Raw genomic sequence first — 46,098 nt, 5'->3', positions numbered from 1 at the left:
TATACGGAGTTACAAAGGAACGAGGTAGACGAAGCGACCTGGAAAGGTCCGTCACAGAGGGTAACAACCCCGTAGTCGAAACTTCGTTCTCTCTTGAATGTATCCTGAGTACGGCGGAACACGTGAAATTCCGTCGGAATCTGGGAGGACCATCTCCCAAGGCTAAATACTCCCTAGTGATCGATAGTGAACCAGTACCGTGAGGGAAAGGTGAAAAGCACCCCGGAAGGGGAGTGAAAGAGATCCTGAAACCGTGTGCCTACAAATAGTCAGAGCCCGTTAATGGGTGATGGCGTGCCTTTTGTAGAATGAACCGGCGAGTTACGATCCTGTGCGAGGTTAAGCTGAAGAGGCGGAGCCGCAGCGAAAGCGAGTCTGAATAGGGCGTTTAGTACGTGGTCGTAGACCCGAAACCAGGTGATCTACCCATGTCCAGGGTGAAGTTCAGGTAACACTGAATGGAGGCCCGAACCCACGCACGTTGAAAAGTGCGGGGATGAGGTGTGGGTAGCGGAGAAATTCCAATCGAACCTGGAGATAGCTGGTTCTCCCCGAAATAGCTTTAGGGCTAGCCTTAAGTGTAAGAGTCTTGGAGGTAGAGCACTGATTGAACTAGGGGTCCTCATCGGATTACCGAATTCAGTCAAACTCCGAATGCCAATGACTTATCCTTAGGAGTCAGACTGCGAGTGATAAGATCCGTAGTCAAGAGGGAAACAGCCCAGATTGCCAGCTAAGGTCCCAAAGTGTGTATTAAGTGGAAAAGGATGTGGAGTTGCTTAGACAACTAGGATGTTGGCTCAGAAGCAGCCACCATTTAAAGAGTGCGTAATAGCTCACTAGTCGAGTGACTCTGCGCCGAAAATGTACCGGGGCTAAATACACCACCGAAGCTGCGAATTGATACCAATGGTATCAGTGGTAGGGGAGCGTTCTAAGTGCAGTGAAGTCAGACCGGAAGGACTGGTGGAGCGCTTAGAAGTGAGAATGCCGGTATGAGTAGCGAAAGACGGGTGAGAATCCCGTCCACCGAATGCCTAAGGTTTCCTGAGGAAGGCTCGTCCGCTCAGGGTTAGTCAGGACCTAAGCCGAGGCCGACAGGCGTAGGCGATGGACAACAGGTTGATATTCCTGTACCACCTCTTTATCGTTTGAGCAATGGAGGGACGCAGAAGGATAGAAGAAGCGTGCGATTGGTTGTGCACGTCCAAGCAGTTAGGCTGATAAGTAGGCAAATCCGCTTATCGTGAAGGCTGAGCTGTGATGGGGAAGCTCCTTATGGAGCGAAGTCTTTGATTCCCCGCTGCCAAGAAAAGCTTCTAGCGAGATAAAAGGTGCCTGTACCGCAAACCGACACAGGTAGGCGAGGAGAGAATCCTAAGGTGTGCGAGAGAACTCTGGTTAAGGAACTCGGCAAAATGACCCCGTAACTTCGGGAGAAGGGGTGCTTTCTTAACGGAAAGCCGCAGTGAATAGGCCCAAGCGACTGTTTAGCAAAAACACAGGTCTCTGCGAAGCCGTAAGGCGAAGTATAGGGGCTGACACCTGCCCGGTGCTGGAAGGTTAAGGAGAGGGGTTAGCGTAAGCGAAGCTCTGAACTGAAGCCCCAGTAAACGGCGGCCGTAACTATAACGGTCCTAAGGTAGCGAAATTCCTTGTCGGGTAAGTTCCGACCCGCACGAAAGGTGTAACGATTTGGGCACTGTCTCAACCAGAGACTCGGTGAAATTATAGTACCTGTGAAGATGCAGGTTACCCGCGACAGGACGGAAAGACCCCGTGGAGCTTTACTGTAGCCTGATATTGAATTTTGGTACAGTTTGTACAGGATAGGCGGGAGCCATTGAAACCGGAGCGCTAGCTTCGGTGGAGGCGCTGGTGGGATACCGCCCTGACTGTATTGAAATTCTAACCTACGGGTCTTATCGACCCGGGAGACAGTGTCAGGTGGGCAGTTTGACTGGGGCGGTCGCCTCCTAAAGTGTAACGGAGGCGCCCAAAGGTTCCCTCAGAATGGTTGGAAATCATTCGTAGAGTGCAAAGGCATAAGGGAGCTTGACTGCGAGACCTACAAGTCGAGCAGGGACGAAAGTCGGGCTTAGTCGATCCGGTGGTTCCGCATGGAAGGGCCATCGCTCAACGGATAAAAGCTACCCCGGGGATAACAGGCTTATCTCCCCCAAGAGTCCACATCGACGGGGAGGTTTGGCACCTCGATGTCGGCTCATCGCATCCTGGGGCTGTAGTCGGTCCCAAGGGTTGGGCTGTTCGCCCATTAAAGCGGTACGCGAGCTGGGTTCAGAACGTCGTGAGACAGTTCGGTCCCTATCCGTCGTGGGCGCAGGAAATTTGAGAGGAGCTGTCCTTAGTACGAGAGGACCGGGATGGACGCACCGCTGGTGTACCAGTTGTTCTGCCAAGGGCATAGCTGGGTAGCTATGTGCGGAAGGGATAAGTGCTGAAAGCATCTAAGCATGAAGCCCCCCTCAAGATGAGATTTCCCATAGCGTAAGCTAGTAAGATCCCTGAAAGATGATCAGGTTGATAGGTTCGAGGTGGAAGCATGGTGACATGTGGAGCTGACGAATACTAATAGATCGAGGACTTAACCATATAATATGAAGCGCTGTTATCTAGTTTTGAAAGAATATAAATAAATTATTGACTTTTGAAAGTAAATAAGTTATAATAATTCTTGTCTTAAATGAATATAGTCTGGTAATGATGGCAGAGAGGCCACACCCGTTCCCATACCGAACACGGAAGTTAAGCTCTCTAGCGCCGATGGTAGTTGGGACCTTGTCCCTGTGAGAGTAGGACGTTGCCAGGCAATTCGGAGGATTAGCTCAGCTGGGAGAGCACCTGCCTTACAAGCAGGGGGTCGGCGGTTCGATCCCGTCATCCTCCACCATTTAGCCGACTTAGCTCAATTGGTAGAGCAACTGACTTGTAATCAGTAGGTTGGGGGTTCAAGTCCTCTAGTCGGCACCAGTTTTTATTGCAAGAGCCATTAGCTCAGTTGGTAGAGCATCTGACTTTTAATCAGAGGGTCGAAGGTTCGAATCCTTCATGGCTCACCATTTTAATGAAATATGCGGGTGTGGCGGAATTGGCAGACGCACTAGACTTAGGATCTAGCGCCTTTGGCGTGGGGGTTCGACTCCCTTCACCCGCACTTTTAATAAAATAACTCAAACATGTCTTGCGGAAGTAGTTCAGTGGTAGAATACAACCTTGCCAAGGTTGGGGTCGCGGGTTCGAATCCCGTCTTCCGCTCCAATTTTCAGTATGACATGCCGGGGTGGCGGAACAGGCAGACGCACAGGACTTAAAATCCTGCGGTGGGTGACCACCGTGCGGGTTCGACCCCCGCCCTCGGCACCATATGCGCCCGTAGCTCAATTGGATAGAGCGTTTGACTACGGATCAAGAGGTTAGGGGTTCGACTCCTCTCGGGCGCGTTTTTTTCGGGAAGTGGCTCAGCTTGGTAGAGCACCTGGTTTGGGACCAGGGGGTCGCAGGTTCAAATCCTGTCTTCCCGATACTTGTTTGGGGCCTTAGCTCAGCTGGGAGAGCGCCTGCCTTGCACGCAGGAGGTCAGCGGTTCGATCCCGCTAGGCTCCACCAAAAAAGTTCTTTGAAAACTGAACGAAACAAACAACGTAAACGTCAATTTTTATTTTTAGATGCTAGACAAACTAACTTTATTGGAGAGTTTGATCCTGGCTCAGGATGAACGCTGGCGGCGTGCCTAATACATGCAAGTCGAGCGAATGGATTAAGAGCTTGCTCTTATGAAGTTAGCGGCGGACGGGTGAGTAACACGTGGGTAACCTACCCATAAGACTGGGATAACTCCGGGAAACCGGGGCTAATACCGGATAATATTTTGAACTGCATAGTTCGAAATTGAAAGGCGGCTTCGGCTGTCACTTATGGATGGACCCGCGTCGCATTAGCTAGTTGGTGAGGTAACGGCTCACCAAGGCAACGATGCGTAGCCGACCTGAGAGGGTGATCGGCCACACTGGGACTGAGACACGGCCCAGACTCCTACGGGAGGCAGCAGTAGGGAATCTTCCGCAATGGACGAAAGTCTGACGGAGCAACGCCGCGTGAGTGATGAAGGCTTTCGGGTCGTAAAACTCTGTTGTTAGGGAAGAACAAGTGCTAGTTGAATAAGCTGGCACCTTGACGGTACCTAACCAGAAAGCCACGGCTAACTACGTGCCAGCAGCCGCGGTAATACGTAGGTGGCAAGCGTTATCCGGAATTATTGGGCGTAAAGCGCGCGCAGGTGGTTTCTTAAGTCTGATGTGAAAGCCCACGGCTCAACCGTGGAGGGTCATTGGAAACTGGGAGACTTGAGTGCAGAAGAGGAAAGTGGAATTCCATGTGTAGCGGTGAAATGCGTAGAGATATGGAGGAACACCAGTGGCGAAGGCGACTTTCTGGTCTGTAACTGACACTGAGGCGCGAAAGCGTGGGGAGCAAACAGGATTAGATACCCTGGTAGTCCACGCCGTAAACGATGAGTGCTAAGTGTTAGAGGGTTTCCGCCCTTTAGTGCTGAAGTTAACGCATTAAGCACTCCGCCTGGGGAGTACGGCCGCAAGGCTGAAACTCAAAGGAATTGACGGGGGCCCGCACAAGCGGTGGAGCATGTGGTTTAATTCGAAGCAACGCGAAGAACCTTACCAGGTCTTGACATCCTCTGAAAACTCTAGAGATAGAGCTTCTCCTTCGGGAGCAGAGTGACAGGTGGTGCATGGTTGTCGTCAGCTCGTGTCGTGAGATGTTGGGTTAAGTCCCGCAACGAGCGCAACCCTTCGATCTTCAGTTGCCATCATTAAGTTGGGCACTCTAAGGTGACTGCCGGTGACAAACCGGAGGAAGGTGGGGATGACGTCAAATCATCATGCCCCTTATGACCTGGGCTACACACGTGCTACAATGGACGGTACAAAGAGCTGCAAGACCGCGAGGTGGAGCTAATCTCATAAAACCGTTCTCAGTTCGGATTGTAGGCTGCAACTCGCCTACATGAAGCTGGAATCGCTAGTAATCGCGGATCAGCATGCCGCGGTGAATACGTTCCCGGGCCTTGTACACACCGCCCGTCACACCACGAGAGTTTGTAACACCCGAAGTCGGTGGGGTAACCTTTATGGAGCCAGCCGCCTAAGGTGGGACAGATGATTGGGGTGAAGTCGTAACAAGGTAGCCGTATCGGAAGGTGCGGCTGGATCACCTCCTTTCTATGGAGAATTGATGAACGCAGTTCATCAATAAACGTTGACTTGTTTTGTTTCGTTCAGTTTTGAGAGAACTATCTCTCAAGTTTAAATGTATGTTCTTTGAAAACTAGATAACAGTGTAGCTCATATTTTTTTAATTTTAGTTTGGTTAAGTTAGAAAGGGCGCACGGTGGATGCCTTGACACTAGGAGTCGATGAAGGACGGGACTAACGCCGATATGCTTCGGGGAGCTGTAAGTAAGCTTTTATCCGAAGATTTCCGAATGGGGAAACCCACTATACGTAATGGTATGGTATCCTTACCTGAATACATAGGGTAAGGAAGACAGACCCAGGGAACTGAAACATCTAAGTACCTGGAGGAAGAGAAAGCAAATGCGATTTCCTGAGTAGCGGCGAGCGAAACGGAATCTAGCCCAAACCAAGAGGCTTGCCTCTTGGGGTTGTAGGACATTCTATACGGAGTTACAAAGGAACGAGGTAGACGAAGCGACCTGGAAAGGTCCGTCACAGAGGGTAACAACCCCGTAGTCGAAACTTCGTTCTCTCTTGAATGTATCCTGAGTACGGCGGAACACGTGAAATTCCGTCGGAATCTGGGAGGACCATCTCCCAAGGCTAAATACTCCCTAGTGATCGATAGTGAACCAGTACCGTGAGGGAAAGGTGAAAAGCACCCCGGAAGGGGAGTGAAAGAGATCCTGAAACCGTGTGCCTACAAATAGTCAGAGCCCGTTAATGGGTGATGGCGTGCCTTTTGTAGAATGAACCGGCGAGTTACGATCCCGTGCGAGGTTAAGCTGAAGAGGCGGAGCCGCAGCGAAAGCGAGTCTGAATAGGGCGTTTAGTACGTGGTCGTAGACCCGAAACCAGGTGATCTACCCATGTCCAGGGTGAAGTTCAGGTAACACTGAATGGAGGCCCGAACCCACGCACGTTGAAAAGTGCGGGGATGAGGTGTGGGTAGCGGAGAAATTCCAATCGAACCTGGAGATAGCTGGTTCTCCCCGAAATAGCTTTAGGGCTAGCCTTAAGTGTAAGAGTCTTGGAGGTAGAGCACTGATTGAACTAGGGGTCCTCATCGGATTACCGAATTCAGTCAAACTCCGAATGCCAATGACTTATCCTTAGGAGTCAGACTGCGAGTGATAAGATCCGTAGTCAAGAGGGAAACAGCCCAGATTGCCAGCTAAGGTCCCAAAGTGTGTATTAAGTGGAAAAGGATGTGGAGTTGCTTAGACAACTAGGATGTTGGCTCAGAAGCAGCCACCATTTAAAGAGTGCGTAATAGCTCACTAGTCGAGTGACTCTGCGCCGAAAATGTACCGGGGCTAAATACACCACCGAAGCTGCGAATTGATACCAATGGTATCAGTGGTAGGGGAGCGTTCTAAGTGCAGTGAAGTCAGACCGGAAGGACTGGTGGAGCGCTTAGAAGTGAGAATGCCGGTATGAGTAGCGAAAGACGGGTGAGAATCCCGTCCACCGAATGCCTAAGGTTTCCTGAGGAAGGCTCGTCCGCTCAGGGTTAGTCAGGACCTAAGCCGAGGCCGACAGGCGTAGGCGATGGACAACAGGTTGATATTCCTGTACCACCTCTTTATCGTTTGAGCAATGGAGGGACGCAGAAGGATAGAAGAAGCGTGCGATTGGTTGTGCACGTCCAAGCAGTTAGGCTGATAAGTAGGCAAATCCGCTTATCGTGAAGGCTGAGCTGTGATGGGGAAGCTCCTTATGGAGCGAAGTCTTTGATTCCCCGCTGCCAAGAAAAGCTTCTAGCGAGATAAAAGGTGCCTGTACCGCAAACCGACACAGGTAGGCGAGGAGAGAATCCTAAGGTGTGCGAGAGAACTCTGGTTAAGGAACTCGGCAAAATGACCCCGTAACTTCGGGAGAAGGGGTGCTTTCTTAACGGAAAGCCGCAGTGAATAGGCCCAAGCGACTGTTTAGCAAAAACACAGGTCTCTGCGAAGCCGTAAGGCGAAGTATAGGGGCTGACACCTGCCCGGTGCTGGAAGGTTAAGGAGAGGGGTTAGCGTAAGCGAAGCTCTGAACTGAAGCCCCAGTAAACGGCGGCCGTAACTATAACGGTCCTAAGGTAGCGAAATTCCTTGTCGGGTAAGTTCCGACCCGCACGAAAGGTGTAACGATTTGGGCACTGTCTCAACCAGAGACTCGGTGAAATTATAGTACCTGTGAAGATGCAGGTTACCCGCGACAGGACGGAAAGACCCCGTGGAGCTTTACTGTAGCCTGATATTGAATTTTGGTACAGTTTGTACAGGATAGGCGGGAGCCATTGAAACCGGAGCGCTAGCTTCGGTGGAGGCGCTGGTGGGATACCGCCCTGACTGTATTGAAATTCTAACCTACGGGTCTTATCGACCCGGGAGACAGTGTCAGGTGGGCAGTTTGACTGGGGCGGTCGCCTCCTAAAGTGTAACGGAGGCGCCCAAAGGTTCCCTCAGAATGGTTGGAAATCATTCGTAGAGTGCAAAGGCATAAGGGAGCTTGACTGCGAGACCTACAAGTCGAGCAGGGACGAAAGTCGGGCTTAGTGATTCGGTGGTTCCGCATGGAAGGGCCATCGCTCAACGGATAAAAGCTACCCCGGGGATAACAGGCTTATCTCCCCCAAGAGTCCACATCGACGGGGAGGTTTGGCACCTCGATGTCGGCTCATCGCATCCTGGGGCTGTAGTCGGTCCCAAGGGTTGGGCTGTTCGCCCATTAAAGCGGTACGCGAGCTGGGTTCAGAACGTCGTGAGACAGTTCGGTCCCTATCCGTCGTGGGCGCAGGAAATTTGAGAGGAGCTGTCCTTAGTACGAGAGGACCGGGATGGACGCACCGCTGGTGTACCAGTTGTTCTGCCAAGGGCATAGCTGGGTAGCTATGTGCGGAAGGGATAAGTGCTGAAAGCATCTAAGCATGAAGCCCCCCTCAAGATGAGATTTCCCATAGCGTAAGCTAGTAAGATCCCTGAAAGATGATCAGGTTGATAGGTTCGAGGTGGAAGCATGGTGACATGTGGAGCTGACGAATACTAATAGATCGAGGACTTAACCATATAATATGAAGCAAATGTTATCTAGTTTTGAAGGAATATACCTTCAATAGTTTGGTGATGATGGCAGAGAGGTCACACCCGTTCCCATACCGAACACGGAAGTTAAGCTCTCTAGCGCCGATGGTAGTTGGGACCTTGTCCCTGTGAGAGTAGGACGTCGCCAAGCAACTAAAACACGAGTCATTTGACTCGTGTTTTTTCGTGTTTCTTTTATAATTCATAGTAATTTAAAAAATCATTTACTTAAAGAATCGTCCTTTTGATTAAAGACAGGGAAATGTGGCTAGGATAGTGAATAAGCAAAAGAGTTGCAAATTTTTTTAATACGTATATAATTAAAGTCAAAGATAGTCAAAGTCAATAAAGGTGGCGGATAAATGAGAAATATATCTGATATCATTGAGAAATATCTAAAGCAAGTTATTGACTTAAGCAATAATAATGCGATTGAAATCAAGAGGAATGAGGTCGCTGATCGATTCGATTGTGTGCCGTCTCAAATCAACTATGTAATCAATACCCGTTTTACGTTAGAAAGAGGATTCGTAGTAGAAAGTAAACGAGGTGGAGGAGGTTACATTCGCATTATAAAAGTCAAACTGCATGATGATATAGACATTATTGATCAAATGCTTCATATGATTGATCATAGCGTTGCACAAGGAAATGCAGAAAGCATGATTATACGTTTAATAGAAGAGGGTATTATAACAAATCGTGAAGCTAAACTTATGTTAAGCGTACTAGATCGTTCTGTATTATTAATGGATGTTCCTTCTCGAGATGAACTTAGGGCTCGAATATTATGCGCAATGTTAAGAACACTGAAATATAAATAAATATAACTTTTGTTAAGAATGATAACTAAGATAATGCAGTTTAATATTGTAGGAATTTTGAAAGATGACATGTGCTTTTACTAAATGGATTAAGGAAAGAGAACAATCTAGTAATGTATGAAAAGTATCATGAGATAGATCGTTCCTGTTGTAAAGGTGGGGGATAGCGATGACTTGTCAAAACTGTAATATAAGACCAGCAACTTTACATTATACAAAAGTAATCAACGAAAAAAAGGCGGAAGTTCATCTTTGCGAGCAATGTGCAGAACAAAGTGGCTATACGTCTTTCTTTCAATCACCGCAGTCTAATTTTTCATTCCATGACCTATTAGCCGGATTATTGCATGGTGAACCAGCAATGTTTGAAGAAGGGCAAGATGCATTTTCAAATACAAATATATCAAGATGTCCAAATTGTAAGATGACATATGAACAATTTACAAAAGTGGGACGCTTTGGATGTGCTTCTTGTTACGATACATTTAAGGGGCATTTAAAACCATTGTTAAAACGTCTTCACGGTGGGCATACAGATCATTGTGGAAAAATTCCTGAACGTATAGAAGGAAATATCTACTTAAAGAAAGAATTAGATGAACTAAAACTCAATCTGAAACAATATGTACAGAAAGAGGAATTTGAGAAAGCGGCTGAAGTACGAGATAAAATTCGATGTCTTGTAAATCAGCTTAGTGAGCATAGAGAGGGGGAATAGTTCTATGTCACTGGACAGAATCATGAATGAAGCGATTAGTCCATGGATGAAGGGGGATGGCCCTGATTCTGATATTGTTTTAAGTAGTCGAATTCGTTTGGCTCGTAATTTTAAAAAATATCAATTCTCTACTATGCAAAACGAGGAAGAAGCTAAACAGATTCATGAGTTATTTAAGAAGAAGTTTATAAATAAACCTGTAGAACCTTTTGGGGAGTTTGAACTATTAAAAATGAATGAATTAAATCCTCTCCAAAGGAGAGTTTTAGTTGAGAAGCATTTAATTAGTCCGAATCTTGCAGGAACAGAATACGGAGCATGCCTACTATCAGAAAGTGAACATATAAGTATCATGCTTAATGAAGAGGATCATGTTAGGATTCAGTGCCTATTTTCAGGTTTACAGTTATCAGAGGCGCTTCAAAGTGCCAATCAAATAGATAACTGGATCGAGGAACAGGTTGAATATGCTTTTGATGAATCGCTTGGATATATTACGAGTTGCCCCACTAACGTCGGTACAGGATTAAGGGCTTCGGTAATGATTCATTTGCCGGGACTGGTTTTAACGAAAAGAATTAACCGTATTATACAAGTAATTCAAAAATTAGGGTTAGTAGTAAGAGGAATATACGGTGAAGGTAGCGAAGCGTTAGGTAATATATTTCAAGTGTCAAATCAAATGACACTAGGGAAATCAGAAGAAGATATTATTGCAGATTTAAAGAGTGTCATTCAACAAATCATCCATCAAGAAAAAATGGCTAGAGAATTAATTGTACAAAATTCAAGTATTGAGCTTGAAGATAAAGTATATCGTTCTTACGGAATACTAGCTAACAGTCGTTTAATTCAATCTGCAGAAGCAGCCACTTGCTTATCAGATGTACGACTTGGTATTGACTTAGGATATATACAAGGTATATCGAGAAATATTTTAACTGAGTTAATGGTTCTTACTCAGCCAGGCATTTTGCAACAATATGCAGGAGGACCTCTAGGACCAGAAGAAAGAGATTATCGAAGAGCAACCTTAATCCGTGAGCGATTACGAATTGAACAAAATTAAGCGCAAGTAGGAGGCGATTTCTATGATGTTTGGAAGATTTACAGAACGAGCACAGAAAGTATTAGCTTTATCTCAAGAGGAAGCAATTCGCATTGGGCATAATAATATTGGAACAGAACATATTTTACTTGGGCTTGTACGCGAAGGTGAAGGAATTGCAGCAAAAGCGTTAATTGCTCTTGGATTAAGTCCAGAGAAAGTTCAAAAAGAGGTAGAAGCATTAATTGGACGTGGAACGGAAGCTTCTCAAACAGTACATTACACACCTCGTGCTAAAAAAGTTATTGAGTTGTCTATGGACGAAGCTCGTAAATTGGGCCATTCCTACGTTGGAACAGAACATATTTTACTTGGTTTAATCCGTGAAGGTGAAGGTGTAGCAGCACGTGTTTTAAATAATTTAGGTGTAAGCCTAAACAAAGCAAGACAACAAGTGTTACAACTCCTTGGAAGTAATGAAGCTAGTTCAGGTCACCAAGGTGGTTCATCAACAAATGCGAATACACCTACACTTGACAGTCTAGCACGTGATTTAACAGTTGTTGCACGTGAAAATCGTTTAGATCCTGTTATTGGACGTGGTAAAGAAATTCAACGTGTAATTGAAGTGTTAAGCCGTAGAACAAAAAACAATCCAGTATTAATTGGAGAACCTGGTGTAGGTAAGACAGCAATTGCGGAAGGATTAGCACAGCAAATTGTAAATAATGAAGTTCCTGAAACTTTAAGAGATAAGCGTGTTATGACATTAGATATGGGTACAGTTGTTGCTGGAACAAAATATCGTGGTGAATTTGAGGATCGTTTAAAGAAAGTGATGGATGAGATTCGCCAAGCTGGTAACATCATTCTATTTATTGATGAGCTTCATACATTAATTGGTGCAGGAGGGGCAGAAGGTGCAATTGATGCATCGAATATTTTAAAACCATCTTTAGCACGCGGTGAATTACAATGTATTGGTGCAACAACTTTAGACGAATATCGTAAATATATTGAAAAGGATGCGGCATTAGAAAGACGTTTCCAACCAATTCATGTTGATGAACCAAACTTAGAAGAATCAGTTCAAATTTTAAAAGGTTTACGTGACCGTTATGAGGCGCATCACCGCGTATCTATTACAGATGATGCAATCGATGCGGCTGTAAAACTTTCAGATCGTTACATTACAGACCGTTTTTTACCTGATAAAGCAATCGATTTAATTGATGAGGCTGCATCAAAAGTACGCTTACGTTCTTATACAACACCACCAAACTTAAAAGAGCTTGAAGTGAAGCTTGAGGAAATTAGAAAAGAAAAAGATGCGGCTGTACAAAGCCAAGAATTTGAAAAAGCTGCTTCCTTACGTGATATGGAACAACGTTTACGTGAAAAGTTAGAAGATACAAAGCGTCAGTGGAAAGAGAAACAAGGACAAGAAAACTCAGAAGTAACAGTAGAAGATATTGCAAATGTCGTTTCCACATGGACACGTATTCCAGTTTCTAAACTTGCACAAACAGAGACAGATAAATTATTAAACTTGGAATCAATTTTACATGATCGTTTAATTGGGCAGGATGAAGCAGTTGTAGCTGTGGCAAAAGCTGTTCGTCGTGCGAGAGCGGGATTAAAAGATCCGAAACGTCCAATTGGCTCATTTATTTTCCTAGGACCGACTGGTGTAGGTAAAACAGAACTAGCGAGGGCGTTAGCGGAATCTATGTTCGGTGATGAGGATGCAATGATCCGCATTGATATGTCTGAGTACATGGAAAAGCATTCTACCTCTCGTTTAGTTGGATCTCCTCCAGGATATGTTGGATATGAAGAAGGTGGACAATTAACAGAGAAAGTTCGTCGTAAGCCATATTCAGTTGTCTTATTAGATGAAGTAGAGAAAGCTCATCCTGACGTGTTTAATATTTTACTACAAGTATTAGAAGATGGCCGTTTAACAGATTCTAAAGGACGTACAGTTGATTTCCGTAATACAATTGTTATTATGACGTCTAATGTTGGTGCAGACGCATTAAAACGTAATAAACATCTTGGATTTAACGTACAAGATGAGAGCCGCGATTATTCAGATATGAAAGGTAAAGTAATGGATGAATTGAAAAAAGCATTTCGTCCAGAATTCTTAAACCGTATTGATGAAATTATCGTGTTCCATATGCTTGAGAAAAAACATATTCAAGAAATTGTAACTCTTATGGTGAATCAGTTAGTGAATCGCTTAAAAGAACAAGAGATTGAATTGCACTTAACAGAAGGAGCAATTTCAGCAATTGCTGATAAAGGATTTGATCGAGAGTACGGTGCTCGTCCGCTTCGTAGAGCAATTCAAAAACATGTAGAAGATAGACTATCAGAAGAACTGTTAAAAGGTGCTATTGAGAAAGGGCAAAAAGTTATCTTTGATATAGAAGGAGAATCATTTGTCATTCATAGTGCGGAAAAGGTAAAATAAGTATAGACAAACAAAGAGGGCTACGCGATAGCCCTCTTTCTTGTACGAGAAGGATAAACGTTTGTAGATGAAAGTGAAGTGAACTATAAAAGATATGGCTAAAAAGAAAACAAAATTCACATGTCAAGAGTGTGGTTATCAGTCGCCAAAATATATGGGGAAATGTCCTGGGTGTGGTAAATGGAATACGCTTGTTGAAGAGATGGAACCAGTTGTATCATCAAGGCGCCTTAATTATGTCAATGCAATTCAATCAGAAGTAACAAAACCAAGACGCTTAACAGAGGTAGAAACAAATTCTGAGGCGCGTATTGAAACGAAATTTCAAGAATTTAACCGTGTACTTGGTGGCGGGATTGTAGATGGATCTTTAGTACTTATTGGTGGAGACCCTGGGATTGGAAAATCAACATTGTTATTACAAATTTCATCGCAATTAGCAGATTCTTCATATGATGTACTATACATATCAGGTGAGGAGTCAGCAAAGCAGATTAAACTTCGTGCAGATCGTTTGCATGTAAAGGGTAGTAATCTATTTGTTGTAGCAGAAACTGATTTACAACGAATAGCAGCACACATTGAAGAGATGAATCCAGCTTTTGTTGTTATTGACTCCATTCAGACGATACATTTACCTGAAGTGACGTCAGCCCCAGGAAGTGTAGCGCAAGTACGTGAATGTACAGCGGAATTAATGAAGCTTGCAAAGACGAAAGGGATTCCTATTTTTATCGTCGGACATGTGACGAAAGAAGGGGCAATTGCAGGACCACGTATGCTAGAACATATGGTTGATGCAGTTCTTTACTTTGAAGGAGATCGTCACCATACATATCGTATTTTGCGAGCTGTGAAGAACCGTTTTGGTTCCACAAATGAAATGGGTATCTTTGAAATGAAGGAACTAGGTCTTGCAGAAGTACTAAATCCTTCTGAAATTTTCCTTGAGGAACGTCCAGTTGGAGTTGCAGGATCCACAGTGGTTGCTTCAATGGAAGGAACAAGACCGGTTTTAGTAGAAATACAAGCATTAATCTCCCCTACTAGTTTTGGAAATCCTCGAAGAATGGCGACGGGAATTGATCATAATCGCGTTTCACTTATTATGGCAGTGCTAGAAAAAAGAACAGGTTTATTGTTGCAAAATCAAGACGCATATTTAAAAGTCGCGGGTGGCTTGAAATTAGATGAACCAGCAATCGATTTAGCTGTTGCCTTAAGTATTGCTTCAAGTTTCAGAGATAAAGCTACTGCACCAACCGATGCGGTAATAGGAGAAGTAGGCCTAACTGGAGAAATAAGAAGAGTATCAAGAATTGAACAACGTGTACAAGAAGCAGCAAAATTAGGGTTTCAACGTGCTATTATTCCTAGAAAAAATTTGGGAGGATGGACAATTCCAGATGGGATTGAGGTAGTAGGTGTTTCTAATTTAGGAGAGGCGCTTCGTTTGACATTAGGAGGCTAGGCTATGGAGGAAAACAAGCAACGTGTCAAAAGTATGATTAACATTCTACAGCTCGTTGCCCCAGGAACACCACTACGCGAAGGGATAGATAACGTACTTCGTGCGCAAACTGGAGGGCTAATTGTTCTTGGGTATAATGAGCAGATTAAAAGTATTGTTGATGGAGGATTTCACATTAATTGTGCATTCTCCCCGGCTAGTTTATATGAATTAGCAAAAATGGATGGGGCACTTATTTTAAATGAAACTGGGAGCAAAATTTTAATTGCAAATGCACAATTAGTTCCAGATCCATCCATTGATTCTATTGAAACAGGTATGCGTCACCGAACGGCAGAGCGTGTAGCAAAGCAGACGGCTAGCCTTGTTGTGGCTATTTCACAAAGACGTAACGTAATTACACTATATCAAGGGAACTTACGTTATACACTAAAAGATATAGGTGTAATTTTAACAAAGGCAAACCAAGCTATTCAAACGTTAGAAAAATATAAAGCTGTATGGAATGATGGGATTACGAATTTGGGCATTCTAGAATTTGAAGAGGTTGTTACAATGTCCGAGGTAGTTCACGTTTTACATAGTGTTGAAATGGTACTGCGTATTAAAAATGAAATAGTGAGCTACATTCATGAGTTAGGAACGGAAGGAAGGTTAATTCGTTTACAACTTACAGAATTACTAGCCGACTTAGAAGCAGAGGCAGCGTTATTAATTAAGGATTATTATCAAGAAAAAACGCAGGATCACCATCAAATTTTGAAAAAGTTACAAGATCTTGCAAATACACAGCTTTTAGAGGATAGCGATTTAGTTAAATTGCTTGGCTATCCAGGGCAAATGAGCTTAGAAGAAAGCGTGACACCGAGGGGATACCGAATCGCAAGCAAAATTTCTCGTGTTCCACCACTTATCATTGAAAATTTAATTAATCGATTTAAAACATTACAAGGTGTTTGTCGTGCAACTATTAATGAATTGGATGATGTGGAAGGAATTGGGGAAGTTAGGGCGAAGAAAATACGAGAGGGCCTAAAAAGAATTCAAGAGCATCTCTATATGAGTAGACACAATTAAGAATATTACATTGATTCCATAATATAACGACACTAGAACATTTTTGTTATATGATATGGTATATTGGTAAATAAAACTATTTATATAAAAAAAACACGTCCGCTTTTGCATTCGGCGTTTTGATTAGCAAAACAATGGTTAATAATGAGTAGGAGGTGGTTGGATGTTAAAAAGGATCGTACAGCTCTTCTTTTTAGTGATCGGGGGAGCGTTAGGGATTTTTCTAATCCCAAAAGTTATTAATGTATTGGACGTCGGTGCTGTTCCTTGGCTTGAGGGATCGTACGTTCGTGCAATTATTGGTGCAATTATTTTATTTTTAACAACATTTTGGCTTGTGGATTATATTGTTCAACTTATTAAACATATCGAAGAAGCCCTTGTAAAGGCACCGGTAGCGGATGTTTTATTTGGTACATTAGGGTTGATCTCTGGTCTTATTGTTGCATATTTAATTTTGATACCAATTCGTGAATTCACGATTCCAGTCATTAGTACAGTATTACAAGTGTTCTTTACTCTTTTACTTGGTTATTTAGGATTCCAAGTAGGATTTAAAAAGAGAAATGAATTGCTAGGATTATTTACATTACCCCAGCGCGGAGGTAAGAAGAAAAACAATAGCGAGAACGAAGAGGTAGAGGTAGAAAAATCTACAACTCATTGGAAAATTCTCGATACAAGTGTAATTATTGATGGACGTATTGCGGATATTTGCCAAACGAAGTTTTTAGAAGGAACAATTGTGATTCCACAATTCGTATTAGAAGAGCTTCAGCATATTGCCGATTCTTCTGATGCTTTAAAGCGTAATCGTGGTCGCAGAGGATTAGACATTTTAAATCGTATTCAAAAAGAGCTACCAATTCCGGTGGAAATTTATGAAGGCGATTTTGAGGATATCCAAGAGGTGGATAGCAAGCTTGTAAAGTTAGCTAAAATCACTGGTGGAACTGTTGTAACAAATGATTTCAACTTAAACAAAGTTTCTGAACTACAAGGAGTAACAGTGTTAAACATTAACGATTTAGCAAATGCAATTAAACCAGTCGTACTCCCTGGTGAAGAATTAAGTGTTTATGTTGTGAAAGATGGTAAAGAACAAAATCAAGGTGTTGCATACTTAGATGATGGCACGATGATTGTAGTAGAAGACGGTAGAGAATATGTCGGTTCGCAACTTAATGTACTAGTTACAAGTGTGTTGCAAACATCGGCTGGTCGTATGATTTTCGCAAAACGTAAATTATTAGAAAAAGCATTATAAGTAGGGGATTATTAATATGTATACATTAATTATTCCGGCAGCGGGTCAAGGGAAACGGATGGGTGCTGGTAAAAACAAGTTGTTCTTACTTATAGATGGAGTACCTATCATTGTGCATACATTACGTGCTTTTGAAAAAGATAAAGCATGTAAATGTATTATCATGGCAATTAACGAAGAGGAACGTCCTTATTTTGAGGAGTTAATGCAGAAGTACCCGGTTGAAAAGCAGGTGCAATTTATTCAAGGCGGGGCTGAAAGACAAGATAGTGTGTATAATGCGCTTCAGTATGTGAGCGGAGTTGAGTATGTTCTCGTACACGATGGTGCGCGCCCGTTCGTAACGAATAAGATGATGCAAGATGTATTAATTGTAGCAGAGAAATATGGTGCTTCCATTTGTGCAGTGCCAGTGAAGGATACAATTAAGAAAGTAGAACAGGGTGTTGTTGTTGAAACGGTAGAACGTTCTCAGCTTAAAGCGGTTCAAACACCGCAAGGATTTTCTGTTCCTCTTTTATTAGAAGCTCATAGAAGTGCAAAGCAAAGTTGTTTTCTTGGTACAGATGATGCAAGTCTCGTAGAACGTGTCGGGAAGCAAGTAGGCGTAGTAGAGGGGAGTTACTATAATATTAAAGTGACGACTCCAGAGGATTTACTAATTGCTGAAAGTTTCCTTCATGTTCAGGAGAAATAGAAGTGATGGTATTATAGTAAAGAAAAGCTCGGCAGTTGCCGAGCTTTTCTTTATAGAGATAGCAATATAATATAGAATTCATAAAGTAGTTTAGACTGAGGAGGATGTAAAGAATGTTTCGAATTGGACAAGGTTTTGATGTACATGAATTTGCGGAAGGTAGACCGTTAATTATCGGCGGAATTACAATTCCTCATGAAAAAGGATTAATCGGTCACTCGGATGCAGATGTATTGTTACATACGATTGCTGACGCATGTCTAGGAGCAATTGCAGCAGGAGATATTGGAAAGCATTTTCCTGATACAGATCCTGCCTTTAAAGATGCGGATTCAGCTGTATTGTTACAAAAGGTTTGGGAATTTGTGCGTGAACAAGGTTATGAGCTAGGGAACCTAGATTGTACAATTATTGCCCAAAAGCCAAAAATGGCACCGCATATTGAAAGCATGCGTAAACGCATTAGTGAACTACTAGAAACGTCTATTGATAATATTAATGTAAAGGCAACAACAACAGAAAAATTAGGATTTACAGGTAGAGAAGAAGGGATTGCTTCTCAAGCGGTTGTTTTATTACAGAAAAAATAGTGGTTTTTAATTCGTAAGATGGATAATCACGTTTTTTTGGTGTACAATTATAGAATGTGTTGACATTAAGATTGGAAGGTGTACCAACTATGGAAAAGCAAGTGAGAGTGCGCTATGCGCCAAGTCCAACAGGACACTTACATATCGGAAATGCGCGTACGGCATTATTTAATTATTTATTTGCTCGTCATCAAGATGGTAAGTTTATTATTCGTATTGAAGATACTGATGTGAAACGTAATGTTGCTGGTGGAGAAGAAAGCCAATTAAAATACTTGAAATGGCTCGGTATGGACTGGGATGAAGGTGTTGATGTTGGTGGTGAATTTGGACCATATCGTCAAACAGAGCGTTTAGATATTTATAAAAAATTATATGAAGATTTATTAGAGCGTGATTTAGCTTACAAATGTTATATGACAGAAGAAGAGCTAGAGGCAGAGCGTGAAGGACAAATCGCTCGTAGTGAAACACCGCGTTATGCAGGAAACCACCGTGATTTAACTGAGGAGCAAATTAAAGGATTTGAGGCTGAAGGCCGTATTCCAAGTATTCGCTTCCGTGTGCCGGCTGATAGCGACTTCACGTTTAAAGATATCGTAAAAGATGAAGTTGCATTCCATTCAAATGATTTTGGTGATTTCGTTATCGTGAAAAAAGATGGAATTCCAACTTATAACTTTGCGGTAGCGGTAGATGATCACTTAATGGAGATTACACACGTACTTCGTGGTGATGATCATATTTCAAACACGCCAAAACAAATGATGATTTATGAAGCTTTCGGTTGGGATATCCCGAAGTTCGGTCATATGACTTTAATTGTAAACGAAAGCCGTAAAAAGCTAAGTAAGCGTGACGAATCTATTATTCAATTTATTGAGCAATATAAAGAGCTTGGATATCTTCCAGAAGCAATCTTTAACTTTATTGCATTACTAGGTTGGTCACCAGTAGGTGAAGAAGAAATCTTCTCTCAAGATGAGTTTATCAAAATGTTTGATGCAGCTCGTTTATCAAAATCACCTGCATTATTTGATTCTCAAAAACTAAAATGGATGAACAACCAATATATGAAAAAACAAGATTTAGATACGGTTGTTGAACTAAGCTTACCGCATTTAGTGAAAGCGGGTCGCGTAGGTGAAAACTTAAGTGAACAAGAACAAGCATGGGTTCGTGATGTAATTGCTTTATATCATGACCAAATGAGCTTTGGAGCTGAAATTGTAGAGCTTTCTGAAATGTTCTTTAAAGATCATGTTGATCATGAAGAAGAGGGACAAGAAGTATTGAAGGGTGAACAAGTACCTGAAGTACTTCGTACATTTGCCGATCAATTAGAAGCTTTAGAAGCAATGGAGCCAGCGGCAGTTAAGGCGGCTATTAAAGCAGTTCAAAAGGAAACAGGACATAAAGGTAAAAACCTATTTATGCCAATCCGTGTTGCTACTACTGGACAAACACATGGTCCAGAGCTTCCTAACGCTATTGCTCTTCTTGGAAAAGAAAAAGTTTTAAATCGTATTCAAAAAGTAATTGGTTAACATTTTCTAGGTTTAGCAATATAATAAGTATACCTAAAATCTAATAAGGAAAAGCGACGAGAAGGAGAAGTAGAAAATCAGGCTTTTTACAGAGAGAACCACCCTTAGGCTGGAAGTGGTTTATAAGCGGATTTTTGAAATGCCCCTTCGAGTCTTCTGTTGAACAGCGAAGTATTTCGTGGAACGTCTTAGGGCGCAAAGTAAACAGAAGCGGTGTAAACCGTTATCATGGATGAGTTTGAGGCTTCTTTAGCCTAAACAGAGTGGAACCGCGCTTAAAAGGCGTCTCTGTCTATATGACAGAGGCGTCTTTTTTTTATACCATGTAAATGGGTGTGAGTATAAGTTTTATCCCCTTGTATAAAGATTTAGGGGGAGTTAGGGGAGTTAGTTCACTCGAAAAAAGCAGCCCATAAAGGGGAGGGAACATCGATGTTTAAGAGGCTTCGGGAAGATATTGAAGTCGTTTTTGAACAGGATCCAGCGGCACGAAGTTATTTTGAAGTCATTTTAACTTACTCTGGATTACATGCAGTTTGGACCCATCGAATTGCACATGCTTTTTATAAAAGGAATTTTTTCTTTATGGCACGTTGGATTTCGCAAGTTAGTCGTTTTTTTACTGGCATTGAGATTCATCCAGGAGCAACTATTGGTCGTCGTTTTTTCATTGATCATGGAATGGGGGTTGTAATTGGCGAAACGTGTGAAATTGGCGAAAACGTAACAATTTATCAAGGTGTCACATTAGGTGGTACAGGTAAAGAAAAAGGAAAGAGGCACCCTACAATTCAGGATAATGTATTAATTGCAACAGGTGCTAAAGTACTAGGTTCTATTACTGTTGGAGAGAATTCTAAAATTGGAGCAGGATCTGTCGTGTTGAAGGAAGTTCCAGCGCATTCTACAGTTGTAGGTATACCTGGCCGAGTCGTCATTCAAAATGGAGTAAAGATTGGTCAAGAATTAAATCATTCTGATCTTCCGGATCCGATTTTTGATAAATTAAAGGTTATGGAAGCAGAACTTGATAAATTGAGAAAGCAACTCGAAGTAAAGGTAGAAAGGAAGGATAAAAATGACTATTCACATTTATAATACGTTAACGCGTCAAAAAGAAGAGTTTATGCCATTAGAAGAAAATAAGGTAAAGATGTATGTGTGCGGACCTACAGTGTATAACTACATTCACATTGGGAATGCAAGACCACCTATGGTATTTGATACAGTACGCCGTTACTTAGAATATAAAGGATATGATGTGCAGTATGTATCTAACTTTACTGACGTAGATGATAAATTAATTAAGGCGGCAAATGAATTAGGTGAGGATGTGCCAACAATTGCAGATCGTTTTGTTGAAGCTTACTTTGAAGATGTAACGGCACTAGGTTGCAAGCATGCAACGGTTCATCCACGTGTAACAGAAAATATGGATATCATTATTGAATTTATTCAAGAACTTGTGAATAAAGGGTATGCATATGAATCAGAAGGTGATGTGTACTTTAAAACGAAAGAATTCGAAGGTTACGGTAAATTATCACATCAACCAATTGCAGACTTACGTCACGGTGCACGTATTGAAGTAGGAGAAAAGAAACAAGACCCTCTTGACTTTGTTTTATGGAAAGCTGCGAAAGAAGGAGAAATCTTCTGGGAAAGCCCTTGGGGGAAAGGACGCCCAGGGTGGCATATTGAATGCTCAGCAATGGCACGTAAATATTTAGGGGATACAATTGATATTCATGCTGGTGGTCAAGATTTAGCATTTCCTCATCATGAAAATGAAATTGCGCAGTCTGAGGCGTTGACAGGAAAAACATTTGCACGTTATTGGATGCATAATGGATATATTAATATTAATAACGAGAAGATGTCTAAGTCGCTTGGAAACTTCATTTTAGTTCATGATATTATTAAACAATATGATCCACAGTTAATTAGGTTCTTTATGTTATCGGTACATTACCGTCACCCAATTAACTTTAGCGAAGATTTATTGCAAAGTACGAATAATGGACTAGAAAGAATTAAAACAGCTTACGGTAACTTAAAGCATCGTATGGAAAGTAGTACGGATTTAACGGACCATAATGAAAAATGGTTAGCTGAAATGGAAAAGTTCCAGGTTGCATTCGAAGAAGCGATGGATGATGATTTCAATACGGCTAATGCGATTACTGAATTATATAACGTAGCAAATCACGCAAATCAATATTTGTTAGAAGAACATACTTCTAAAATTGTAATTGAAGCGTATGTAAAACAACTTGAAACATTATTTAGTATTTTAGGATTAGAATTAGCACAAGAAGAGTTGCTTGATGAAGAAATTGAAGCACTAATCCAAAAGCGTATTGAAGCTCGTCAAAATCGTGACTTCGCATTATCTGATCAAATTCGCGATGATTTAAAAGGACGTAATATTATTTTAGAAGATACCGCTCAAGGTACAAGATGGAAAAGAGGATAAGAATGATTGATGCAAAGCAATTGAACAGCTTAGCGTTAGCATATATGGGTGATGCGGTATATGAACAATATATCCGCTATCACCTCCTTCAAAAGGGGAAAGTTCGCCCTAATCAATTACATCGCTTAGGGACGAGCTTTGTTTCGGCAAAAGCACAGGCGAAAGTTGTTTATCATTTATTAGATACGGCATTTTTGACAGAAGAGGAAGAGGCGGTATTAAGAAGAGGGCGTAATGCAAATTCGGGTACTGTTCCGAAAAATACAGATGTACAAACATATCGATACAGTACAGCCTTTGAAGCGCTAATCGGTTATCATCACTTGTTGAATAATCGTGAAAGATTGGACGAGATTGTATATAAGGCGATTGACGTTTTGGACGAAAAGGAAGGGAGCACATCATCATGAGTAGTGAATATATTATCGGACGTAACCCTGTAATTGAAGCTTTAAGAGCGGGGCGAGATATTAATAAAATTTTGGTAGCGGAAGGTGCTGCCAAAGGACAAGTGCAGATTGTACTAGCATTAGCAAAAGAGAATAAGGTTATTTTGCAACACGCACCAAAGAAGAAATTAGATCAATTGGTTGAGGGAAATCATCAAGGTGTAATTGCTCAAGTAGCTGCATATCAATATGCTGAGTTAGAGGATTTGTTTAAATTAGCAGAAAAACGTAATGAAGATCCGTTCTTCTTAATTTTAGATGAAATTGAAGACCCACATAACTTAGGTTCTATTATGCGTACTGCGGATGCAACAGGGGCTCATGGGGTTATTATTCCGAAAAGAAGAGCGGTGGGACTTACAGCGTCAGTTGCGAAAGCGTCGACTGGGGCAATTGAATATATTCCTGTTGCACGTGTAACAAATTTATCGCGTACAATTGATGAATTAAAAGAACGTGGACTTTGGATTGCTGGTACAGATGCCAAAGGGAAAACAGATTACCGTAATTTAGATGGTAATATGCCAATCGGACTAGTGATTGGTAGTGAAGGAAAAGGTATGAGTCGTATTATTGGTGAAAAGTGTGATTTCCTAATTACTTTACCGATGGTCGGTAAAGTTACATCCTTAAATGCTTCAGTAGCCGCAAGTTTGTTAATGTATGAGGTATATCGTAAACGTCACGAAATTGGTAAATAAAAAATGGACGATATTTTAATCGTTGACGGTTACAACATTATCGGGGCTTGGGGAGACTTGAAGAAACTGCGGGATGTAGATTTACAATCATCAAGAGACGCACTTATTGATAAGATGGCGAATTATCAAGGCTATACAGGCACAAAGGTAATGATTGTCTTTGATGCCTATACAGTCTATGGTATTGAAAAAAAGATGAAACAATCGCGGGTGGAAGTAATATTCACGAGAAAGAATCAAACTGCAGATGAAAAGATAGAGCAACTTGCGATTGAGCTTAGAAATATAAATACACAAATATACGTTGCAACTTCGGATTATACGGAGCAGTGGATTATATTTGCGCAAGGTGCACTTCGAAAATCTGCGCGTGAATTAGAGTTAGAAGTGCAAGCGATGGAACAACAAGTAAGAAGGCGTACAAAAGACACGAAAGAAAAGCAACCCGCCATGCGAAAGATATTTAGTGAAGATATTACAGAAAAATTAGAAAAATTAAGAAGAGGAGAGCGTTGAAGCATTGACGCTCTTTATCTTTTTACTGTATAATATTGCTAAATATATAGCGGTCGGAGGGATCAAGGTGGAAGCAGGCTTCGTAAGTGTAGGCGACGTTACATTTCGTGATTTAGAGGATGAGGCAATCGTTGAGTTAGTTCGAAAAGGTAATACTGACGCTCTAGAATATTTAATTCACAAATATAAGAACTTTGTTCGCGCGAAATCAAGATCTTATTTCTTAGTGGGTGCCGATCGAGAAGATATTGTTCAAGAAGGCATGATTGGATTGTTTAAAGCCATTCGTGATTATAAAGGGGACAAGCTGTCTTCGTTCAAAGCATTTGCTGAACTGTGTATCACTCGACAAATTATTACCGCTATTAAAACAGCAACAAGGCAAAAACATATTCCGTTAAATTCGTATGTGTCTTTAGACAAGCCAATTTACGATGAGGAATCTGATCGAACATTATTAGATGTTATTTCGGAATCGAAAGTAACTGATCCAGAAGAGATGATTATCAGTAAGGAAGAATATACAGACATAGAATCAAAAATATCTGAATTATTAAGCGATTTAGAAAGAAAAGTGCTCTCTTTATACTTAGATGGTCGTTCCTATCAAGAAATTTCAGAACAGTTAAACAGGCATGTGAAATCTATTGATAACGCATTGCAGCGTGTAAAAAGGAAATTAGAAAGATATATGGAGATGAGAGAGAGTACAACTTTAAATTCATAGCAAGTGCCGCAGGTGTAAAATAATTCACCTGTTTTCTTTTTGTTAAGAGAGTGAAAGTCATGACATTGACATTGTCTTTTGTTGTATGATACATTTTTAGGGACAATGTTACAAGGTTGGTGTAACTAATGAGGAAAAAAGTTGTACTCTCATGTGAAGAGTGTAAAAATCGAAACTACTCTACGATGAAAGATACGAGCTCAGTAGAGCGACTTGAGATAAAGAAGTTTTGTAAAACATGCAATAAGCATACAGTTCACAAAGAAACAAAATAAATAATACACTGGAGGTCCCGTAGATGCGTTTAACGAACTTTTTCGGCGATGTAGGTCGCGAAATGAAAAAAGTAAGTTGGCCTAAAAAAGATGAATTACTCCGCTCAACAACGACTGTTATTGCGACAGTTGTGTTCTTTGCGATTTTCTTCGCAGTGGTTGATATGGGCATTTCTTCTTTAATTCGGTTAATTCTTGGTTAATTCTTGAATAAGAAGCACTTATCCATGATATAATGTTATTTATAAGAACTGTGTAAAAGCCCGGTGAACGGGTTTTTTCATTTGCGCAAAAAAATGTACGTCAGGGAGGGAAGGACGCTCGTCCTAAATGAATGGAAAAAAGTTGGTATGTTGTCCATACTTATTCTGGATATGAAAATAAAGTAAAGGCAAACCTAGAGAAACGTGTAGAATCAATGGGTATGCAAGATAAAATTTTCCGTGTTGTTGTTCCGGAAGAAGTAGAAGTAGAAATGAAAAATGGTAAAGAAAAAATAACGAAAAGAAAAGTGTTCCCAGGTTACGTATTAGTAGAACTAATCATGACTGACGACTCTTGGTATGTTGTTCGTAATACGCCAGGTGTAACAGGTTTTGTTGGTTCTTCTGGTTCAGGATCTAAACCATCGCCTCTATTAGAAGAGGAAGTTGTTACCATCATGAAGCATATGGGAATGGACAATGAAGTGGTTGATTTCGAATTTGAACTTCATGAAACAGTGCGTGTAAATGAAGGGCCATTCGCGGATTATACGGGTGCGATTGAAGAAATTGATGTGGAAAAGAAAAAAGTTAGCGTGCTTGTAGACATGTTTGGTCGCGAGACTCCGGTTGAACTTGATTTCCATCAAATTGAAAAATTATAAAATGAAACTTGAAATGAATTGTAAAAAGTGATAATATCTTTTAAGTCAGTACGTCTTCGGTAACGGAGACGTTTTTTGAAAAAGATTTTATCATTATGATAAAATATGAAGTGGGAGGGCAAATCACTGCCCAATTGACCACATCACGGACTTAAGGAGGTGTGTCTCGTGGCTAAAAAGGTAATTAAAATAGTAAAACTTCAAATTCCTGCAGGTAAAGCTAATCCAGCTCCGCCGGTTGGTCCAGCATTAGGACAAGCAGGTGTTAACATCATGGGCTTCTGTAAAGAGTTTAACGCTCGTACAGCTGATCAAGCTGGTCTTATCATCCCTGTTGAAATTACGGTATTTGAGGACCGTTCATTCACTTTCATTACTAAAACTCCTCCTGCTGCTGTTCTTCTTAAGAAAGTAGCTGGTATTGAGTCTGGTTCTGGTGAACCAAACCGTAATAAAGTGGCAACTGTTAAGCGTGATAAAGTACGCGAAATCGCTGAAACTAAAATGCCTGACCTAAACGCTGCTAGCGTAGAAGCTGCAATGCGTATGGTTGAAGGTACTGCGCGCAGTATGGGCATCGTTATCGAAGACTAATTCGATTTGTTTTTTGTAAAAAAGGTTGCGGGTCTGGAATTCCAATTCGCAACCTTTATTATCGTAAATGATTATCATTTTTAAATAAATGGATGGGCGCACATCCTCGGGGGTTCCCGGAATGAAGGCGTAAACGTGGGAGGTTATTCCGCTAAAACCACATTCAAGGAGGAAACAAACATGGCTAAAAGAGGTAAAAAGTACGTTGAAGCTGCGAAGCTTGTTGATCGTGCATCTGCTTACTCTGCAACAGAAGCAGTAGAATTAGTAAAGAAAACAAACACAGCTAAATTTGATGCAACTGTAGAAGCTGCATTCCGTTTAGGTGTTGACCCTAAGAAAGCTGACCAACAAATTCGTGGTGCAGTTGTTCTTCCACACGGTACTGGTAAAGTACAACGTGTATTAGTATTCGCTAAAGGCGAAAAAGCAAAAGAAGCTGAAGCTGCTGGCGCTGAATTCGTAGGCGATGCTGATTACATCGGTAAAATCCAAAAAGGTTGGTTCGATTTCGATGTAGTAGTAGCAACTCCTGACATGATGGGTGAAGTTGGTAAACTTGGTCGTGTATTAGGACCTAAAGGTTTAATGCCAAACCCTAAAACTGGAACAGTTACTTTCGATGTAACTAAAGCTGTTAACGAAATCAAAGCTGGTAAAGTTGAATACCGCGTTGATAAAGCTGGTAACATCCACGTTCCAATCGGTAAAGTATCTTTCGAAGATGCTAAATTAGTAGAAAACTTCAAAACAATTGCTGACACGCTACAAAAAGCTAAGCCAGCTGCTGCAAAAGGTACTTACATGAAGAACGCAACTGTTGCTTCTACAATGGGACCTGGCGTACGCGTAGACGTTTCTACACTTGCGTAAAAATTGGAAGTTGACTTCATAAAGAAGTTTTAATATAATCATTTATGTTGTGAATTTTAATAGTGTACCGTAGACAGTAGGAGTCGATTCGACTTAATTTCCTACCTAGGTGTTAATATACGAAGCGGAATCTTTTTTCTGTGACTATATGCCTCCATGTCTACAAGTTGGGCATGGAGGTTTTTAGTGCACTTTCGGTACATCTTCTATATAATCTACAGGAGGTGTAATAACATGAGCAAAGTAATCGAAACTAAACAACAAGTTGTAACTGAAATCGCTGAAAAACTTCGCGCGAGTAAATCTACAATTGTTGTTGACTACCGTGGTTTAACAGTTTCTGAAGCAACAGAATTACGTAAAAACTTACGTGAAGCTGGCGTTGAGTTCAAAGTTTACAAAAACTCTTTAACTCGTCGTGCTGCAGAGTCTGCTGAAATGGCTGAGTTAAACGAATTCTTAACAGGACCAAACGCAATCGCGTTCAGTAACGAGGATGTAGTTGCTCCTGCGAAAGTATTAAACGACTTCGCTAAAAATCATGAAGCTTTAGAAATTAAAGCGGGCGTAATCGAAGGTAAACTTGTAACACTTGATGAGGTTGAAGCTATCGCTACTCTTCCATCACGTGAAGGCTTACTTTCTATGCTTCTTAGCGTTCTTCAAGCTCCAATCCGTAATCTTGCACTTGCTACTAAAGCAGTTGCAGATCAAAAGGAAGAGCAAGGCGCTTAATTTTTTAAAAGATAATTATTTGTTATCTATAAAACAATACAAACCTATTTAAGGGAGGATATTTACAATGACTAAAGAACAAATCATTGAAGCAGTTAAATCTATGACTGTATTAGAACTTAACGACTTAGTAAAAGCTATCGAGGAAGAATTCGGCGTAACTGCTGCTGCTCCTGTAGCTGTAGCTGGTGGCGCTGGTGAAGCTGCTGCTGAGCAAACTGAATTTGACGTAGTACTTGCAAGTGCTGGCGCTCAAAAAATCAAAGTTATCAAAGCTGTACGTGAAATCACTGGTCTTGGCTTAAAAGAAGCTAAAGAATTAGTTGACAACACTCCAAAAGCAATCAAAGAAGGCGTTACTAAAGAGGAAGCTGAAGAAATGAAAGCTAAACTTGAAGAAGTTGGCGCTGTTGTAGAAGTTAAGTAATTAACTTTTGGTGCTTTAAAAAAAGCTCGCTCTCATGCGAGCTTTTTTTTTAACTGTAAAGAAAAGAGGTGGCCATATGGCAGACCATTATTTTTCTAACGACCCTTCTAGTAAAAGTGATCGTAAACGATGGGAATTTACACTTCGTGAATCTCGATTTACTTTTTTATCTGACCATGGGGTGTTCTCGAAAAACGAAGTGGACTTTGGTTCTCGTCTTTTAATTGAAGCGTTTCAAATGCCAGATGTTAAAGGTAATGTGTTAGACGTAGGATGTGGGTACGGTCCAATCGGTTTGTCGTTAGCGAAAGAGTTTCAAGATCGTGAAATTCACATGGTGGATGTGAATGAAAGGGCCTTGGGACTTGCAAAAGAAAATGCCGCTAATAACAGAATTGAAAATATACGTATTTTGCAAAGTAGTGTCTATGAAAATGTAGATGGCAAGTATGCTGCTATTCTATCTAATCCTCCAATTCGTGCTGGTAAAGATATCGTGCATGAGATTTTAGAAAAGGCTGTGGAGTATTTAGTTTCAGGTGGAGAACTGTGGATTGTTATTCAAAAGAAACAAGGTGCGCCATCTGCGCTGAAAAAACTAGAAGAAGCATTTTCTGAAGTTGAAGTTGTAGAAAAGAAAAAAGGATATTATATCATAAAATCAAAAAAGCGTTGACGGTTATTTTTGGCTATGTTAACATTATACAATGCCAATATATGATTTTCTGCGTTGAGAAAGATGTATATTTTTGCTTCTCTTGGAAAAGATAGTAAAATCAGCAGATTATGAAACAGAATGATGGTTTTCTTATAGAAGCCATTTTTCTTTTTTGAGCAGATAGAAAGACTCAACGTATCTATCTTTAAGAGAAAAAAACTACGCTAATAGCAGTAGTTGTATTTATTTGTGATTTTTGCACAAATTTTTTTGTGCATTTATAATACTCATGATTTGAGGGGTGAAGCAGTTGACAGGTCAACTAGTTCAATACGGACGCCACCGCCAACGAAGAAGTTATGCCCGTATTAGTGAAGTATTAGAGTTACCAAATCTTATCGAAATTCAAACCTCTTCTTATCAGTGGTTTCTTGATGAGGGTTTGCGAGAAATGTTCCAAGACATTTCTCCGATCGAAGACTTTACGGGAAATCTATCGCTTGAATTTATCGACTACAGCTTAGGTGAACCTAAATACTCTGTAGAAGAATGCAAAGAGCGTGATGTGACGTATGCAGCACCACTTCGTGTAAAAGTGCGTCTAATCAACAAGGAAACTGGTGAAGTAAAAGAACAAGATGTGTTCATGGGAGATTTCCCACTCATGACAGAGACTGGAACATTCGTAATTAACGGTGCAGAACGTGTTATCGTTTCCCAGTTAGTTCGCTCTCCAAGCGTATACTATAGTGGCAAAGTGGATAAAAACGGAAAACGTGGTTTTACTGCTACTGTAATTCCAAACCGCGGGGCTTGGTTAGAGTATGAAACAGATGCTAAGGATGTTGTATATGTGCGTATTGACCGTACGCGTAAACTTCCTGTAACTGTTTTGTTACGCGCATTAGGGTTTGGCTCTGATCAAGAAATCACCGAGCTTTTAGGTGATAACGAATACTTAAGCAATACGTTAGAAAAAGACAACACAGATAGCACAGAGAAAGCATTGCTTGAAATTTATGAGCGTCTACGCCCTGGTGAACCACCAACAGTAGAAAATGCAAAGAGCTTACTTGTGTCTCGTTTCTTTGATCCGAAGCGCTACGATTTAGCAAATGTAGGTCGCTATAAGATCAACAAAAAGCTACACATTAAAAACAGATTGTTTAACCAACGTTTAGCTGAAACACTGGTGGATCCAGAAACTGGTGAAATTTTAGCGGCAGAAGGAACAGTCTTAGATCGTCGTACACTGGATCGCATTCTACCTTACTTAGAGAAAAACATTGGATTCAAAACAGCGAAACCAATGGGTGGAGTGGTAGCAGGCGAAGTTGAGCTGCAATCTATTAAGATCTATGCTCCAGAATCAGAAGGCGAACGATCTATAAACGTAATTGGGAATGCAAATATTACTCGTGATATAAAAAACATCACACCAGGTGATATTCTTGCTTCTATTAGCTACTTCTTTAACTTGCTATATAAAGTAGGGGATACAGATGATATTGACCACTTAGGAAATCGTCGTCTGCGTTCTGTAGGAGAGTTACTACAAAACCAATTCCGTATCGGTCTTTCTCGTATGGAACGTGTTGTTCGTGAGAGAATGTCGATTCAAGATACAAATGCAATTACACCACAAGCGTTAATTAACATTCGCCCGGTTATTGCATCTATTAAAGAGTTCTTCGGAAGTTCTCAGTTATCTCAGTTCATGGATCAAACAAACCCATTAGCAGAGTTAACTCACAAACGAAGACTATCTGCATTAGGACCCGGTGGTTTAACGCGTGAGCGCGCAGGCTTTGAAGTACGTGACGTTCACTACTCTCACTATGGTCGTATGTGTCCAATCGAAACACCAGAGGGACCAAACATCGGTTTGATTAACTCATTATCTTCGTTTGCGAAAGTAAATGAGTTTGGTTTCATTGAAACGCCATACCGTCGTGTTGACCCAGAAACTGGTCTTGTAACAGGGCAGGTTGATTATTTAACAGCAGATGAAGAAGATAACTATGTTGTAGCCCAAGCGAATATGAAATTATCTGAAGTAGGGGAATTCCTTGATGAAGATATCGTAGCTCGTTTCCGTGGTGAAAACATTGTCACAAATAAAGAACGCATCGACTACATGGATGTATCTCCAAAACAAGTAGTGTCGGCAGCGACAGCTTGTATTCCGTTCTTAGAAAACGATGACTCTAACCGCGCACTTATGGGAGCGAACATGCAACGTCAGGCGGTTCCGTTAATAAATCCGGAATCTCCGATTGTAGGTACAGGTATGGAGTACGTATCAGCAAAAGACTCAGGTGCTGCAGTAATCTGTAAACAGCCTGGTGTTGTTGAGCGCGTAGAAGCACGTGAAGTTTGGGTACGTCGCTATGTAGACGTTGACGGTCAAACAGTAAAAGGCGACTTAGATCGCTACAAAATGCAAAAATTCATTCGTTCTAATCAAGGAACTTGCTACAACCAACGTCCAATCGTAAGTGTTGGAGACCAAGTTGTAAAAGGTGAAATCCTTGCGGATGGTCCTTCTATGGAACTAGGTGAACTAGCGCTTGGACGTAACGTGCTTGTTGGCTTTATGACATGGGACGGTTATAACTATGAGGATGCGATCATCATGAGTGAGCGCCTTGTAAAAGATGATGTGTACACTTCTATCCATATTGAAGAATATGAATCAGAAGCTCGTGATACGAAGCTTGGACCAGAAGAAATTACACGTGATATCCCGAATGTTGGAGAAGATGCACTTCGTAATCTTGACGAGCGCGGTATTATTCGCGTCGGTGCTGAAGTAAAAGATGGAGATCTACTTGTTGGTAAAGTAACGCCAAAAGGTGTAACAGAATTAACGGCAGAAGAACGTCTATTACATGCAATTTTCGGTGAGAAAGCACGTGAAGTACGTGATACATCACTACGTGTACCACACGGTGGTGGCGGTATTATCTTAGACGTAAAAGTGTTTAACCGTGAAGATGGCGATGAATTGCCACCAGGCGTGAATCAACTTGTACGTGCATATATCGTTCAAAAGCGTAAAATTTCTGAAGGTGACAAAATGGCCGGTCGTCATGGTAACAAAGGTGTTATTTCCCGTATTTTACCGGAAGAAGATATGCCTTACTTACCAGATGGTACGCCAATCGATATCATGTTAAACCCATTAGGGGTACCATCTCGTATGAATATCGGTCAGGTATTAGAGCTTCATCTTGGTATGGCAGCAAGATACCTTGGTATTCACATTGCAACACCGGTATTCGATGGTGCTCGTGAGGAAGATGTATGGGGCACAATTGAAGAAGCTGGTATGGCAAATGACGCGAAAACAATCCTGTATGATGGACGTACTGGTGAGACATTCGATAACCGTGTATCTGTTGGTGTCATGTATATGATCAAACTTGCGCACATGGTTGACGATAAGCTTCATGCTCGTTCTACTGGACCATACTCACTTGTAACGCAGCAACCTCTTGGAGGTAAAGCTCAGTTCGGTGGACAGCGTTTCGGTGAGATGGAGGTTTGGGCACTTGAAGCTTATGGTGCCGCTTATACTCTTCAAGAAATCTTAACAGTGAAGTCTGATGATGTTATTGGACGTGTTAAGACGTATGAAGCAATTGTTAAAGGTGAAAATGTTCCAGAACCAGGCGTTCCTGAATCATTCAAAGTATTGATTAAAGAACTGCAAAGTTTAGGTATGGACGTTAAAATGATGTCGATCAATGATACAGAAATTGAAATGCGTGATACGGAAGATGATGATCATCAATCAGCAGATAAATTGAATGTTGAAGTTGAGACAACTAAGGAATAATTGGGATAACCTGTAGACTAAAAGGGAGGTAGGCCCCTTGATAGATGTAAATAACTTTGAATATATGAAGATTGGACTTGCTTCACCTGACAAGATTCGTTCTTGGTCATACGGTGAAGTTAAGAAACCAGAAACAATTAACTATCGTACGTTAAAGCCTGAAAAAGATGGCTTGTTCTGTGAGCGTATTTTCGGACCACAAAAGGACTGGGAATGTCATTGCGGAAAATATAAACGTGTACGTTATAAAGGTGTAGTTTGTGATCGATGTGGCGTTGAAGTAACGCGTGCAAAAGTTCGTCGTGAACGTATGGGTCATATCGAATTAGCTGCTCCTGTATCTCATATTTGGTATTTCAAAGGTATCCCGAGCCGCATGGGACTTGTCTTAGACATGTCCCCTCGCGCGCTTGAAGAAGTAATTTATTTCGCTTCTTATGTTGTAACAGAAAGTGGAGATACACCACTTGATAAGAAGCAATTACTTTCTGAAAAAGAATACCGTGCATATCGTGATCGATATGGCAGTACATTCCATGCTGCTATGGGTGCAGAAGCGATTAAAAAATTACTGCAAGACATCGATTTAGATAAAGAAGTAGACTTCTTAAAGGAAGAATTAAAAACAGCACAAGGACAACGCCGTACTCGTGCTATTAAACGTCTAGAAGTATTAGAAGCATTCCGTAACTCTGGAAATCACCCATCTTGGATGATCTTAGAGGTTCTTCCAGTTATCCCACCAGAACTACGCCCGATGGTACAGTTAGATGGTGGACGTTTTGCTACTTCTGACTTAAACGACTTATATCGTCGTGTAATTAACCGTAACAACCGTTTAAAACGTCTATTGGACTTAGGTGCACCAAGCATCATCGTTCAAAACGAAAAACGTATGTTACAAGAAGCTGTAGACGCATTAATCGATAATGGTCGCCGCGGCCGTCCAGTTACTGGACCAGGTAACCGTCCATTAAAATCACTATCTCACATGCTTAAAGGTAAACAAGGACGTTTCCGTCAAAACTTATTAGGTAAACGTGTTGACTACTCTGGCCGTTCTGTAATCGTTGTAGGACCGAACTTAAAGATGTACCAATGTGGATTGCCGAAAGAAATGGCACTTGAATTGTTTAAACCTTTCGTTATGAAAGAGTTAGTTGGAAAAGGATTAGCACACAACATTAAGAGTGCTAAACGTAAAATCGAGCGTGTACACCCTGAAGTTTGGGACGTTTTAGAATCTGTGATCAAAGAGCATCCAGTACTTCTAAACCGCGCACCAACACTTCACCGTCTTGGTATCCAGGCGTTTGAACCTACACTAGTAGAAGGTCGTGCAATCCGTCTTCACCCACTTGTATGTACTGCATACAACGCGGACTTTGACGGTGACCAAATGGCGGTTCACGTTCCGTTATCATCAGAGGCACAAGCAGAAGCTCGTATTCTTATGTTAGCGGCACAAAACATCTTGAATCCAAAAGACGGAAAACCAGTTGTTACTCCATCTCAGGATATGGTATTAGGTAACTATTACTTAACACTTGAGCGCGAGGGTGCAATCGGTGAAGGTATGGTCTTCAAAGATGCAAACGAAGCAATACTTGCATACCAAAATGGATATGTACATCTGCACACACGTGTTGCAGTTGCTGCGAGTTCGGTAAATAATGTAACGTTTACTGAAGAGCAAAAGAGTAAGCTTCTATTAACAACAGTTGGTAAATTAATATTTAACGAAATCTTACCAGAGTCGTTCCCTTATATTAATGAACCAACAAACTCAAACCTTGAAAAAGAAACACCAGCGGAATATTTCGTTGAAAAAGGTGCGAACATTAAAGAAATTATTGCTAGTCGCGAAGAAGTGGCGCCATTTAGCAAGAAAATCCTTGGTAATATTATTGCGGAAGTATTCAAACGTTTCCAAATTACGGAAACATCTCGCATGCTTGACCGTATGAAAAACTTAGGATTTAAATACTCTACAAAAGCTGGTATTACAGTTGGGGTATCAGACATTCTTGTATTAGGCGAAAAAAATGAAATTCTCCATGAAGCACAAGCAAAAGTAGATAATGTAATTAAACAATTCCGTCGCGGTTTAATCACGGAAGAAGAACGTTACGATCGCGTTATCTCTATTTGGAGTAATGCAAAAGATGTTATCCAAGGAAAACTGATGAAATCCTTGAATAAACGCAACCCAATCTTCATGATGAGTGATTCCGGTGCCCGTGGTAACGCATCGAACTTTACTCAGCTTGCTGGTATGCGTGGTCTGATGGCCAATCCATCTGGTCGTATCATTGAGCTTCCGATCAAATCAAGTTTCCGTGAAGGTTTAACAGTGCTTGAGTACTTCATCTCTACGCATGGTGCGCGTAAAGGTCTTGCCGATACAGCACTTAAAACTGCCGATTCTGGTTACTTAACACGTCGTCTTGTAGACGTTGCACAAGATGTAATTGTTCGTCAAGATGATTGTGGAACAGATCGTGGTTTACTAATTGGTGCGATTAAAGAGGGTAATGAAGTTATTGAGTCACTATATGATCGTCTTGTTGGACGTTTTGCGAGAAAAACTGTAAAACATCCTGAAACAGGTGAAGTATTAATTGCTGAAAATCAATTAATTACTGAAGATATTGCTTATATCGTTGAAAAGTCGGGTGTTGAAACTGTAAATATTCGTTCAGCGTTTACGTGTAATACTCGCCATGGTGTATGTAAGAAGTGTTACGGTCGTAACTTAGCAACTGGTACAGACGTAGAAGTAGGAGAGGCGGTAGGTATTATCGCAGCTCAATCTATCGGTGAGCCAGGTACACAGTTAACGATGCGTACGTTCCATACAGGTGGGGTTGCCGGAGATGATATCACACAAGGTTTACCTCGTATCCAAGAGATCTTCGAAGCTCGTAATCCGAAAGGTCAGGCAGTTATCAGTGAAATCGACGGTGTTATCGCAGCGATCAACGATGTTAAAGATCGCCAAGAAGTAGTTGTACAGGGTGAAGTTGAAGCTCGTACGTATGCTATCCCTTACGGTGCTCGTCTGAAAGTAACTCTAGGACAGCCAATTAGCCACGGTAAAGAGTTAACAGAAGGTTCTATTGATCCGAAGGAATTACTAAAAGTAACGGATATTACAGCAGTTCAAGAATACTTATTACGTGAAGTTCAAAAAGTATACCGTATGCAAGGGGTAGAAATTGGTGACAAACACGTAGAAGTAATGGTACGTCAAATGCTACGTAAAGTTCGTGTAAGTGATGCGGGTGAAACAGATGTATTACCAGGAACATTACTAGACATCCATCAGTTTACTGATGCGAATGCGAAGGTGTTACTGAAAGGTAAACAACCAGCAACAGCTAGACCGGTTCTACTTGGTATTACTAAAGCTTCACTTGAAACTGATTCGTTCTTATCTGCAGCATCGTTCCAAGAAACAACTCGTGTTCTAACAGATGCAGCAATTAAGGGTAAACGCGATGAGCTTCTAGGATTGAAAGAGAATGTTATTATCGGTAAGCTTGTTCCTGCTGGAACAGGTATGAATCGTTATCGCCAAGTGGATCTTGTAAAAACAACACAAGATAACATGAATGTAGAAAACGATGAAGTTTATGTGGAACAGTAAAATTTTCCGTCGTAAATTTTGTATAAAAACAGCTAATCCTAGTTGACATTGTATGAGACAAAATGTTACTATAATCAAGGTTGCTCCTGAACGATGCTTTGGAGGATATTTATATGTCTTATCAAAAAGTGTCAAATGCTGAAAATGTAGTCGTTGGTCATAAACGAACATTGGAAGCAATCAAAAATGGTATAGTTAAAGAAGTTGTTATTGCGGAAGATGCTGATGTGCGGTTAACCCATGTTATCATTCGTACTGCCTTGCAACATAACATACCCATAACCAAAGTTGAATCAGTTCGTAAGCTTGGAAAAGTTTCGGGGATTCAAGTGGGAGCTTCAGCAATAGGAATAATAAGTTAAAACTGTTTTTGTGAGGAGAGAGCATTTGCTCTTCCTTGCAAAAACTTTGTTTTCAACTAATAATGAACCACCTGGATATGTGGTCATACAAACATGCGAAGGGAGGATAAACAAATGCCTACTATTAACCAATTAGTGAGAAATGGTCGTACTGATAAAGTATGGAAGTCTAAATCACCTGCGTTAAACAAAGGTTTTAATTCTTTAAAGAAAAAATCAACTGATATCTCTGCACCTCAAAAACGTGGTGTGTGTACTCGTGTTGGTACAATGACTCCGAAGAAACCTAACTCAGCGTTACGTAAATACGCTCGTGTACGTTTAACAAATGGTATTGAAGTTACAGCTTACATCCCAGGTATCGGTCATAACCTACAAGAGCATAGCGTAGTATTAATTCGCGGTGGTCGAGTAAAGGATTTACCAGGGGTACGTTACCACATCGTTCGTGGTGCACTTGATACAGCTGGTGTTGACAAACGTATGCAAGGACGTTCTAAATATGGTACTAAGCGACCAAAACCTGCTAAAAAATAATAAACTTATAATGAAAGGAGGAACTCAATATGCCTCGTAAAGGTCCTGTTGCGAAACGTGACGTGTTACCAGATCCAATGTACAATTCTAAACTTGTAACACGCCTAATCAACAAAATGATGGTTGACGGTAAAAAAGGTAAATCTCAAACAATTCTTTATAACGCTTTCGATATCGTTCGTGAACGTTCAGATAAAGAACCAATGGAAGTATTCGAGCAAGCTCTTAAGAACATCATGCCTGTTCTTGAAGTACGCGCTCGTCGTGTTGGTGGTGCTAACTACCAAGTTCCAGTTGAGGTTCGTCCAGAACGCCGTACAACTTTAGGTCTTCGCTGGTTAGTAAACTATGCTCGTCTTCGTGGTGAAAAAACTATGGAAGAGCGTCTAGCTTACGAAATCTTAGATGCATCTAACAACGCTGGTGCAGCTGTTAAGAAACGTGAAGACACTCATAAAATGGCAGAAGCTAACAAAGCATTTGCTCATTACCGTTGGTAGGATTCAACGTAAAATAAATGTAAGCATAAACCGCTTTATTTGTCGCTTATGGAAGTGTGGAGAGGGAGAATGCCTCTCCCTTTCGTTGGGCGCTCGTTTTACATAATGAGGGTACTGGACACTGGCATATGTAACAATATAAAGTGGCTTTTTTGCTACTTAAAATAAAATAATCCAATCCATATATGGAAGGAGCAAGACACCAAATGACTAGAGAGTTCTCTTTAGGAAACACTCGTAATATTGGTATCATGGCTCACATCGATGCTGGTAAAACAACAGCAACTGAGCGTATTCTGTATTACACAGGACGTATTCATAAAATCGGTGAAACTCATGAAGGTGCATCTCAGATGGACTGGATGGAGCAAGAGCAAGAACGTGGTATCACAATTACTTCTGCTGCAACTACAGCACAATGGAAAGGTCACCGTGTAAATATCATTGACACTCCAGGACACGTAGATTTCACAGTAGAAGTAGAACGTTCTTTACGCGTACTTGATGGTGCAGTAGCAGTACTTGATGCACAATCTGGTGTAGAACCACAAACAGAAACTGTTTGGCGTCAGGCTACTACTTATGGTGTACCTCGTATCGTATTCGTTAACAAAATGGATAAGATTGGTGCAGATTTCTTATACTCTGTAGGAACAATCCACGATCGTTTACAAGCAAACGCACATCCAATTCAGTTACCAATCGGTGCTGAAGACGAGTTCAATGGTATCATTGACCTTGTTGAAGAGTGTGCTTACATGTACAGTAACGATTTAGGAACAGACATCGAGCGTGTTGAAATTCCTGAAGAGCACAAAGAATTAGCTGAAGAATACCGTGGAAAACTTATTGAAGCGGTAGCTGAGCTTGATGAAGAAATGATGATGAAGTACCTAGAAGGTGAAGAAATCACTGTAGAAGAGCTTAAAGCTGGTATCCGTAAGGCTACAACTTCTGTTGAATTCTTCCCAGTAATCTGTGGTTCTGCATTCAAAAATAAAGGTGTTCAAATTCTGTTAGACGCAGTTATTGACTACCTACCATCTCCATTAGATGTACCTGCTATTAAAGGTACTCTTCCGGATACAGAAGAAGCTATCGAGCGTAAGTCTAGCGATGAAGAACCATTCGCAGCTCTAGCATTCAAAATCATGACTGACCCTTATGTTGGTAAATTAACGTTCTTCCGTGTGTACTCTGGTGTGTTAAATGCTGGATCATACGTGAGAAATTCAACTAAAGGTAAGCGTGAGCGTGTAGGTCGTATCCTACAAATGCACGCTAACAGCCGTGAAGAGATTTCAACAGTTTACGCTGGTGATATCGCTGCTGCTGTAGGTTTAAAAGATACTACTACTGGTGATACTCTTTGTGACGAGAAGAGCCTTGTTATCCTTGAGTCTATGGAATTCCCAGAGCCAGTTATCTCTGTAGCTATCGAACCGAAATCTAAAGCTGACCAAGATAAAATGGGTACAGCATTATCTAAGCTTTCTGAAGAAGATCCAACATTCCGTGCTCACACTGACCAAGAAACTGGCCAAACAATCATCGCTGGTATGGGTGAACTTCACCTTGATATCATCGTTGACCGTATGCGCCGTGAATTCAAAGTGGAAGCAAACGTTGGTGCTCCTCAGGTAGCATATCGTGAGACTTTCCGCGCTGCTGCGAAAGTTGAAGGTAAGTTCGCTCGTCAATCTGGTGGTCGTGGACAATTCGGTCACGTTTGGATTGAGTTTGAACCTAATGAAGAAGGTAAAGGATTCGAATTCCAAAACAAGGTTGTCGGCGGTGTAGTTCCACGTGAATACATCCCAGCTGTTGGAGCGGGTCTTGAAGACTCACTTAAAAATGGTGTACTAGCTGGTTATCCACTAGTTGACATTAAAGCTGCGTTAGTTGACGGATCTTACCATGATGTTGACTCCTCTGAGATGGCGTTCAAAATCGCTGCATCTATGGCGCTTAAAGCTGCGGTTTCTAAATGTAGCCCAGTAATTCTTGAGCCAATGATGAAAGTTGAAGTTGTAATTCCTGAAGAGTACATGGGTGACATTATGGGTGACGTAACATCTCGTCGTGGCCGTGTAGAAGGTATGGAAGCTCGCGGTAACGCACAAGTTGTTCGCGCTATGGTTCCACTTTCTGAAATGTTCGGTTATGCAACGGCATTACGTTCTAACACTCAAGGACGCGGAACATTCTCAATGACATTTGATCATTATGAAGAAGTACCGAAGTCTGTTTCAGAAGAAATTATTAAAAAAAATAAAGGTGAATAATTGATTTTTATCGATTGTTCAAGTATAACTACTTATGTAAGCTTAGAAAGTGAGGCTTATGTCTCGCTTTCTAGTCTAAATATAAAATAACCTATATAAACTAAGGAGGAATTTAGAATGGCTAAAGCTAAATTCGAACGTTCTAAACCCCATGTTAACATCGGTACAATCGGCCACGTTGACCATGGTAAAACTACATTAACTGCTGCGATCACTACAGTTCTTGCAAAAGCTGGTGGTGCTGAAGCACGCGGATACGATCAAATCGACGCTGCTCCAGAAGAAAGAGAGCGCGGAATCACAATCTCAACTGCACACGTTGAGTACGAAACTGAAACTCGTCACTATGCACACGTTGACTGCCCAGGTCATGCTGACTATGTTAAAAACATGATCACTGGTGCTGCTCAAATGGACGGCGGTATCTTAGTAGTATCTGCTGCTGATGGCCCAATGCCTCAAACACGTGAGCACATCCTTCTTTCTCGTCAAGTAGGTGTTCCTTACATCGTTGTATTCTTAAACAAATGCGACATGGTAGACGACGAAGAATTATTAGAATTAGTTGAAATGGAAGTTCGCGACCTATTATCTGAATACGGATTCCCAGGCGACGATATTCCTGTAATTAAAGGTTCTGCTCTTAAAGCTCTTCAAGGAGAAGCTGAGTGGGAAGAAAAAATCATCGAATTAATGGCTGAAGTTGATGCTTACATCCCAACTCCAGAACGTGAAACTGACAAACCATTCTTAATGCCTATCGAGGATGTATTCTCTATCACAGGTCGTGGTACAGTTGCAACTGGTCGTGTTGAGCGTGGAATCGTTAAAGTTGGTGACGTAGTAGAAATCATCGGTCTTGCTGAAGAGAATGCTACTACAACTGTAACTGGTGTAGAAATGTTCCGTAAGCTTCTTGACCAAGCTCAAGCTGGAGACAACATCGGTGCTCTACTTCGTGGGGTTGCTCGTGAAGACATCCAACGTGGACAAGTTCTTGCTAAAACTGGCTCTGTAAAAGCACACGCTAAATTCAAAGCTGAAGTTTTCGTATTATCTAAAGAAGAAGGTGGACGTCATACTCCATTCTTCGCTAACTACCGTCCACAGTTCTACTTCCGTACAACTGACGTAACTGGTATCATCCAATTACCAGAAGGTACTGAAATGGTAATGCCTGGTGACAACATCGAAATGACTATCGAACTTATCGCTCCAATCGCTATCGAAGAGGGAACTAAATTCTCTATTCGTGAAGGTGGACGTACAGTAGGTTACGGTGTAGTTGCTACAATCGTTGCTGAGTAGTCTTTAATTAGATTATTAAAAACTCAAGGGATTCTCCCTTGAGTTTTTTTATTGCTTATTACTATAGAAGAAAGAGATGCATTTTCTATTTTTGGATGAGTTTCTTCTATAGTATATAAAACGAAAGTAACACCCAAAAACTGTAAGTTAAATAAGAGTAGATGAAAACTTGATATTCTTTAAAGTGCCATGTATAATAGCAAAAGTAGAGAAAAGCAGATGCAAACAAAAAGATGCTTGCATCTAGACGAATAACATTGTATAATAGACAATGTTGGTCTTTGACTGCGATGAAGTGGAAGGTTGCTGACACACCCGGCCGCTTTGCCATGGCATGGTGTGGGGAAATTTCCATGGAGAAGGTCTATTTTAGAAATAGGCGAACGAAGGAGGGAAAATAATGGCAAAAGAAAAAATTCGTATCCGTTTAAAAGCTTATGATCACCGTATTCTTGATCAATCAGCTGAGAAAATTGTAGAAACAGCTAAGCGTTCTGGGGCAACAGTTTCTGGTCCGATCCCATTACCAACTGAGAAGACTATTTACACAATTCTTCGTGCTGTTCATAAGTACAAAGATTCTCGTGAACAATTCGAAATGCGCACGCACAAACGTCTAATCGACATCGTGAGTCCTACTCCGCAAACAGTAGATTCATTAATGCGTTTAGACTTACCATCTGGTGTAGATATCGAAATCAAATTATAAATTATATAACTTAAAAATGTAGGAGGTGTAACTCATGACCAAAGGAATCTTAGGAAGAAAGATCGGTATGACTCAAGTATTTGCTGAGAACGGTGAGTTAATCCCAGTAACGGTAATCGCTGCTAATCCAAACGTTGTTCTTCAAAAGAAAACAACTGAAACTGATGGCTACAACGCAATTCAGTTAGGATTTGAAGATAAACGTGAAAAGTTAACTAACAAACCTGAACAAGGCCACACTGCTAAAGCATCTACAACTCCTAAGCGCTTCATTCGCGAAATCCGCGATGCAGACGTGGACGGATTAGAGGTTGGTCAAGAGGTAAAAGTTGAAGTTTTCGCTGCAGGTGAAATCGTTGACGTAACAGGAATTTCTAAAGGTAAAGGTTTCCAAGGTGTTATTAAACGCCACGGACAATCTCGCGGACCTATGTCTCATGGTTCTCGCTATCACCGTCGTCCAGGTTCAATGGGGCCAGTTGCTCCGAACCGTGTATTCAAAGGCAAAAAACTTGCTGGACGTATGGGTGGAGACCAAGTTACTATCCAAAACTTAGAAATCGTTCAAGTTGACACTGAGCGCAACTTATTACTAGTAAAAGGTAACGTTCCAGGTGCTAAGAAATCTCTTGTAGTTGTTCAAGGCGCTGTGAAGGTTAGCAAATAATTCACAATAGGAAGGAGGAATTCCAATGCCAAAAGTTACTGTATATAACCAAACTGGTTCACAGGTTGGTGAAATCGAATTAGCTGAAGCTATTTTCGGTATCGAACCAAATGAAGCTGTACTATTTGAAGCTGTAATGATGCAACGTGCATCTTTACGTCAAGGTACACATAAAGTAAAAACTCGCTCTGAAGTTCGTGGTGGTGGTCGTAAACCATGGCGTCAAAAAGGAACTGGACGTGCTCGTCAAGGTTCTATCCGCTCTCCTCAATGGCGTGGTGGTGGTACGGTATTCGGACCTACACCAAGAAGCTATGCGTACAAACTTCCTAAGAAAGTTCGTCGTTTAGCAATCAAATCTGCATTAGCTACTAAAGTAGTAGAGAACAACATTGTAGTTCTTGAAGACCTAGTGTTAAATGCACCAAAAACAAAAGACATGGTAGCAGTACTTAAAGGATTAACTGTTGAGAAGAAAGCTCTTATCGTAACTGCTGATGCAAACGAATCTGTAGAGTTATCTGCTCGCAATATCCCAGGAGTAACAGTAATCACTGCTGATGGCGTAAATGTGCTAGATGTGCTTCATCATGATAAGCTAATCATGACAAAAGCGGCAGTGGAAAAAGTAGAGGAGGTGCTTGCATAATGAGAGATCCTCGTGATATCATTAAGCGCCCAGTTATCACTGAACGTTCTATGGAAATGATGGCTGAAAAAAAATACACGTTCGACGTGGACGTTAAATCTAATAAAACAGAAGTTAAAGACGCGATAGAAGCGATCTTTGGTGTTAATGTAGACAAAGTAAATATCATGAACTACAAGCCGAAAGCAAAACGCGTTGGTCGTCACGCTGGTTTTACTAGCCGTCGTCGTAAAGCAATCGTTAAGCTAACTGCTGACAGCAAAGAAATCGAAATCTTCCAAGGCGTTTAATTCTTACTAAAGAAGGAGGGAAATTGAGATGGGAATTAAAAAGTATAATCCAACTACTAACGGTCGTCGTAACATGACTACGAATGATTTCGCTGAAATCACGACCGACAGACCGGAAAAGTCTTTACTTGCTCCTTTAAGCAAACAGGCTGGTCGTAATAACCAAGGTAAAATTACTGTACGTCATCAAGGTGGCGGACATAAGCGTCAATACCGTATCATCGACTTTAAGCGTAACAAAGATGGAATTCCAGGACGCGTTGCTACGATCGAATATGATCCAAACCGCTCTGCGAATATCGCATTAATTAATTACGTTGACGGTGAAAAACGTTACATTCTTGCTCCTAAAACTTTAGAAGTAGGTATGGAAATTATGTCTGGCCCTGAAGCTGACATTAAAATCGGTAACGCATTACCATTAATCAACATTCCAGTAGGTACTGTTGTTCATAACATCGAGCTTAAGCCTGGTCGTGGCGGACAATTAGTTCGTTCTGCTGGTACATCTGCTCAAGTACTTGGTAAAGAAGGAAAATACGTACTTGTACGTTTAACTTCTGGTGAAGTACGTTTAGTATTATCTGCTTGTCGCGCTTCAATCGGTCAAGTTGGTAACGAACAACACGAACTTATCAAAATCGGTAAAGCAGGTCGCTCTCGCTGGTTAGGTAAGCGCCCAACAGTTCGTGGTTCTGTAATGAACCCGGTTGATCATCCACACGGTGGTGGTGAAGGTCGCTCTCCAATCGGACGTAAGTCTCCAATGTCTCCATGGGGTAAACCAACTCTTGGATTCAAGACTCGTAAGAAAAACAAAGCGTCTGATAAATTTATCGTTCGTCGTCGTAAAAAATAATGGGATTGTAGTACGGTTCGCTTCAAGAACCGTACGCCAATCACGAAGGGAGGCACCAAAATGGCTCGTAGCTTAAAAAAAGGACCATTTGTCGATGATCACTTAATGAACAAAATGGAAAAATTAGTTGCATCTGAGCAAAAACAAGTTGTTAAAACTTGGTCTCGCCGTTCAACAATCTTCCCTCAGTTCATCGGACATACAATTGCTGTATATGATGGTCGTAAACACGTACCTGTGTACATCACTGAGGATATGGTTGGCCATAAGTTAGGTGAATTCGCACCAACTCGTACGTATAAAGGTCACCTTGCTGACGATAAGAAAACTAGAAGATAATGAGAGGAGGCACTTCAATGCAAGCTAAAGCAGTAGTGAGAACAGTTCGTATTGCTCCTCGTAAGGTTCGTTTAGTAGTAGACTTAATCCGAGGTAAGCAAGTGGGTGAAGCGATTGCTATCCTTAACCACACACCAAAAACTGCTTCTCCAGTTGTAGAAAAAGTTTTAAAATCTGCAATCGCAAATGCAGAGCACAATTATGAGATGGATATTAACAACCTAGTTGTTGAAAAAGTCTTCGTTGACGAAGGTCCAACGTTGAAACGTTTCCGTCCACGTGCAATGGGTCGTGCAAGCCAAATTAACAAACGCACAAGCCACATCACAGTTGTGGTATCAGAAAAGAAGGAGGGATAATCGATGGGTCAGAAGGTTAATCCAATTGGTCTTCGTGTCGGTATTATCCGCGACTGGGAATCTCGTTGGTTCGCTGAGAAAGATTATGCTACGTTATTACATGAAGACATCAAAATCCGTGAGTACATTGCTGTACGCTTAAAAGATTCTGCTGTTGCTAAAGTAGAAATCGAACGTGCAGCAAATCGTGTAAATGTTACAATTCACACTGCGAAACCTGGTATGGTAATTGGTAAAGGTGGTACTGAAGTTGAAGCGCTTCGTAAAGCTCTTAACCAATTAACAGGCAAGCGTGTACACATCAACATTTTAGAAGTTAAGAGAGCTGATCTTAACGCTAAATTAGTAGGCGAAAACATCGCTCGTCAATTAGAAAACCGTGTATC

The 46,098-nt window shown here is 41.3% G+C and carries 39 protein-coding genes, 9 tRNA genes, 5 rRNA genes and 2 other annotated features (2 of these 55 cut by a window edge); all 53 genes read left to right on the top strand.

Going from position 1 to position 46,098, the window contains the following annotated elements; genetic code table 11:
* Positions 1-2,613: ribosomal RNA gene (locus ACE38F_RS01205) — 23S ribosomal RNA — on the top strand; it begins 310 nt to the left of the window's first position.
* A 101-nt stretch (positions 2,614-2,714) separates the two neighbouring features.
* Positions 2,715-2,830 (top strand): 5S ribosomal RNA (gene rrf, locus ACE38F_RS01200).
* 5 nt (positions 2,831-2,835) lie between these two features.
* Positions 2,836-2,911, top strand: a tRNA-Val gene (locus ACE38F_RS01195).
* A 4-nt stretch (positions 2,912-2,915) separates the two neighbouring features.
* Positions 2,916-2,991 (top strand) — tRNA-Thr (locus ACE38F_RS01190).
* A 13-nt stretch (positions 2,992-3,004) separates the two neighbouring features.
* Positions 3,005-3,080 (top strand) — tRNA-Lys (locus tag ACE38F_RS01185).
* A gap of 14 nt (positions 3,081-3,094) precedes the next feature.
* Positions 3,095-3,175 (top strand) — tRNA-Leu (locus ACE38F_RS01180).
* Between the two features lie 29 nt (positions 3,176-3,204).
* Positions 3,205-3,279: transfer RNA gene (locus ACE38F_RS01175), tRNA-Gly, on the top strand.
* Between the two features lie 16 nt (positions 3,280-3,295).
* Positions 3,296-3,384: transfer RNA gene (locus ACE38F_RS01170), tRNA-Leu, on the top strand.
* 3 nt (positions 3,385-3,387) lie between these two features.
* Positions 3,388-3,461, top strand: a tRNA-Arg gene (locus ACE38F_RS01165).
* 7 nt (positions 3,462-3,468) lie between these two features.
* Positions 3,469-3,542, top strand: a tRNA-Pro gene (locus ACE38F_RS01160).
* A gap of 9 nt (positions 3,543-3,551) precedes the next feature.
* Positions 3,552-3,627 (top strand) — tRNA-Ala (locus tag ACE38F_RS01155).
* Between the two features lie 77 nt (positions 3,628-3,704).
* Positions 3,705-5,258 (top strand): 16S ribosomal RNA (locus ACE38F_RS01150).
* Positions 5,259-5,404: 146 nt separating this feature from the next.
* Positions 5,405-8,326, top strand: a 23S ribosomal RNA gene (locus ACE38F_RS01145).
* Positions 8,327-8,376: 50 nt separating this feature from the next.
* Positions 8,377-8,492, top strand: a 5S ribosomal RNA gene (rrf, locus tag ACE38F_RS01140).
* Together the 16S, 23S and 5S rRNA genes with 9 tRNA genes alongside form the textbook arrangement of a ribosomal RNA operon.
* 211 nt (positions 8,493-8,703) lie before the next feature.
* Entirely contained in the window at positions 8,704-9,165 is a 462-nt protein-coding gene (gene ctsR, locus ACE38F_RS01135) for a transcriptional regulator CtsR (protein WP_002029353.1), read from the top strand.
* 169 nt (positions 9,166-9,334) lie between these two features.
* On the top strand, positions 9,335-9,883 hold the full coding sequence (locus tag ACE38F_RS01130; protein ID WP_002159618.1) for a UvrB/UvrC motif-containing protein: 549 nt from the start codon (positions 9,335-9,337) through the stop codon (positions 9,881-9,883).
* A gap of 4 nt (positions 9,884-9,887) precedes the next feature.
* On the top strand, positions 9,888-10,952 hold the full coding sequence (locus ACE38F_RS01125; RefSeq protein ID WP_002091490.1) for a protein arginine kinase: 1,065 nt from the start codon (positions 9,888-9,890) through the stop codon (positions 10,950-10,952).
* 22 nt (positions 10,953-10,974) lie between these two features.
* Positions 10,975-13,410 (top strand): ATP-dependent protease ATP-binding subunit ClpC, encoded by a 2,436-nt coding sequence (gene clpC, locus ACE38F_RS01120; RefSeq protein WP_215554956.1) that lies wholly within the window; start codon positions 10,975-10,977, stop codon positions 13,408-13,410.
* A 94-nt stretch (positions 13,411-13,504) separates the two neighbouring features.
* Positions 13,505-14,881, top strand: coding sequence for a DNA repair protein RadA (gene radA, locus ACE38F_RS01115; RefSeq protein ID WP_002159617.1), 1,377 nt, complete (start codon positions 13,505-13,507; stop codon positions 14,879-14,881).
* Between the two features lie 3 nt (positions 14,882-14,884).
* Positions 14,885-15,958, top strand: a complete 1,074-nt coding sequence (gene disA, locus ACE38F_RS01110) for a DNA integrity scanning diadenylate cyclase DisA (RefSeq protein ID WP_000392162.1) — start codon at positions 14,885-14,887, stop codon at positions 15,956-15,958.
* Between the two features lie 163 nt (positions 15,959-16,121).
* Positions 16,122-17,225 (top strand): PIN/TRAM domain-containing protein, encoded by a 1,104-nt coding sequence (locus tag ACE38F_RS01105; protein WP_002159616.1) that lies wholly within the window; start codon positions 16,122-16,124, stop codon positions 17,223-17,225.
* A gap of 16 nt (positions 17,226-17,241) precedes the next feature.
* Positions 17,242-17,922, top strand: a complete 681-nt coding sequence (ispD, locus tag ACE38F_RS01100) for a 2-C-methyl-D-erythritol 4-phosphate cytidylyltransferase (RefSeq protein WP_375371346.1) — start codon at positions 17,242-17,244, stop codon at positions 17,920-17,922.
* Between the two features lie 113 nt (positions 17,923-18,035).
* A complete protein-coding gene (ispF, locus tag ACE38F_RS01095; RefSeq protein ID WP_000488386.1) occupies positions 18,036-18,512 on the top strand; it encodes a 2-C-methyl-D-erythritol 2,4-cyclodiphosphate synthase in 477 nt (158 codons plus the stop codon).
* Positions 18,513-18,601: 89 nt separating this feature from the next.
* Complete coding sequence (gltX, locus tag ACE38F_RS01090) at positions 18,602-20,059, top strand: glutamate--tRNA ligase (RefSeq protein ID WP_215554958.1); 1,458 nt, start codon at positions 18,602-18,604, stop codon at positions 20,057-20,059.
* A gap of 47 nt (positions 20,060-20,106) precedes the next feature.
* Positions 20,107-20,352: a binding site (T-box leader), on the top strand.
* Between the two features lie 139 nt (positions 20,353-20,491).
* Complete coding sequence (cysE, locus tag ACE38F_RS01085; RefSeq protein ID WP_215554959.1) at positions 20,492-21,157, top strand: serine O-acetyltransferase; 666 nt, start codon at positions 20,492-20,494, stop codon at positions 21,155-21,157.
* On the top strand, positions 21,138-22,535 hold the full coding sequence (gene cysS, locus ACE38F_RS01080; protein ID WP_078174993.1) for a cysteine--tRNA ligase: 1,398 nt from the start codon (positions 21,138-21,140) through the stop codon (positions 22,533-22,535). Before cysE ends, cysS begins: the two co-directional genes overlap by 20 nt.
* Before the next feature lie 2 nt (positions 22,536-22,537).
* A complete protein-coding gene (locus ACE38F_RS01075; protein WP_341307905.1) occupies positions 22,538-22,945 on the top strand; it encodes a Mini-ribonuclease 3 in 408 nt (135 codons plus the stop codon).
* Positions 22,942-23,685, top strand: a complete 744-nt coding sequence (gene rlmB, locus ACE38F_RS01070) for a 23S rRNA (guanosine(2251)-2'-O)-methyltransferase RlmB (RefSeq protein WP_002091503.1) — start codon at positions 22,942-22,944, stop codon at positions 23,683-23,685. Before ACE38F_RS01075 ends, rlmB begins: the two co-directional genes overlap by 4 nt.
* A gap of 3 nt (positions 23,686-23,688) precedes the next feature.
* On the top strand, positions 23,689-24,201 hold the full coding sequence (locus ACE38F_RS01065; RefSeq protein ID WP_215554962.1) for an NYN domain-containing protein: 513 nt from the start codon (positions 23,689-23,691) through the stop codon (positions 24,199-24,201).
* Positions 24,202-24,268: 67 nt separating this feature from the next.
* On the top strand, positions 24,269-24,928 hold the full coding sequence (locus tag ACE38F_RS01060) for an RNA polymerase factor sigma-70 (protein WP_060750889.1): 660 nt from the start codon (positions 24,269-24,271) through the stop codon (positions 24,926-24,928).
* Between the two features lie 128 nt (positions 24,929-25,056).
* Positions 25,057-25,203 (top strand): 50S ribosomal protein L33, encoded by a 147-nt coding sequence (gene rpmG / locus ACE38F_RS01055; protein ID WP_012260172.1) that lies wholly within the window; start codon positions 25,057-25,059, stop codon positions 25,201-25,203.
* Positions 25,204-25,226: 23 nt separating this feature from the next.
* Positions 25,227-25,406, top strand: a complete 180-nt coding sequence (gene secE / locus ACE38F_RS01050; protein WP_002009797.1) for a preprotein translocase subunit SecE — start codon at positions 25,227-25,229, stop codon at positions 25,404-25,406.
* A gap of 131 nt (positions 25,407-25,537) precedes the next feature.
* A complete protein-coding gene (gene nusG, locus ACE38F_RS01045; RefSeq protein ID WP_002009795.1) occupies positions 25,538-26,071 on the top strand; it encodes a transcription termination/antitermination protein NusG in 534 nt (177 codons plus the stop codon).
* Between the two features lie 168 nt (positions 26,072-26,239).
* Positions 26,240-26,665, top strand: a complete 426-nt coding sequence (gene rplK, locus ACE38F_RS01040) for a 50S ribosomal protein L11 (protein WP_002159610.1) — start codon at positions 26,240-26,242, stop codon at positions 26,663-26,665.
* A 180-nt stretch (positions 26,666-26,845) separates the two neighbouring features.
* Positions 26,846-27,538, top strand: coding sequence for a 50S ribosomal protein L1 (gene rplA, locus ACE38F_RS01035; protein ID WP_002009792.1), 693 nt, complete (start codon positions 26,846-26,848; stop codon positions 27,536-27,538).
* Positions 27,539-27,587: 49 nt separating this feature from the next.
* Positions 27,588-27,733: a sequence feature (ribosomal protein L10 leader region), on the top strand.
* A 39-nt stretch (positions 27,734-27,772) separates the two neighbouring features.
* Entirely contained in the window at positions 27,773-28,273 is a 501-nt protein-coding gene (gene rplJ / locus ACE38F_RS01030; protein WP_002091506.1) for a 50S ribosomal protein L10, read from the top strand.
* Positions 28,274-28,340: 67 nt separating this feature from the next.
* Positions 28,341-28,700 carry a 50S ribosomal protein L7/L12 gene (rplL, locus tag ACE38F_RS01025; protein ID WP_002091507.1) on the top strand — a complete coding sequence of 120 codons (360 nt, stop codon included), beginning with the start codon at positions 28,341-28,343 and terminating at the stop codon, positions 28,698-28,700.
* Positions 28,701-28,776: 76 nt separating this feature from the next.
* Positions 28,777-29,376, top strand: a complete 600-nt coding sequence (locus ACE38F_RS01020) for a class I SAM-dependent methyltransferase (RefSeq protein ID WP_016103300.1) — start codon at positions 28,777-28,779, stop codon at positions 29,374-29,376.
* 292 nt (positions 29,377-29,668) lie between these two features.
* A complete protein-coding gene (rpoB, locus tag ACE38F_RS01015) occupies positions 29,669-33,199 on the top strand; it encodes a DNA-directed RNA polymerase subunit beta (RefSeq protein ID WP_341307903.1) in 3,531 nt (1,176 codons plus the stop codon).
* 37 nt (positions 33,200-33,236) lie between these two features.
* Complete coding sequence (gene rpoC / locus ACE38F_RS01010; RefSeq protein ID WP_341307902.1) at positions 33,237-36,848, top strand: DNA-directed RNA polymerase subunit beta'; 3,612 nt, start codon at positions 33,237-33,239, stop codon at positions 36,846-36,848.
* A gap of 113 nt (positions 36,849-36,961) precedes the next feature.
* Complete coding sequence (locus tag ACE38F_RS01005; protein ID WP_000121833.1) at positions 36,962-37,210, top strand: 50S ribosomal protein L7ae-like protein; 249 nt, start codon at positions 36,962-36,964, stop codon at positions 37,208-37,210.
* Positions 37,211-37,324: 114 nt separating this feature from the next.
* Positions 37,325-37,747 (top strand): 30S ribosomal protein S12, encoded by a 423-nt coding sequence (gene rpsL, locus ACE38F_RS01000; RefSeq protein WP_001142341.1) that lies wholly within the window; start codon positions 37,325-37,327, stop codon positions 37,745-37,747.
* 29 nt (positions 37,748-37,776) lie between these two features.
* Positions 37,777-38,247 carry a 30S ribosomal protein S7 gene (gene rpsG / locus ACE38F_RS00995; RefSeq protein WP_002091511.1) on the top strand — a complete coding sequence of 157 codons (471 nt, stop codon included), beginning with the start codon at positions 37,777-37,779 and terminating at the stop codon, positions 38,245-38,247.
* 206 nt (positions 38,248-38,453) lie between these two features.
* Entirely contained in the window at positions 38,454-40,532 is a 2,079-nt protein-coding gene (gene fusA / locus ACE38F_RS00990) for an elongation factor G (protein ID WP_215554963.1), read from the top strand.
* Positions 40,533-40,649: 117 nt separating this feature from the next.
* Positions 40,650-41,840 carry an elongation factor Tu gene (gene tuf / locus ACE38F_RS00985; protein WP_002091518.1) on the top strand — a complete coding sequence of 397 codons (1,191 nt, stop codon included), beginning with the start codon at positions 40,650-40,652 and terminating at the stop codon, positions 41,838-41,840.
* Positions 41,841-42,240: 400 nt separating this feature from the next.
* A complete protein-coding gene (gene rpsJ, locus ACE38F_RS00980; RefSeq protein ID WP_001040595.1) occupies positions 42,241-42,549 on the top strand; it encodes a 30S ribosomal protein S10 in 309 nt (102 codons plus the stop codon).
* Positions 42,550-42,583: 34 nt separating this feature from the next.
* The gene (gene rplC, locus ACE38F_RS00975) at positions 42,584-43,216 is read left to right on the top strand and encodes a 50S ribosomal protein L3 (RefSeq protein ID WP_000160209.1); all 633 of its coding nucleotides are present in this window, start codon (positions 42,584-42,586) and stop codon (positions 43,214-43,216) included.
* Positions 43,217-43,241: 25 nt separating this feature from the next.
* A complete protein-coding gene (rplD, locus tag ACE38F_RS00970) occupies positions 43,242-43,865 on the top strand; it encodes a 50S ribosomal protein L4 (protein ID WP_001127261.1) in 624 nt (207 codons plus the stop codon).
* Positions 43,865-44,155: a 50S ribosomal protein L23 gene (gene rplW / locus ACE38F_RS00965; protein WP_001205557.1), complete on the top strand. Its 291-nt coding sequence runs from the start codon at positions 43,865-43,867 to the stop codon at positions 44,153-44,155. The genes rplD and rplW overlap by 1 nt, the downstream gene beginning before the upstream one ends.
* 28 nt (positions 44,156-44,183) lie before the next feature.
* Positions 44,184-45,014, top strand: a complete 831-nt coding sequence (rplB, locus tag ACE38F_RS00960; RefSeq protein ID WP_002091520.1) for a 50S ribosomal protein L2 — start codon at positions 44,184-44,186, stop codon at positions 45,012-45,014.
* A gap of 60 nt (positions 45,015-45,074) precedes the next feature.
* On the top strand, positions 45,075-45,353 hold the full coding sequence (gene rpsS / locus ACE38F_RS00955) for a 30S ribosomal protein S19 (RefSeq protein ID WP_000124452.1): 279 nt from the start codon (positions 45,075-45,077) through the stop codon (positions 45,351-45,353).
* Between the two features lie 17 nt (positions 45,354-45,370).
* Entirely contained in the window at positions 45,371-45,712 is a 342-nt protein-coding gene (gene rplV / locus ACE38F_RS00950) for a 50S ribosomal protein L22 (RefSeq protein WP_002009773.1), read from the top strand.
* Between the two features lie 3 nt (positions 45,713-45,715).
* On the top strand, positions 45,716-46,098 hold the 5' portion of the coding sequence (rpsC, locus tag ACE38F_RS00945; protein WP_341307900.1) for a 30S ribosomal protein S3. Its footprint extends 277 nt past the window's final position; only the first 383 of its 660 coding nucleotides appear in the window; it begins with the start codon at positions 45,716-45,718; its stop codon lies beyond the right edge, outside the window.

The organism is Bacillus altaicus (genome assembly GCF_042136375.2).
GTDB lineage: Bacteria > Bacillota > Bacilli > Bacillales > Bacillaceae_G > Bacillus_A > Bacillus_A cereus_U.
This window is presented reverse-complemented; position numbering and strand designations above follow the sequence as displayed.

What these genes read in the sequence shown, in the direction of transcription:
- ACE38F_RS01130 (WP_002159618.1), top strand. Translation starts at nt 9,335, where the DNA reads ATGACTTGTCAAAACTGTAATATAAGACCAGCAACTTTACATTATACA.
- radA (WP_002159617.1), top strand. Translation starts at nt 13,505, where the DNA reads ATGGCTAAAAAGAAAACAAAATTCACATGTCAAGAGTGTGGTTATCAG.
- rpsG (WP_002091511.1), top strand. Translation starts at nt 37,777, where the DNA reads ATGCCTCGTAAAGGTCCTGTTGCGAAACGTGACGTGTTACCAGATCCA.
- rpmG (WP_012260172.1), top strand. Translation starts at nt 25,057, where the DNA reads ATGAGGAAAAAAGTTGTACTCTCATGTGAAGAGTGTAAAAATCGAAAC.
- rplC (WP_000160209.1), top strand. Translation starts at nt 42,584, where the DNA reads ATGACCAAAGGAATCTTAGGAAGAAAGATCGGTATGACTCAAGTATTT.
- ctsR (WP_002029353.1), top strand. Translation starts at nt 8,704, where the DNA reads ATGAGAAATATATCTGATATCATTGAGAAATATCTAAAGCAAGTTATT.
- rpsL (WP_001142341.1), top strand. Translation starts at nt 37,325, where the DNA reads ATGCCTACTATTAACCAATTAGTGAGAAATGGTCGTACTGATAAAGTA.
- ispF (WP_000488386.1), top strand. Translation starts at nt 18,036, where the DNA reads ATGTTTCGAATTGGACAAGGTTTTGATGTACATGAATTTGCGGAAGGT.
- rplL (WP_002091507.1), top strand. Translation starts at nt 28,341, where the DNA reads ATGACTAAAGAACAAATCATTGAAGCAGTTAAATCTATGACTGTATTA.
- rpsS (WP_000124452.1), top strand. Translation starts at nt 45,075, where the DNA reads ATGGCTCGTAGCTTAAAAAAAGGACCATTTGTCGATGATCACTTAATG.
- nusG (WP_002009795.1), top strand. Translation starts at nt 25,538, where the DNA reads ATGGAAAAAAGTTGGTATGTTGTCCATACTTATTCTGGATATGAAAAT.
- ACE38F_RS01125 (WP_002091490.1), top strand. Translation starts at nt 9,888, where the DNA reads ATGTCACTGGACAGAATCATGAATGAAGCGATTAGTCCATGGATGAAG.
- rplW (WP_001205557.1), top strand. Translation starts at nt 43,865, where the DNA reads ATGAGAGATCCTCGTGATATCATTAAGCGCCCAGTTATCACTGAACGT.
- rplB (WP_002091520.1), top strand. Translation starts at nt 44,184, where the DNA reads ATGGGAATTAAAAAGTATAATCCAACTACTAACGGTCGTCGTAACATG.
- ACE38F_RS01075 (WP_341307905.1), top strand. Translation starts at nt 22,538, where the DNA reads ATGATTGATGCAAAGCAATTGAACAGCTTAGCGTTAGCATATATGGGT.
- tuf (WP_002091518.1), top strand. Translation starts at nt 40,650, where the DNA reads ATGGCTAAAGCTAAATTCGAACGTTCTAAACCCCATGTTAACATCGGT.
- rlmB (WP_002091503.1), top strand. Translation starts at nt 22,942, where the DNA reads ATGAGTAGTGAATATATTATCGGACGTAACCCTGTAATTGAAGCTTTA.
- secE (WP_002009797.1), top strand. Translation starts at nt 25,227, where the DNA reads ATGCGTTTAACGAACTTTTTCGGCGATGTAGGTCGCGAAATGAAAAAA.
- rplD (WP_001127261.1), top strand. Translation starts at nt 43,242, where the DNA reads ATGCCAAAAGTTACTGTATATAACCAAACTGGTTCACAGGTTGGTGAA.
- gltX (WP_215554958.1), top strand. Translation starts at nt 18,602, where the DNA reads ATGGAAAAGCAAGTGAGAGTGCGCTATGCGCCAAGTCCAACAGGACAC.
- rplJ (WP_002091506.1), top strand. Translation starts at nt 27,773, where the DNA reads ATGAGCAAAGTAATCGAAACTAAACAACAAGTTGTAACTGAAATCGCT.
- ACE38F_RS01020 (WP_016103300.1), top strand. Translation starts at nt 28,777, where the DNA reads ATGGCAGACCATTATTTTTCTAACGACCCTTCTAGTAAAAGTGATCGT.
- disA (WP_000392162.1), top strand. Translation starts at nt 14,885, where the DNA reads ATGGAGGAAAACAAGCAACGTGTCAAAAGTATGATTAACATTCTACAG.
- ACE38F_RS01065 (WP_215554962.1), top strand. Translation starts at nt 23,689, where the DNA reads ATGGACGATATTTTAATCGTTGACGGTTACAACATTATCGGGGCTTGG.
- rplV (WP_002009773.1), top strand. Translation starts at nt 45,371, where the DNA reads ATGCAAGCTAAAGCAGTAGTGAGAACAGTTCGTATTGCTCCTCGTAAG.
- ACE38F_RS01005 (WP_000121833.1), top strand. Translation starts at nt 36,962, where the DNA reads ATGTCTTATCAAAAAGTGTCAAATGCTGAAAATGTAGTCGTTGGTCAT.
- ispD (WP_375371346.1), top strand. Translation starts at nt 17,242, where the DNA reads ATGTATACATTAATTATTCCGGCAGCGGGTCAAGGGAAACGGATGGGT.
- ACE38F_RS01105 (WP_002159616.1), top strand. Translation starts at nt 16,122, where the DNA reads ATGTTAAAAAGGATCGTACAGCTCTTCTTTTTAGTGATCGGGGGAGCG.
- cysS (WP_078174993.1), top strand. Translation starts at nt 21,138, where the DNA reads ATGACTATTCACATTTATAATACGTTAACGCGTCAAAAAGAAGAGTTT.
- rpsJ (WP_001040595.1), top strand. Translation starts at nt 42,241, where the DNA reads ATGGCAAAAGAAAAAATTCGTATCCGTTTAAAAGCTTATGATCACCGT.
- rplA (WP_002009792.1), top strand. Translation starts at nt 26,846, where the DNA reads ATGGCTAAAAGAGGTAAAAAGTACGTTGAAGCTGCGAAGCTTGTTGAT.
- cysE (WP_215554959.1), top strand. Translation starts at nt 20,492, where the DNA reads ATGTTTAAGAGGCTTCGGGAAGATATTGAAGTCGTTTTTGAACAGGAT.
- clpC (WP_215554956.1), top strand. Translation starts at nt 10,975, where the DNA reads ATGATGTTTGGAAGATTTACAGAACGAGCACAGAAAGTATTAGCTTTA.
- fusA (WP_215554963.1), top strand. Translation starts at nt 38,454, where the DNA reads ATGACTAGAGAGTTCTCTTTAGGAAACACTCGTAATATTGGTATCATG.